This is a genomic window from Streptomyces monashensis (assembly GCF_001866665.1).
In the GTDB taxonomy this organism is placed as follows: Bacteria; Actinomycetota; Actinomycetes; order Streptomycetales; family Streptomycetaceae; genus Streptomyces; species Streptomyces monashensis.
In genome coordinates, this window is sequence record NZ_MLYO01000076.1 from 57,672 (window position 1) to 114,257 (window position 56,586).

General features: G+C 72.2%; 52 protein-coding genes (2 of these 52 running past the window's edge). 27 read left to right on the forward strand and 25 right to left on the reverse strand.

Going from position 1 to position 56,586, the window contains the following annotated elements; genetic code table 11:
* Positions 1–676 carry the 3' portion of a saccharopine dehydrogenase family protein gene (locus tag BIV23_RS37675; RefSeq protein WP_177240180.1) on the forward strand. 533 nt of this gene lie to the left of the window's left edge, so only the last 676 of its 1,209 coding nucleotides appear in the window; the start codon falls outside the window, past its left edge; its stop codon occupies positions 674–676.
* A gap of 120 nt (positions 677–796) precedes the next feature.
* Positions 797–985, forward strand: coding sequence for a hypothetical protein (locus tag BIV23_RS37680; protein WP_071385487.1), 189 nt, complete (start codon positions 797–799; stop codon positions 983–985).
* On the opposite strand, the gene BIV23_RS37685 is transcribed toward BIV23_RS37680, so the two are convergent.
* On the reverse strand, positions 949–1,692 hold the full coding sequence (locus tag BIV23_RS37685; RefSeq protein WP_071385488.1) for an endonuclease V: 744 nt from the start codon (positions 1,690–1,692) through the stop codon (positions 949–951). The genes BIV23_RS37680 and BIV23_RS37685 overlap by 37 nt on opposite strands.
* A gap of 60 nt (positions 1,693–1,752) precedes the next feature.
* Here BIV23_RS37685 and BIV23_RS37690 point away from each other — a divergent pair, with 60 nt between their 5' ends.
* A complete protein-coding gene (locus BIV23_RS37690) occupies positions 1,753–2,049 on the forward strand; it encodes a YciI family protein (protein ID WP_071385567.1) in 297 nt (98 codons plus the stop codon).
* Positions 2,050–2,061: 12 nt separating this feature from the next.
* On the opposite strand, the gene BIV23_RS37695 is transcribed toward BIV23_RS37690, so the two are convergent.
* On the reverse strand, positions 2,062–3,168 hold the full coding sequence (locus BIV23_RS37695) for a WD40/YVTN/BNR-like repeat-containing protein (protein WP_107471384.1): 1,107 nt from the start codon (positions 3,166–3,168) through the stop codon (positions 2,062–2,064).
* A 209-nt stretch (positions 3,169–3,377) separates the two neighbouring features.
* Here BIV23_RS37695 and ssgD point away from each other — a divergent pair, with 209 nt between their 5' ends.
* The 4 genes from ssgD (at position 3,378) to BIV23_RS37715 (ending at position 7,909) form a co-directional block, all read left to right on the forward strand.
* Positions 3,378–3,794 (forward strand): spore wall synthesis regulator SsgD, encoded by a 417-nt coding sequence (gene ssgD / locus BIV23_RS37700; protein ID WP_071385489.1) that lies wholly within the window; start codon positions 3,378–3,380, stop codon positions 3,792–3,794.
* 328 nt (positions 3,795–4,122) lie between these two features.
* The gene (locus BIV23_RS37705) at positions 4,123–5,751 is read left to right on the forward strand and encodes an ABC-F family ATP-binding cassette domain-containing protein (RefSeq protein WP_071385490.1); all 1,629 of its coding nucleotides are present in this window, start codon (positions 4,123–4,125) and stop codon (positions 5,749–5,751) included.
* A 157-nt stretch (positions 5,752–5,908) separates the two neighbouring features.
* Complete coding sequence (gene ddaH, locus BIV23_RS37710) at positions 5,909–6,685, forward strand: dimethylargininase (protein ID WP_071385491.1); 777 nt, start codon at positions 5,909–5,911, stop codon at positions 6,683–6,685.
* A 249-nt stretch (positions 6,686–6,934) separates the two neighbouring features.
* Positions 6,935–7,909 carry an acyl-ACP desaturase gene (locus BIV23_RS37715; protein ID WP_071385492.1) on the forward strand — a complete coding sequence of 325 codons (975 nt, stop codon included), beginning with the start codon at positions 6,935–6,937 and terminating at the stop codon, positions 7,907–7,909.
* Between the two features lie 53 nt (positions 7,910–7,962).
* Here the strand turns inward: BIV23_RS37715 and BIV23_RS37720 are convergent, their stop codons facing one another.
* The gene (locus BIV23_RS37720) at positions 7,963–8,208 is read right to left on the reverse strand and encodes a WhiB family transcriptional regulator (RefSeq protein WP_071385569.1); all 246 of its coding nucleotides are present in this window, start codon (positions 8,206–8,208) and stop codon (positions 7,963–7,965) included.
* A 280-nt stretch (positions 8,209–8,488) separates the two neighbouring features.
* On the opposite strand from BIV23_RS37720, the gene BIV23_RS37725 reads away from it, so the two are divergent.
* Entirely contained in the window at positions 8,489–9,277 is a 789-nt protein-coding gene (locus BIV23_RS37725) for a VOC family protein (protein ID WP_071385493.1), read from the forward strand.
* Between the two features lie 71 nt (positions 9,278–9,348).
* Here the strand turns inward: BIV23_RS37725 and BIV23_RS37730 are convergent, their stop codons facing one another.
* The 3 genes from BIV23_RS37730 to ligD form a co-directional block, all read right to left on the reverse strand.
* Positions 9,349–10,422 (reverse strand): LacI family DNA-binding transcriptional regulator, encoded by a 1,074-nt coding sequence (locus tag BIV23_RS37730; RefSeq protein WP_071385494.1) that lies wholly within the window; start codon positions 10,420–10,422, stop codon positions 9,349–9,351.
* A 131-nt stretch (positions 10,423–10,553) separates the two neighbouring features.
* A complete protein-coding gene (locus tag BIV23_RS37735; RefSeq protein ID WP_071385495.1) occupies positions 10,554–11,492 on the reverse strand; it encodes an ornithine cyclodeaminase family protein in 939 nt (312 codons plus the stop codon).
* A gap of 103 nt (positions 11,493–11,595) precedes the next feature.
* Positions 11,596–12,615 (reverse strand): non-homologous end-joining DNA ligase, encoded by a 1,020-nt coding sequence (gene ligD, locus BIV23_RS37740; RefSeq protein WP_177240181.1) that lies wholly within the window; start codon positions 12,613–12,615, stop codon positions 11,596–11,598.
* Between the two features lie 104 nt (positions 12,616–12,719).
* On the opposite strand from ligD, the gene BIV23_RS37745 reads away from it, so the two are divergent.
* Together BIV23_RS37745 and BIV23_RS37750 are read left to right on the forward strand one after the other, a co-directional pair.
* The gene (locus BIV23_RS37745; RefSeq protein ID WP_071385496.1) at positions 12,720–13,781 is read left to right on the forward strand and encodes an ATP-dependent DNA ligase; all 1,062 of its coding nucleotides are present in this window, start codon (positions 12,720–12,722) and stop codon (positions 13,779–13,781) included.
* 260 nt (positions 13,782–14,041) lie between these two features.
* Positions 14,042–15,094 carry a DUF3048 domain-containing protein gene (locus tag BIV23_RS37750; protein WP_071385497.1) on the forward strand — a complete coding sequence of 351 codons (1,053 nt, stop codon included), beginning with the start codon at positions 14,042–14,044 and terminating at the stop codon, positions 15,092–15,094.
* A 78-nt stretch (positions 15,095–15,172) separates the two neighbouring features.
* Here the strand turns inward: BIV23_RS37750 and BIV23_RS37755 are convergent, their stop codons facing one another.
* Positions 15,173–15,637, reverse strand: coding sequence for a MarR family winged helix-turn-helix transcriptional regulator (locus tag BIV23_RS37755; protein WP_071385498.1), 465 nt, complete (start codon positions 15,635–15,637; stop codon positions 15,173–15,175).
* A gap of 183 nt (positions 15,638–15,820) precedes the next feature.
* Between BIV23_RS37755 and BIV23_RS37760 the strand changes: the two genes are divergently transcribed.
* The 7 genes from BIV23_RS37760 to pcaDC are packed head-to-tail and all read left to right on the forward strand — an operon-like array spanning position 15,821 to position 21,292.
* Positions 15,821–16,576 (forward strand): CoA transferase subunit A, encoded by a 756-nt coding sequence (locus tag BIV23_RS37760; RefSeq protein WP_071385499.1) that lies wholly within the window; start codon positions 15,821–15,823, stop codon positions 16,574–16,576.
* Positions 16,576–17,220 carry a CoA transferase subunit B gene (locus BIV23_RS37765; RefSeq protein ID WP_071385500.1) on the forward strand — a complete coding sequence of 215 codons (645 nt, stop codon included), beginning with the start codon at positions 16,576–16,578 and terminating at the stop codon, positions 17,218–17,220. Before BIV23_RS37760 ends, BIV23_RS37765 begins: the two co-directional genes overlap by 1 nt.
* Positions 17,217–17,357, forward strand: a complete 141-nt coding sequence (locus BIV23_RS50845) for a hypothetical protein (protein WP_177240182.1) — start codon at positions 17,217–17,219, stop codon at positions 17,355–17,357. The genes BIV23_RS37765 and BIV23_RS50845 overlap by 4 nt, the downstream gene beginning before the upstream one ends.
* A 59-nt stretch (positions 17,358–17,416) precedes the next feature.
* Positions 17,417–18,190, forward strand: a complete 774-nt coding sequence (gene pcaH, locus BIV23_RS37770; protein WP_071385501.1) for a protocatechuate 3,4-dioxygenase subunit beta — start codon at positions 17,417–17,419, stop codon at positions 18,188–18,190.
* Between the two features lie 5 nt (positions 18,191–18,195).
* Positions 18,196–18,798 carry a protocatechuate 3,4-dioxygenase subunit alpha gene (pcaG, locus tag BIV23_RS37775; RefSeq protein WP_071385502.1) on the forward strand — a complete coding sequence of 201 codons (603 nt, stop codon included), beginning with the start codon at positions 18,196–18,198 and terminating at the stop codon, positions 18,796–18,798.
* Positions 18,795–20,162, forward strand: a complete 1,368-nt coding sequence (pcaB, locus tag BIV23_RS37780) for a 3-carboxy-cis,cis-muconate cycloisomerase (protein WP_071385503.1) — start codon at positions 18,795–18,797, stop codon at positions 20,160–20,162. The genes pcaG and pcaB overlap by 4 nt, the downstream gene beginning before the upstream one ends.
* On the forward strand, positions 20,159–21,292 hold the full coding sequence (gene pcaDC, locus BIV23_RS37785) for a bifunctional 3-oxoadipate enol-lactonase/4-carboxymuconolactone decarboxylase PcaDC (protein WP_071385504.1): 1,134 nt from the start codon (positions 20,159–20,161) through the stop codon (positions 21,290–21,292). Before pcaB ends, pcaDC begins: the two co-directional genes overlap by 4 nt.
* Before the next feature lie 264 nt (positions 21,293–21,556).
* Here the strand turns inward: pcaDC and BIV23_RS37790 are convergent, their stop codons facing one another.
* On the reverse strand, positions 21,557–24,184 hold the full coding sequence (locus BIV23_RS37790) for an AAA family ATPase (RefSeq protein ID WP_071385505.1): 2,628 nt from the start codon (positions 24,182–24,184) through the stop codon (positions 21,557–21,559).
* Positions 24,185–24,531: 347 nt separating this feature from the next.
* Here BIV23_RS37790 and BIV23_RS37795 point away from each other — a divergent pair, with 347 nt between their 5' ends.
* Positions 24,532–25,638, forward strand: coding sequence for a DUF2510 domain-containing protein (locus BIV23_RS37795; RefSeq protein ID WP_071385506.1), 1,107 nt, complete (start codon positions 24,532–24,534; stop codon positions 25,636–25,638).
* A gap of 158 nt (positions 25,639–25,796) precedes the next feature.
* Here BIV23_RS37795 and BIV23_RS37800 read toward each other — a convergent pair whose 3' ends face one another.
* Positions 25,797–26,411 carry a TetR/AcrR family transcriptional regulator gene (locus BIV23_RS37800; RefSeq protein ID WP_071385507.1) on the reverse strand — a complete coding sequence of 205 codons (615 nt, stop codon included), beginning with the start codon at positions 26,409–26,411 and terminating at the stop codon, positions 25,797–25,799.
* A 264-nt stretch (positions 26,412–26,675) separates the two neighbouring features.
* On the opposite strand from BIV23_RS37800, the gene BIV23_RS37805 reads away from it, so the two are divergent.
* Together BIV23_RS37805 and BIV23_RS37810 are read left to right on the forward strand one after the other, a co-directional pair.
* On the forward strand, positions 26,676–27,479 hold the full coding sequence (locus tag BIV23_RS37805; RefSeq protein ID WP_071385508.1) for a phosphatase PAP2 family protein: 804 nt from the start codon (positions 26,676–26,678) through the stop codon (positions 27,477–27,479).
* Positions 27,476–28,444, forward strand: coding sequence for a DMT family protein (locus tag BIV23_RS37810; RefSeq protein ID WP_071385509.1), 969 nt, complete (start codon positions 27,476–27,478; stop codon positions 28,442–28,444). Before BIV23_RS37805 ends, BIV23_RS37810 begins: the two co-directional genes overlap by 4 nt.
* A 115-nt stretch (positions 28,445–28,559) precedes the next feature.
* On the opposite strand, the gene BIV23_RS37815 is transcribed toward BIV23_RS37810, so the two are convergent.
* From BIV23_RS37815 to BIV23_RS37830, 4 genes are all read right to left on the reverse strand, one after another.
* Positions 28,560–29,441, reverse strand: coding sequence for an LURP-one-related family protein (locus BIV23_RS37815; RefSeq protein WP_071385510.1), 882 nt, complete (start codon positions 29,439–29,441; stop codon positions 28,560–28,562).
* Positions 29,442–29,507: 66 nt separating this feature from the next.
* On the reverse strand, positions 29,508–31,556 hold the full coding sequence (locus BIV23_RS37820; RefSeq protein WP_071385511.1) for a phosphocholine-specific phospholipase C: 2,049 nt from the start codon (positions 31,554–31,556) through the stop codon (positions 29,508–29,510).
* 227 nt (positions 31,557–31,783) lie between these two features.
* Positions 31,784–33,646: a molecular chaperone HtpG gene (gene htpG / locus BIV23_RS37825; protein ID WP_071385512.1), complete on the reverse strand. Its 1,863-nt coding sequence runs from the start codon at positions 33,644–33,646 to the stop codon at positions 31,784–31,786.
* Between the two features lie 69 nt (positions 33,647–33,715).
* Entirely contained in the window at positions 33,716–34,198 is a 483-nt protein-coding gene (locus BIV23_RS37830) for a cold-shock protein (RefSeq protein WP_071385513.1), read from the reverse strand.
* 186 nt (positions 34,199–34,384) lie between these two features.
* Here BIV23_RS37830 and BIV23_RS37835 point away from each other — a divergent pair, with 186 nt between their 5' ends.
* A complete protein-coding gene (locus BIV23_RS37835) occupies positions 34,385–35,449 on the forward strand; it encodes an aromatic ring-hydroxylating dioxygenase subunit alpha (protein ID WP_071385514.1) in 1,065 nt (354 codons plus the stop codon).
* A gap of 58 nt (positions 35,450–35,507) precedes the next feature.
* Positions 35,508–36,443: a PDR/VanB family oxidoreductase gene (locus BIV23_RS37840; RefSeq protein ID WP_071385515.1), complete on the forward strand. Its 936-nt coding sequence runs from the start codon at positions 35,508–35,510 to the stop codon at positions 36,441–36,443.
* Positions 36,444–36,452: 9 nt separating this feature from the next.
* Here BIV23_RS37840 and BIV23_RS37845 read toward each other — a convergent pair whose 3' ends face one another.
* The 7 genes from BIV23_RS37845 to BIV23_RS37875 form a co-directional block, all read right to left on the reverse strand.
* A complete protein-coding gene (locus BIV23_RS37845; RefSeq protein WP_071385516.1) occupies positions 36,453–38,633 on the reverse strand; it encodes a discoidin domain-containing protein in 2,181 nt (726 codons plus the stop codon).
* Positions 38,634–38,685: 52 nt separating this feature from the next.
* Positions 38,686–40,290: a glycoside hydrolase family 13 protein gene (locus BIV23_RS37850; RefSeq protein ID WP_071385517.1), complete on the reverse strand. Its 1,605-nt coding sequence runs from the start codon at positions 40,288–40,290 to the stop codon at positions 38,686–38,688.
* Positions 40,291–40,323: 33 nt separating this feature from the next.
* Entirely contained in the window at positions 40,324–41,199 is an 876-nt protein-coding gene (locus BIV23_RS37855) for a carbohydrate ABC transporter permease (RefSeq protein WP_071385518.1), read from the reverse strand.
* Entirely contained in the window at positions 41,196–42,152 is a 957-nt protein-coding gene (locus BIV23_RS37860; RefSeq protein ID WP_071385519.1) for a carbohydrate ABC transporter permease, read from the reverse strand. Before BIV23_RS37860 ends, BIV23_RS37855 begins: the two co-directional genes overlap by 4 nt.
* 5 nt (positions 42,153–42,157) lie before the next feature.
* Entirely contained in the window at positions 42,158–43,510 is a 1,353-nt protein-coding gene (locus tag BIV23_RS37865; protein ID WP_071385520.1) for an ABC transporter substrate-binding protein, read from the reverse strand.
* A gap of 141 nt (positions 43,511–43,651) precedes the next feature.
* The gene (locus BIV23_RS37870; RefSeq protein WP_177240183.1) at positions 43,652–44,650 is read right to left on the reverse strand and encodes a LacI family DNA-binding transcriptional regulator; all 999 of its coding nucleotides are present in this window, start codon (positions 44,648–44,650) and stop codon (positions 43,652–43,654) included.
* Positions 44,651–44,778: 128 nt separating this feature from the next.
* A complete protein-coding gene (locus BIV23_RS37875; protein ID WP_071385522.1) occupies positions 44,779–45,450 on the reverse strand; it encodes an MmyB family transcriptional regulator in 672 nt (223 codons plus the stop codon).
* Positions 45,451–45,717: 267 nt separating this feature from the next.
* Here BIV23_RS37875 and BIV23_RS37880 point away from each other — a divergent pair, with 267 nt between their 5' ends.
* From BIV23_RS37880 to BIV23_RS37890, 3 genes are all read left to right on the forward strand, one after another.
* A complete protein-coding gene (locus BIV23_RS37880) occupies positions 45,718–46,374 on the forward strand; it encodes a helix-turn-helix domain-containing protein (RefSeq protein ID WP_071385523.1) in 657 nt (218 codons plus the stop codon).
* 32 nt (positions 46,375–46,406) lie between these two features.
* A complete protein-coding gene (locus BIV23_RS37885; RefSeq protein WP_071385571.1) occupies positions 46,407–46,946 on the forward strand; it encodes a toxin-antitoxin system, toxin component in 540 nt (179 codons plus the stop codon).
* A gap of 176 nt (positions 46,947–47,122) precedes the next feature.
* A complete protein-coding gene (locus BIV23_RS37890; protein ID WP_071385524.1) occupies positions 47,123–47,350 on the forward strand; it encodes a hypothetical protein in 228 nt (75 codons plus the stop codon).
* A 71-nt stretch (positions 47,351–47,421) separates the two neighbouring features.
* Here BIV23_RS37890 and BIV23_RS37895 read toward each other — a convergent pair whose 3' ends face one another.
* Positions 47,422–48,102 carry a 4'-phosphopantetheinyl transferase family protein gene (locus BIV23_RS37895; protein ID WP_071385525.1) on the reverse strand — a complete coding sequence of 227 codons (681 nt, stop codon included), beginning with the start codon at positions 48,100–48,102 and terminating at the stop codon, positions 47,422–47,424.
* The gene (locus BIV23_RS37900; RefSeq protein ID WP_071385572.1) at positions 48,050–48,955 is read right to left on the reverse strand and encodes a metallophosphoesterase family protein; all 906 of its coding nucleotides are present in this window, start codon (positions 48,953–48,955) and stop codon (positions 48,050–48,052) included. Before BIV23_RS37900 ends, BIV23_RS37895 begins: the two co-directional genes overlap by 53 nt.
* A 273-nt stretch (positions 48,956–49,228) precedes the next feature.
* Between BIV23_RS37900 and BIV23_RS37905 the strand changes: the two genes are divergently transcribed.
* On the forward strand, positions 49,229–50,356 hold the full coding sequence (locus BIV23_RS37905; protein ID WP_071385526.1) for an ATP-grasp domain-containing protein: 1,128 nt from the start codon (positions 49,229–49,231) through the stop codon (positions 50,354–50,356).
* Between the two features lie 80 nt (positions 50,357–50,436).
* Here BIV23_RS37905 and BIV23_RS37910 read toward each other — a convergent pair whose 3' ends face one another.
* Genes BIV23_RS37910 through BIV23_RS37920 form a run of 3 tightly spaced genes read right to left on the reverse strand, consistent with a single transcriptional unit; the run spans position 50,437 to position 55,646 of the window.
* Positions 50,437–53,481, reverse strand: coding sequence for an alpha-mannosidase (locus BIV23_RS37910; protein ID WP_071385527.1), 3,045 nt, complete (start codon positions 53,479–53,481; stop codon positions 50,437–50,439).
* A gap of 57 nt (positions 53,482–53,538) precedes the next feature.
* On the reverse strand, positions 53,539–54,876 hold the full coding sequence (locus BIV23_RS37915; RefSeq protein WP_071385528.1) for a 6-phospho-beta-glucosidase: 1,338 nt from the start codon (positions 54,874–54,876) through the stop codon (positions 53,539–53,541).
* Complete coding sequence (locus tag BIV23_RS37920; RefSeq protein ID WP_071385529.1) at positions 54,873–55,646, reverse strand: DeoR/GlpR family DNA-binding transcription regulator; 774 nt, start codon at positions 55,644–55,646, stop codon at positions 54,873–54,875. The genes BIV23_RS37915 and BIV23_RS37920 overlap by 4 nt, the downstream gene beginning before the upstream one ends.
* Before the next feature lie 157 nt (positions 55,647–55,803).
* Here BIV23_RS37920 and BIV23_RS37925 point away from each other — a divergent pair, with 157 nt between their 5' ends.
* Positions 55,804–56,586: the 5' portion of a PfkB family carbohydrate kinase gene (locus BIV23_RS37925; protein WP_079173659.1), read on the forward strand. 360 nt of this gene lie beyond the right edge of the window; only the first 783 of its 1,143 coding nucleotides appear in the window; its start codon is at positions 55,804–55,806; its stop codon lies beyond the right edge, outside the window.

The window sequence follows — 56,586 nt, forward strand, 5'->3', positions numbered from 1 at the left end:
CTTCTCCGGCGGCACCCTGGCCTCGGCCCTGAACCAGATGGCCCGCGCCCGGCAGATGCTGGCCGCCGCGCGGGACCGGGGGCGGCACGAACCGCGGCTGCCGGGACGCCGGGTCACGGCGCCGACGGGCGCGCCGCGCTTCGCGGGGGAGGTCGGCGCGTGGGCCCTGCCGCTGCCCACCATCGACCCGCAGATCGTGCTCCGCTCGGCGCGGGCGCTGGAGCGCTACGGACCGGACTTCCGCTACCGGCACTACGCGGCGGTACGGCATCTGCCGGTCGCCCTCGGCGGGATCGCCGCCGTCGGCACGGTGGTGGCGGCGGCCCAGCTGCCGCCCGCGCGGCGCTGGTTGTCGGACCGGCTGAAACCGGGTGACGGGCCGAGCCCGCAGAAGCGGGCGAGGAGCCGGTTCGCGGTGCGTTTCGTCGGCGAGGGCGGCGGCCGGCGGGTGTGCACGGAGGTCGCGGGCGGCGACCCCGGCTACGACGAGACGGCGAAGATGTTCGCCGAGGCGGCCCTGTGCCTGGCCTTCGACGACCTGCCGCCGGCCGCCGGGCAGGTCACCACGGCACAGGCGATGGGTGACGCCCTCACCGGGCGGCTGCGTGCCGCGGGGATCACCTTCCGGGTGGCGTCCGCCGGACAGTCGTCGGCCACCGCTTTCCCCGTGGTTTGAGACTTTTCCGCGCGGGGGCGCGCACCTGCTCCGCGCCCCCGCGCCCAGAAGTTTCACTGGGTCCTTCAATGACACGATGGAGGCCCGGACAGGCGGCAGCCGCAGGGAGGCGAGAAGAGCGTGAAGTTCGTGCTCGAAGTGACCGTGGACGAGGGCGCGCCGGCGCAGGACCGGGCCCGTGAGCTGGGGCGGATCCTGCGCTACTGGGGCGGCAATCTGCACCACTACGCCCTCGAACCGGGCGACGGCTCGGCCGTGTACGACTCGGCGTATCAGGAGGTCGGCGCCTGGCGCGTCGTCGCCTCCTGAGCATCGCCCGGGACCGACCCCTGTGCCGCCTCGCGCAGCGCCCGGCGGCACAGGGCGTCCGCCCGGCGTGTGGTCTCGGGCAGCCGGTAGCGAGGAGTCAGGGCCAGGGTGTGGGCCACGGCGTTGTCCAGGCTCACCCGGTGGCCGACCGAGACGAAGACCGGTTTGACGCCGTCCCGGGTGCGCAGGGCGCGCCCGACCTCCTCGGTCCCCGCGAGCAGCGCGGCGGACGCGCCCCGCGCGGGGGCCGGTTCGTCGTACGTGAAGGTGAACGGGTTCTTGGCGACACCGATGACCGGCAGGCCGGTGAGCACGCCGAGATGGCTGGCGAGGCCGAAACGGCGCGGATGGGCCAGACCGTAGCCGTCGCACACCACGAGGCCGGGCGGGCACGGCAGCCGGTCCAGGGCGGCCAGCACGGCGGGGATCTCCCGGAAGGCGAGCAGCCCGGGCACGTACGGGAAGGACACCCGGCCCACGGCCGTCGCCTCGGCCACCACCTCCAGGGTGGCGGCGTCCAGCACGACGGCCGCCGCGGCGACGAGGTCACGGTCGTCGTCGTAGGCGACGTCGACGCCGGTGACGCGGCCCCGCGCGGGCGGCGGTCCGGGCTCGTCCCGCGCCACCCGCCCGCGCAGCTCGTCCTGTACGGCGCGAGCCTCTTCCTCGGTCGCGGGCCAGCCCGCGGGTACGCCTACGGTCGTCATGGTGACCAGAACTGTACGGCCCGGGGCCGGCTGTCGGACCCCGGGGGTAGCCTCGTGATCATGTTCGTACTGGAGCTGACCTACACCGCACCGCTCGACGCCGTCGACGCACTGCTCGCCGACCACGTGGCCTGGCTGGAGGAGCAGTACGAACGGGGCCTCTTCCTCGCCTCCGGGCGCAAGAACCCCCGGGACGGCGGGGTGATCCTGGCCGTCGCGGAGGACCGCGCCCTGATCGAGGCGGCCATCGCGTGCGACCCGTTCGCCGTCGGCGGCGTGTGCACGTACCGCGTCACGGAGTTCGCGGCCACGAAGACCGCCCCCGAGCTGGAGCGGTACCGCCGGACGCCCGGCTGACCGGCCGCGCGCTCAGCGCTCCAGCCGGGCCGCTCTGCCCTGTTCGCCCGCCGCCCAGCAACTCAGGTCGGGCGTGCACGAGACCGTGTCGTACGAGCCGGTGTCGATCGTGCGCCAGGTGCGGCCGCCGTCGGTCGTCAGGTCGGTGCCGGTGGGGCCGACGGCGAGTGCGGCGGCGCGGCTGTGCGGGAGCCAGGCGGCGCCGGAGCGGTAGGCCGGCGGGGGTGTGGCCGCCGGGGTCCAGGTGCGGCCGCCGTCGGCGGTGACGGCCGCGGCGTGCGGAGAGGGCCGGCCGGGACGGTAGTCGCCGCCGACGGCGAGGCCGTGGGTGCGGTCGCGGAAGGCGAGCGCGAAGACGCCCTTGGCGGGATCGCCGGCCGGTACGGGTGTGTCGGCCGCCGTCCAGGTCAGTCCGCGGTCGGCGGAGTGCAGCACGCGCGCGCGGGCGCCGCCTCCGGTGGCCAGCCAGACGTCCTCGGCGCCGGAGGTGACCAGGCACTGCCCGCTCGCGGCGAAGCCGGCCTCGCCGTCCAGGGCGGGCGGCATGCCCTCGGCGGGCAGCACCCGCCAGGAGCGGCCGCCGTCGCTCGTGGACAGGATGCGGAACCTCCCGTCCACCGGGTCGCCCAGGGCGAGGCCGTGGCGGCGGTCGAAGAAGGCCAGGCAGTCGTAGAAGGCGTTCGGGTCGGTGTTGCGGAACGACTCGGTCCAGGTCGCACCGCCGTCGTCGGTGCGGTAGACGCGGGAGGCCTCGCCCTCGCCGATGGCCAGCACCACGGCGCGCCGCGCGTCGAACGCCTCCACGTCCCGGAACTCCAGGCCGCCCGCCCCCGGCGGAGAGACGTTCCGCCAGCTCGATCCGCCGTCCGTGGTGCGCAGCACCGTGCCGCGGGTGCCCGCCAGCCAGGCGGTGTGCCGGTCGACGGCCGCGAGCCCCCGGAAGCGGACCTGCGGGGTCCCGGTGTCCTTCACCGCCCAGTGCACTCCCCCGCCGTCCGCCCCGAGGGTCCGGGCCTCGGCCGCCGGGACGGTCAGCGCGGCCAGCGCCGCCCCGCACACCACCCCCGCCACCAGCCGGCCCGTCCGTCCCCTGCGTCGCGTGCTCCCCGAACGCCTCATGCCGGGCGAAGCTAGCCCACCGGACCGGCGCCGTCCAGGGGACCAACTTCCCCTCGTCCCGCACGAAAGGCCCACATCCGGACACGCATGCACGCGGTGACCGAGGTCACTCGTGCTCCGTGTGCACGCATGGGCCGGATCGGACGTCTCTTCCAGTACCAGGAGTCGCACACCCGGCCGTAGTCCAGCCGTCACGAGGGAGCAAGGCGTTGTCCACCGTCATCGAGCAGCCCGTAGAGGCCCGTCTCGTCGCCGCCGCACCGCGCATGCCGAGCATTCCCGCCACGCTGCGCTACGACCGCCGCGACCCGTTCGCCGTCGTCATGACCTTCCCGGCCCCGGCCACGCTGGAAGGTGTCGAGGTGGGCTGGACCTTCTCCCGCGAGCTGCTGATCTCCGGGATGCAGGGCCCCGAGGGCCAGGGGGACGTCCGGGTGCGCCCGTACGGATACGACCGCACGGTGCTGGAGTTCCACGCCCCCGAGGGCACCGCGATCGTGCACGTGCGCTCGGGCGAGATCCGCCGTTTCCTGGCGGCGGCCGGCGAACTGGTGCCGGTCGGCCTCGAACACCTCCAGCTCGACCTGGACCACGACCTGGCCGAACTGATGCGGGACGCCTGCTGACCGCCACGCGCGCGTGACATGTACGTCGGGCCCCGCCCCCGGAACCGGAGGCCGCCCCCGAGGAATTGCGTTGACAGCCGCCGACGCCCCTCCTACCGTTTACACCGGTCCTGTTGCCGTCGATTGGAGAAGGACGTTGCTCGTCTGAGGTCCTGAGGCACCGCGTCGCACCGGTGAGGTGTGCGCGGCGTACGACCTCGGCGTCCGAGCCGTCCTTGTGGCACAGGTCCTTTTTCATGGCCTCCTCGTGCCCAGACCCTTCGGTTTCCGCCTCGCGGTGTCTCGAGATGCGTCCACCCGACCGCACGCACGTCATCGCGAGGCCTCCATGTCATCTTCCTCCCTCACCTGCACGTCCCTGACCTTCGCCTGGGCCGACGGCACCGCCGTCCTCGACGGCCTCGACGTCGCCTTCGGCCCCGGCCGCACGGGTCTCGTCGGCGTCAACGGATCGGGCAAGTCGACCCTGTTGAAGCTGCTGGCCGGGGAGCTCACCCCGACCGACGGCACCATCAGGGTGGCGGGCGAGGTCGGCCACCTCCCGCAGAACGTCACCCTCGACACCACGCTCCGCGTCGACCAGGTCCTCGGCATCGCCGCCCGGCGGACCGCGCTGCACGCCATCGAGGCGGGCGACGTCGCCGAGGAGCACTTCGAGACGGTCGGCGACGACTGGGACGTCGAGGAACGCGCCCTGGTCACGCTCGGCGAACTCGGTCTCGGCCACATCGGCCTGGACCGCACCGTCGGCGAGGTCTCCGGGGGCGAGTCGGTGCTGCTGCGGCTGGCCGCGCTGCTGCTGCGCCGCCCCGACGTCCTGCTGCTGGACGAACCCACCAACAACCTGGACCTGTACGCGCGCCGCCGGCTGTACCAGGCCGTCGCCGCGTGGCCCGGCGTCCTGGTCGTGGTCAGTCACGACCGGGAACTGCTCGACCTGGTCGACCAGATCGCGGAGCTGCACTCCGGTGAGGTCACCTGGTACGGCGGGAACTTCTCGGCCTACGAGGCGGCCCTCGCCGTGGAACAGGAGGCCGCCGAGCGGATGGTGCGCGTGGCCGAGGCGAATCTGCGCAAACAGAAGCGCGAACTCGTCGAGGCGCACACGAAGTTGGCGAAACGCGTGCGTTACGCCGACAAGATGTACGAGAACAAGCGCGAGCCCAGGGCCGTGATGAAACTCAGGAAACGCTCGGCCCAGGTCTCGGCGGGCAAGCACCGCATCATGCACGAGGAGCGGCTCACGGAGGCCCGGGAGCGGCTGGACGAGGCGGTGGAGGCCGTGCGGGACGACGACGAGATCCGCGTCGACCTGCCGTACACGGCCGTACCACCGGGCCGGCAGGTGCTCACCCTGGAGAACCTGGGGCTGGCCCACGGCGCACGCGTCAAGGGGATCGTCGATCTGCGCGGCCCGGAGCGGATCGCGCTCGTCGGCCGCAACGGCGCCGGGAAGACGACGCTGCTGCGGACCGTCGCCGGGGAGCTGGCACCGGTGACGGGCGAGGTACACGCGCACGTGCCGATGCGTTTCCTGCCCCAGCGGCTGGACGTGCTCGACGACGCGTCGACGGTCGCCGAGAACGTGGCCCGGTTCGCGCCGGGCGCGACCAACAACCGGGTCCGGGCGCGGCTCGCCCGCTTCCTGTTCCGGGGCGCGCGGGCCGACCAGCAGGCGGCCACCCTGTCGGGCGGCGAGCGGTTCCGGGCGACGCTGGCGGCACTGATGCTCGCCGAACCGGCACCCCAGCTGCTGCTGCTCGACGAGCCGACCAACAACCTGGACATGGCGAGCGTGCGGCAGCTGACGTCGGCCCTGGAGTCGTACGAGGGCGCCCTGCTCGTGGCCAGCCACGACATGCCGTTCCTCGAGTCGATCGGCATCACGCGCTGGCTGCTGATGGAGGAGGGAGAACTGAGGGAGATCACGCCCGAGGCCGTCGGGTATCCCGCCTGACGGCGGGGCCCGGCGCCCGGGTCCGGCAGGCCCCGACGTCTCAGGAGGGGCACAGCCTGACAACGGGGGTTTTGCCCTGGCGGGAGGGGGCTGCATGATGCTGAAACCGGTGCCGCGATCGGCGCCGGAATCCGCACCACCGATGGAAAGGCCCCTCGTGCCCAGCAAGAAGGCCCTCGTCCGCCGCCCCGGCCCCCGCCTCGCCGAAGGCCTGGTGACGCATATCGAGCGGGAGAAGGTCGACCTGGGGCTCGCCCTCGAACAGTGGGACGCCTACGTCGAGGCGCTGCGCACGCACGGCTGGGAGACGGTCGAGGTCGAGCCGGAGGACGACTGCCCGGACGCGGTGTTCGTCGAGGACACCGTCGTCATGTACAAGAACGTGGCGTTGATCACCCGGCCGGGCGCCGAGTCCCGGCGCATCGAGACCGTCGGCGTCGAGGAGGCGGTGGCCCGGCTCGGCTGCTCGGTGAACTGGATATGGGAGCCGGGCACGCTGGACGGCGGTGACGTCCTCAAGGTCGGCGACACCGTCTACGTCGGCCGGGGCGGGCGCACCAACGCGGCCGGGGTGCAGCAGCTGCGGGCCGCCTTCGAACCGCTGGGCGCGCGCGTGGTGGCCGTTCCCGTGAGCCGGGTGCTGCACCTGAAGTCGGCGGTGACCGCACTGCCCGACGGCACGGTGATCGGGCACATCCCGAAGCTGGACCGGCCCTCGCTGTTCCCGGGCTTCCTGTCGGTGCCGGAGGAGTCCGGCTCGCACGTGGTGCTGCTCGGCGGCCACAAGCTGCTCATGGCGGCGAGCGCCCCGAAGACGGCGGAGCTGCTGACCGATCTCGGCCATGAGGTCGTCACGGTGGACATCAGCGAGTTCGAGAAGCTGGAAGGCTGTGTGACCTGTCTCTCGGTACGGCTGCGGGAGTTGTACGCCTGAACGGGTGAACCCCACCATCCGAACGGCCCTGGGACCTGCCCCTCCCAGGGCCTTTTCGCATACCTGCGCGACCCGTCCGCGGCCTGTCGAATACCCGTTCCAGGGGTGCTGATCAGCACTCTTTACAGCGAACTTAACCTACGGCTTCGTAACCTACGGCTTCGTAGCCTACGATCTCGTAGGTTTCCCGGCCCCGCTCGCCGGACCGTCCCCCGTACCCGCTCTCGCCGGCGTCCCCCTGGAGTTCCCGTGACGATCACCTCCCCTCACCTCGGCAGCCCGTCCGCCTGGACCGACGCGCGGCTGCTGTACGCGCTGGAGGAAGTGGTCGAACAGGAACTGAACCGGCATCTGAAGGTCGCCAAGGACTGGATGCCGCACGAGTACGTGCCCTGGAGCGACGGCCGTAACTTCCCCGGCCTGTTCGAGGACGGCGAGGCCTGGGACAAGGAGCAGTCCAAGGTGACCGAGATCGGGCGGACCGCCCTCGTGGTCAACCTGCTCACCGAGGACAACCTGCCGAGCTACCACCACGAGATCGCCACGCTCTTCGGCCGCGACGGCGCGTGGGGCACCTGGGTGCACCGCTGGACGGCCGAGGAGGGCCGGCACGGCATCGTGATGCGCGACTACCTGCTCGCCTCGCGCGCGGTGGACCCGGACAAGCTGGAGCAGTTCCGCATGTCGCACATGAGCGAGGGCTTCGAGTCCGACAACGGGCACTCGATGCTGCACTCGATCGCCTACGTCGCCTTCCAGGAGCTGGCCACCCGGATCTCCCACCGCAACACCGGCCACCAGTCCGGCGACCCGGTCTGCGACCGCATGCTGGCCCGCATCGCGACCGACGAGAACCTGCACATGGTCTTCTACCGCAACCTGCTGAAGTCCGCCTTCGAGCTGGCGCCCGACCTGACCATGCAGGCGGTCCGGGACGTCGTCGTCAACTTCCGCATGCCCGGCCACGGCATCCCCGGCTTCGAGCGGGCCGCCGCGCAGATGGCCATCGGCGAGGTCTACAACCTGCGCATCCACCACGACGACGTGCTCCAGCCGGTACTGCGCTTCCTGAAGGTCATGGAGATCGACGGCCTCGGCCCCGAGGGCCGCCAGGCGCAGGAGGAACTGGGCCTGTTCATGGGCGGCCTGAACGACGAGGCCACGAAGTTCGACGAAAAGCTGGCCGCGCGCAAGGCCCGGATGGCGGCGCGCGCGGCGCGCTGACGCCCCCCGTACGCAACGGCCGTCGGTGACGGGGCCCGGCGGCCTGCCCGGTCTCAGCCGGAGGTGCGGCGCAGGGCGAGGCGCTCCTTCTCGGAGAGCCCGCCCCAGACGCCGAAGCGCTCGTCGTGGGCCAGGGCGTAGTCCAGACAGGCCGGGCGCAGCTCGCACATGGCGCAGATGCGCTTCGCCTCGCGCACCGAGCTGCCGGGCTCGGGGAAGAAGAAGTCCGGCCCGGTCTGGGCGCACAGGGCCTGCGCCTGCCACGTCTCGTCGGCCGGGGTCATCGTGTCGGAGTGCATGCCCAGGATCGTGCCGGGCGGCGAAAAACGTTCGATCAACGCCCGCTCAACGGGGCCGTCAAGGCCTCCGGCCGACCCGATCATGCGCCCCCGGTCCAGGCACATGCACGGCGGCGCGCGGGGCGTGTCGGAATGCCCCGGGAACGCACCCGGTCACCCTGCGTGATCACGGGGCCACTCGGGCGCGCGGCGGTGCCGGGCGGTACTCCGGCGGCGAGTGTCAGTGGCGGGTGCCAGACTCGGCAGTGCAGAGGACGGGACCCTTCCGAGGAGGGCGAAGATGCTCACCACCCGTTTCGCCGACGGCGCGCCGAACTGGACCGATGTCAGCAGCCCCGACATCGACGGTGCCCGCTCCTTCTACGGCGGCCTCTTCGGCTGGCAGTACCGGTCGGCGGGACCGGACGCCGGCGGCTACGGCTTCTTCCAGCTGGCCGGCCGCACCGTGGCGGGCCTCGGGCCGAACGACCCGCAACAGGGCCCGCCCGCCTGGACCGTGTACTTCCGGAGCGCGGACGCCGGGGCCACCGCCGAGGCGGCCGAGCAGGCGCACGGCCGGGTGCTGGCCCCGCCCATGGATGTCATGGGCCAGGGACACCTGGCGATCCTGGCCGACAAAGCGGGCGTGCCGTTCGGGATCTGGCAGCCCGGACGGACCGAGGGCTTCGAGGTGGCGAGCGAGCCCGGGTCGCTGTGCTGGGTCGAGCTGTACACACCGGACGTCGCGGCGGGCGCCGCCTTCTACCACCGGGTGCTCGGCCTGGAGACCTCCTCGGTGGCGCTCCCGGGCGGGACGTACACGTGCCTCAGCCCGGCCGGTGCCGACGAGGACGCGATGTTCGGAGGGATCATGTCGCCGGCCGACAGCGGTGTGGCCGACGGCGCGCCGTACTGGCTGCCGTACTTCGAGGTCGAGGACGCGGACGCCACGGTCGGCAGGGCCGAGCAGCTCGGCGGGGCGATACGCAGGCCGGCGACGACGGTGGCAGGCGTCGGCCGCACGGCCCAGCTCACCGATCCGTACGGCGCCCGCTTCGCGGTGATACGGAGCGCGTCGCGGCAGGGCTGAGCCCCAGCGGTCCCCGAGGCGGCCCTCCCCTGCCCGCGGCGGTGCCCGACGGTGACCGTGCCCGCCCGGGGCTATGCGGAGGCCCGGCGGATCAGGGTCGTCGGAAGGATCACACCGCCGTCGGGCGGCGTGTCCGCCCGCAGCGCGACGCGGTCCCGGCCGCCGGGCAGGCCGTGCAGCAGCAGACGGGCCATCAGGCGGCCCATCTCCTCGATGTCCTGACGGACCGTGGTCAGCGGCGGCTCGGTCTGCTCGGTGACGGGCAGCATGTCGTCGAAGCCGATCACGGCCACGTCCTCGGGCACGCGCCGTCCGCTCTCGCGCAGCACCCGCAGGGCGCCGAGCGCGGTGAGGTCGTTGGCGGCGAACACGGCGTCCACGTCCGGGCACCGGTCGAGCAGTGTCCGCATCGCGCGTTCCCCGCCGGCCGGGGTGAAGTCGCTCTCCACGACCAGCCGGGCATCGGCACCGCCCGGTACGTCGGCCATGACCTCCCGGTATCCGTCGAGCCGGTCCACGGCCGAGGTCTGGTCCAGGGCACCGGTGAGGTGCGCGATGCGCCGGCGGCCGAGGTCCACGAGGTGGCGTACGGCGGCGCGGGCCCCGCCCCGGTTGTCGCAGTCGACGTAGACGACGCCCGCGCTCCGCCCTGCCCGGGGATCGTCGCCCCAGTCGGGCCGCCCGCCGAACACGGTGGGCACACCGGCGTCGTGGATGAGACCGGGCAGCGGGTCGTCGAGGTGCAGCGAGAAGACGAGCGCGCCGTCGACGTGTCCGCCGGCGAGATAGCGGGCCACGCGCGCGTGGTCGTCGCGGCCCTCGGTGAGCAGCAGCACCAACTGGTTGTCGTGGGCGGTCAGTTCCTTGCTGATGCCGCGCAGCTGGAGGGCGAAGAAGGGGTCGGCGAAGACCCGGGCCTCGGGTTCGGCGATGACGACGGCGACGGCGTCGTGCCGGCGGGTGACGAGGCTGCGGGCCGCACGGTTGGGCACGTAGCCCAGCTCCGCCACGGCCTGCCGGACCCGCTCGGCCAGCGGCTCGCGCACCCCGTCGCCGCCGTTGACCACCCGGGACACGGTGGCTCGGGACACACCGGCCAGCGCGGCCACGGCCTCCAGCGTGGGGCGCGACACTGCCTCGGTCACTTCAGGACTCCTCATCGGCGGCTGCCGGTCAGGATAACCGCGAGAGGGCACCGCCGCCGGTGCCGTGGCATCGCCCCGGCCAGGACGGATCGCCCGGCACCGGCCGGCTCTTTCCCGTCCGGGCCGAGGGCTCAGCCCAGCAGGTCGATCGTCGATCCCACGCCCCGGCGTTCCGCCTCCCGCCAGGCGAGCCAGGAGAGGGCGAGATCCTGCCAGGGCAGCCCGACCGGGGCGTACACCGTGCGCTGCCCGGCCGAGGTGCGCCCGGGGTGGGTGCCGCTCAGGATGTCGGTGAGGGTGGTGTCGGCGGTGCTCCGGACGAGCGCGGGATCAGCCAACACTCCCATGGTGGCGGCGAGTTCGCCGTCATCGACGACGAGCAGCGCGGCGTCGAGCAGATCGGGGGCGAGTTCCCGCTTGCCGGGCTCGTCGGTGCCGAGACTGGTGAAGTGCTGCCCGGGGCGGGTGGCGGCGAGGGCGAGCAGTGGTGCCCGGGACCAGGTCGCGAGCAGGACGACGTCGGCCGCCTCGGCCACCGCGCCGGGGGAGGCCAGCACCCGGCCGCCGTGCCGGTCGGCGAACGCGGCGGCGCGCCCGGCGTCCGTGTCGTGGACGACGAGCCGCCGGGGCCGCCGCTCACCCGTCAGACCACGCAGCGTCAACTCGGCCTGGGCGCCCGCCCCGATCACGCCGAGTACGCCGGACCCGGCCGGGGCCAGCAGTGCGGTGCCGAGGGCGGCGGCCAGCCCGGTCCGCCAGGCCGTGACGGTCGCCGAGTCCAGCAGCGCGAGCAACTCCCCGTCCGCGCCGCTGTGCAGGCAGACCACCCCGCGCAGGGCGGGCCGGGCCGCGGGGAACTTGGCGTTCACCTTCACCGTGTACGCGTCGATACCGGGCAGCAGGCCGGGGACGAGCGCGGTGGCGGTGCCGGGGAACGGCAGGTCGGTGCGGACGCGTCGGCCGGGTACGGCCACGGTGCCGGCCTCGCGGAAGCCGTCGCGCAGGGCCGCGAGAGCGGCCTGCGGCGCCAGCACGGTCTGCAGGTCGCTCCGGGTCAGGACACGGGTCATCCCGCCATGATCGCCCGGCCGGGGCGCCGTTGTCAGTGGCGTGGTGCATGCTGTGATCAGTGGCGCAGCGGTGCCGACCCGGCACTCTCCACACGACGTCCCCTCACGACGTCCCCTCCCGCCGGGCCCGGCTCGGCTGGACCCGTTTCGGTTCGCCCGGCATCTTCGGGTACTCCGGCGGGTACGGCAGATCGCCCAGGCCGTGGTCGTGTTCGTCGCGGCGGGCCAGTTCCAGGAGGGCGTCCAGGGAGTAGGCGTGCTCGTCCATGTCGGCGTGTACGTCGCCGAGTTCGGCGAAGCGGGCCGGCATGGTGGCGAGGTCGAAGTCTTGCGGGTGGACCGCGTCGACCTCCGCCCAGCGCAGCGGTGCCGAGACGGGTGCGTTCGGGCGGGGCCGCAGCGAGTAGGCGGAGGCGATGGTGCGGTCGCGGGCCGTCTGGTTGTAGTCCAGGAAGATACGGCGGCCCCGTTCCTCCTTCCACCACTTGATCGTCACCTGGTCCGGCATCCGGCGTTCCATCTCCCGGCCGACGGCGATCGCAGCACGGCGCACCTGGGTGAAGGTCCAGCGCGGTTCGATCGGGACGAAGACGTGCAGGCCGCGCCCGCCGGAGGTCTTCGGCCAGCCGCGCAGCCCGCCGAACTCCGCGAGGACGGACCGGAGTTCGTGGGCGGCGCGGACGGCGTCGCCGAAGTCGGTGCCGGGCTGCGGGTCGAGGTCGATGCGCAGTTCGTCGGGGTGGTCGACGTGGGTGCGGCGCACCGGCCAGGGATGGAAGGTGAGGGTGCCGTACTGGGCGGCCCACACCACGGCGGCCTCCTCCGTGGGGCACATCTCGTCGGCGCTGCGGCCGCTGGGGAAGGTGATGTGGGCGGTCGGGATCCAGCCGGGCATGCCCTTGGGTGCGCGCTTCTGGTAGAACCACTCGCCGTCGACGCCGTCCGGGTAGCGCTGGAGGGTGGTGGGGCGGTCGCGCAGGGCGCGCAGGATGCCCGGGCCGACGCGGGCGTAGTACCGCGCCACGTCCAGCTTGGTGAAACCGCGCTCGGGGAAGAAGACCTTGTCCGGGCTGGACAGCCGTACGGTCCGGCCGGCCACCTCCAGTTCCACCGCATCGCCCATGCGGCCACGGTAGGCGCACCCCGTACGCCTCGCATACCGTGATATCCAATAGCGGAGAAGGTGAAAGCGGGCGATCGCGGATGTATGCGAGCAGAATCGGACGCATGGATCTGCCCGTGATGCCGCCCGTGAAACCCATGCTCGCCAAGTCGGTGGCGACGATCCCGCCGGGTATGCACTACGAGGCGAAGTGGGACGGGTTCCGGGCCGTCGTGTTCCGTGACGGGTTCGAGATCGAGCTGGGCAGCCGTACCGGAAAGCCGCTGACCAGGTACTTTCCCGAGCTCGTCGCCGCGTTGCGGGAGCGGGTGCCGAAGCGGTGCGTGCTCGACGGGGAGATCGTGATCGCGCGGAACGGCCGGCTGGACTTCGACGCGCTGACCGAGCGGATCCACCCGGCGGACTCCCGGGTGCGGATGCTGGCCGAGAAGACCCCGGCCTCCTTCGTCGCCTTCGACCTGCTCGCACTGGACAGCGAGTCGCTGCTCGACGTGCCGCTGACCGACCGCCGCGCCCTGCTGGACCGGGCACTCGCCGTGTCGACCCCGCCGGTGCATCTGGCGCCCGCGACGACGGACCTCCAGGTGGCCGAGCGGTGGTTCGAGCAGTACGAGGGCGCCGGCCTGGACGGTGTCGTCGCCAAGCCGCTCACGCTGCGCTATCTCCCGGACGAGCGGGCCATGTTCAAGATCAAGCACGAGCGGACTGCCGACGTCGTCGTGGCCGGGTACCGCTTCCACAAGAGCGGGCCGGTGGTCGGCTCGCTGCTGCTCGGGCTGTACGACGAGCACGGCAGGCTCCAGCACGTGGGCGTCTCGGCCGCCTTCGCCATGAGGAAGCGGGCCGAACTGGTCGAGGAACTGGAGCCGTTGCGCATGGACGACGTTTCCGGGCACCCGTGGGCCGCCTGGTCGCAGGAGTCCGCGCACGAGACGGCCCGGCTGCCGGGGGCGCCGAGCCGCTGGTCCGGCAAGAAGGACCTGTCCTGGGTGCCGCTGCGCCCGGAGCGGGTCGCCGAGGTGGCCTACGACCACATGGAGAACGGTCAACGATTCCGGCACACGGCCCGCTTCCGCCGCTGGCGCCCGGACCGCACCCCGGAGAGCTGCACCTACGCCCAGCTGGAGGAGCCGGTGCGGTACGACCTGGCGGAGATCCTGGGCTGACGGCCCGGCCGGACGGCGGGGGCGTCTCCCGGGGCGTCGCGACATGCCGTCCGGTGACCGAGGCACCCTCGCGGTCGACCTGCCCTCCCCTGCCCGCCGCGGCGCCGTCGTGGTCCCGCGCGCTGCGCGACGGAGCCGCACGACGGCCCCCGGCCGGGCGCCACGCCGGGGCCCACCCCCGCCCGGGTCACACCCTGCGCCCAATCGGCTCACCGACCGGGCACGACCGTACGCGACCGGGTAACTCCACCGTCAACCTGATGAGCACACGATCGGACCATGTGGACGGGAGGGCAACGGTGGGCCTGAGATGCGGAGTGCGCTCGCGGAGCGCGGTACTGGTGGCGGCCGGGCTGGCCGTCGCCCTGACGTCCTCCCTCACCGCGGGCTGCGCCCACGGCGGCCGGGACGACGACCGCGCGCCGCAGCACACGTCGGCGGTACCCGCACCACCCGCCGCGCTGTCGCGAAGAGCGGTCTCCCCGGACGTGCCGGCCGGGTCACCGCTCGCCGTGAAGATCGACAACGCGCCCCAGGCCCGGCCGCAGACCGGGCTGGCCGAGGCGGACGTGGTGTACGCGGAGCAGGTGGAGGGCGGGTTGAGCCGGCTGATGGCGGTGTACGCGAGCCGGCTGCCGCGGACCGTCGGACCGGTGCGCAGCGCCCGTGAGTCCGACCTCGAACTGCTGCGCCAGTTCGGCCGGCCGACGCTCGCCTTCTCCGGCGCCCAGCACAAGCTGCTGCCGCTGATCGGCCGCGCCCCGCTGCGGGCGCAGTCGCCCGACCACGCTCCCGGCGCCTACTACCGGGGCCTCGGCAGGCGCGCGCCGCACAACCTCTACCTCCGCCCGGACCGGCTGCTGCCGGCCGCTCCGGGCACGGCGGCCCTGGGGACGGGCTTCCGCTACGGCCCGGCGCCGGCGGCCGGCGGGATCCCCACCGCCTCGCGCACCGTCCGCTACCCGGCCGCCCGCTTCACCTTCACCTGGTCCGCCGCGCGCGGCCGCTGGCTGGTCGCGATGGACGGCAGGACGACGGTCACGACCGCCGGCACACCGGTGGCACCAGCCACCGTCGTCGTGCAGTACGTGAGGATCCGCACCTCGGGCTACCACGACAAGCTCGGCAATCACACGCCGTACACGCAGACGGTCGGCTCGGGCAGGGCGGAGGTGCTGCGCGACGGACGGTCCTTCCTCGCCTCATGGTCGCGGCCGGCCGCGACGGGCGGTACGACGTTCACGGCGGCGGACGGCGGGCCGCTGACGTTCGCCGCCGGCCAGGTGTGGGTGGTGTTCGCCCCCGCGCCGTGAGTCACCCTGCGCCTTCGTGCACCGCCGTACACCTCCGTGCTCCGCCGGACGCCTCCGTGACGGCCGGGGACGGCGCGGTCAGCCCTGCGCCGCCACCGGCTCGGCCGGATGGCGCAGGGCCTCCGCGGCGTCCGCCACCCTGCGGAGCAGATCGAAGAACACGGTCTGTTCCTCGGCCGACAGGGGCGCGAGGAAGACCTGGTTCATCCGCGCGGTGCGCACGGTGAGCCTGCGGTGGGTGCGCAGCCCGTCGTCGGTGAGGCCGAGGAGGAAACGCCGGCCGTCCTGCGGGTCGCGCGCCTTGGTGAGCAGTCCCCGGCGGGTGAGCCGGCTGATGACCTCGGCGATGGTCGAACGGTCCAGCCCGACCCGCTCCCCCACGGTCCGCTGGTCGAGTCCGGGCTCGGCGACGAGCGCGTTCATGACCGCGAACTGGGGCGAGGTGATCTCCTCGGAGACCATCGAATTCCACAGCAGATAGTGCGCCTGCTGGAGTCGCCGGGCCAGATGCCCGGGATGGGTGGTGAGGTCCACCGCGGCCATGCGCGCTCTCCCTGAAACAATTGGTTGGTGTACTGAACGATAACCGGCGACGACTTGACCTGTCTTCCAGCCGAAGCGCATACGTACTGGGGCCTTGACGGCCTTCACCTCCGGTGGCAGCGTGAGAGTCACCTCGCTGAAATAGTCAGTGCCCTGATTAATTGACGAGATGGGGCTTCACGGATGGACAAGGTGGTCGCCACGGCCGGGCAGGCCGTGGCCGATGTGCCGGACGGCGCGTCCCTCGCGGTCGGCGGATTCGGGCTGAGCGGTGTGCCGAACGTGCTGATCCGGGCGCTCCACGAGCGCGGGGCCGGCGCGCTGAGCGTGGTGTCGAACAACTGCGGGGCGATGGAGACCGGGCTGGCGGTGCTGCTGGCCGCGGGCCGGATCGCCCGGGTGACCGGCTCGTACATCGGCGGCAACAAGGAGTTCGCCCGGCAGTACCTGGGCGGCGAACTGGAGGTGGAGCTCATCCCGCAGGGCACGCTCGCGGAGCGGCTGCGCGCGGGCGGCGCCGGGATCCCCGCCTTCTACACCCCGGCCGGGGTCGGCACCCAGGTCGCCGAGGGCGGCCTGCCCTGGCGTTACGACGGCGCGGGCGGCGTCGCGCTGGCCTCGCCGCCGAAGGAGGTGCGGGAGTTCGACGGCACCGAGTACGTGCTGGAGCGGGCCATCCGTACCGACTTCGCGCTGGTGCGGGCCGCGCAGGGCGACCGGCACGGCAATCTCGTGTTCCACAAGTCCTCCCGGAACTTCAATCCCCTTGCCGCCATGGCCGGCCGGGTCACGATCGCCGAGGTCGAGGAACTGGTCGAGCCCGGCGGGATCGACCCCGACGCGGTCCATGTGCCGGGCGTGTTCGTCCAGCGGGTGGTGGCGCTGACCCCTGAGCAGGCGGCGGACAAGAGGATCGAGCAGCGGACGGTGAGCAGCTGATGGCCTGGACACGCGAGGAGATGGCCGCACGGGCCGCACGGGAGCTGCGCGACGGGCAGTACGTCAACCTCGGCATCGGCCTGCCGACCCTGATCCCGAACCATCTGCCGCCGGGGGTGGAGGTGGTGCTGGAGTCGGAGAACGGGATCCTCGGCACCGGGCCGTATCCGACGGACGACCAGGTGGACCCGGATCTGATCAACGCGGGCAAGGAGACGGTGACGGTGCTGCCGGGGGCGTCCTTCTTCGACTCGGCGCTGTCCTTCGCGATGATCCGCGGCGGGCACATCGACGTGGCCGTGCTCGGCGCGATGCAGGTGTCCGCCTGCGGCGACCTGGCCAACTGGGCCGTGCCGGGCAAGCTGGTCACCGGGATCGGCGGCGCCATGGACCTGGTGCACGGTGCCCGGCAGGTGATCGTGGTGATGACGCACACCGCGAAGGACGGCTCGCCGAAGATCCTCAAGGAGTGCACGCTGCCGCTCACGGGGAAGGCGTGCGTGAACCGGGTCATCACGGACCTGGCGGTCCTCGACGTCACCGAGGACGGACTCGTCCTCGGGGAGACCGCACCCGGCATCACGGTGGACGAGGTGGCCGCCCGGACCGACGCCGAACTGACCGTCGCGGAGAACCTGCTGTGAACGCGGTCGGCACACTCACCACCGTGTACGTCGTCGATGCCGTCCGCACCCCGATCGGCCGCCACGGCTCCGGCACCGGCGTGGCCGGCCTCCGCACCGGCGTGGGCCAGGGCCTCGCCCTCGTCCTCGAACGCTGAGGACCCCGTCCCCGCCCCCATCGCCGTCCTCGTACGCCAAGGAAGCATCAGGTATCCCCATGGCCCTCACCCAGCAGGACATCGACCTCGAGATCGCCGCCGAGCGCGCCGCGTACGAGAAGCGTGTCGCCGACGGTGCTCCCGTCGAGCACCATCCACGCCGGGACTACGTCCCGTACCGCTCCTCCGTCCTCCGCCACCCCCGGCAGCCGCTGGTCGCCATCGACACCGGCGCGGACCCGGAACTGGTGGAGCTGCACTCCCCCGCCTTCGGCGAGCGCGACCTCACCGGGATCGACAACGACCTCACCCGGCAGCACACCGGGGAACCCATCGGGGAGCGGATCACCGTCTCCGGGCGGCTGCTGGACCGCGACGGCCGCCCGGTGCGCCGACAGCTGATCGAGATCTGGCAGGCCAACTCGGCCGGGCGGTACGCCCATCAGCGCGAACAGCACGACGCGCCGCTCGACCCGAACTTCACCGGGGTCGGCCGCACCCTCACCGACGCCGAGGGCCGCTACCGCTTCACCACCGTCCAGCCCGGCCCCTACCCCTGGCGCAACCACGTGAACGCCTGGCGCCCGGCCCACATCCACTTCTCGGTGTTCGGCACGGCGTTCACACAGCGGCTGGTGACCCAGATGTACTTCCCGAACGACCCGCTCTTCCCGTACGACCCGATCCTCCAGTCGGTGACGGACGACGCGGCCCGGCAGCGGCTGGTCGCCTCCTACGACCACAGCCTGTCGGTGCCGGAGTTCTCCCTCGGCTACCGCTGGGACATCGTGCTGGACGGCCCGGCCGCCACCTGGACCGAAGAAGGACGCTGACCGCCATGACGAAGATCGACACGAGCGGCCCGGAGCAGGTGCCGCCCACCCCGTCCCACACGGTCGGCCCCTTCTACGGCTACGCGCTGCCCTTCCGCGGCGGCGAGGACATCGCGCCGCTCGGCCACCCGGACACCGTCACCGTCCACGGGTACGTCCTCGACGGCGCGGGCGAGCCGCTGCCGGACGCCCTCGTGGAGGTGTGGGGTCCGCGGCCCGACGGCACGGTCCCGAAGGCCGACGGCTCCCTGCGGCGCGACCCGGCCACCGGCGGCCATCTCGGCCGCAACGGCGTGGAGTTCACCGGCTGGGGCCGGATCCAGACGGACGCCGACGGCCACTGGTACGCCCGTACGCTCCGGCCCGGCGCCCGCGGCGGCAGCGCCCCGTACCTCAGCGTGTGCGTCTTCGCACGCGGCCTGCTGGTTCACCTGTTCACCCGGATCTACCTGCCCGATGACGAGACCGCACTGGCCGGCGACCCGCTGCTCACCCGGGTGGGCGACCGGCGCGGCACGCTGATCGCCGGGACCGAGGGCACGGGCCTCTACCGTTTCGACATCCGCCTTCAGGGCGAGGGCGAGACGGTCTTCCTGGAGTACCAGTGACGACGGCTGAGCGGGCGGCAGCCGAGCCCCACGACGGTGACACCGGCCTGCTCGGACCCGGGTGGGCCGGATCCGCGGCGGCGGACGCCACGAGCGACACCGCGTTCCTGCGGGCCCTCCTCGACGCCGAGGCGGCCCTCACCCGCGCGCAGGCCGCCCTCGGCCTCGCGCCCGCCGCGGCCGCCGACGCGGTGACCGGGGCGGCCGACCCCGCCCGCTTCGACGTCCGCTCCCTCACCGGGCGCGCCCGGGCCGGCGGCAATCCCGTGATCCCGCTGGTGGCCGACCTGACCACCGCGGTGGGCGAGCCGTACGGCCCCTACGTCCACCGGGGCGCCACCAGCCAGGACATCCTGGACACCGCCGCCATGCTGGTCGCCGCGCGCACCCTGGACCTGATCCTCGACGACCTCGCCCGCACCGGGCGCGCCCTCGCACGGCTCGCCGCCGGCCACCGGGACACACCGATGCCGGGGCGCACCCTCACCCAGCACGCGGTGCCCACGACCTTCGGGCTGAAGGCCGCCGACTGGCGCTCGCTGGCCCTGGACGCCCGCGACCGCATCGCACGGGTACGACGGACACTCCCGGCCCAACTGGGCGGCGCCGCCGGAACGCTGGCCGCCTTCGCGGCGTACGGGGCCCCGGACGCGGCCGCACTGACCGAGGCGTACGCGGGCGAACTGGGCCTTTGCGCACCGCTGTTGCCCTGGCACACGCTGCGCACGCCCGTCGCCGACCTGGCCGGTGCGACGGCCTTCACCACCGGCGCCCTGGGCAAGCTGGGCGAGGACGTGCTGACGCTGTCACGGACGGAGATCGGGGAGGTCGCCGAGGGCAAGGGCGGCGGATCGTCCGCCATGCCGCACAAGGCCAACCCCGTGCGCGCCACCCTCCTCGCGGCCGCCGCCCGCCGCGCCCCGCAGCTCGCGGCCACCCTGTACGGTTCGCTCGCCGCCGGAGACGAACGGCCGGCCGGGGCCTGGCACGCCGAGTGGGAACCGCTGCGCGACCTGCTCCGGCTGACCGGCGGCGCGGCCCGCGACGCGGCCGAACTCGCCGAGGGACTGCGCGTGGACGCCGGCGCCATGCGCCGCAACCTGGACCTCACCCACGGCCTGATCGTCTCCGAACGACTGTCCGCCGCACTGGCTCCCCGCCTCGGCCGCACCCGGGCGAAGGACCTGCTCACCGCACTCGCCCGGCGCACCCACACCGAACACCGGCCGCTCGCCGAACTCCTCGGCGAACTCATCGCCGTGGAGCCGGAGTTGAAGGACCTCGACCTGGCCGATCTGACCGACCCCACGCACTACACCGGCTTCGCCGGCGCCCTCACCGACCGTGCTCTGGAGCGACGTTGACGACAAAACTCCTCAACCACCGTGCGGAAGGCCCCGCTTCCGCTCCCCCGCTGCTGCTCGGACCGTCGCTGGGCACCTCGTACGCCCTGTGGGACGCGGTCGCGCCCGAACTGTCCGTCACACACCGGGTGATGCGCTGGGACCTGCCCGGGCACGGGGGCTCGGCGGCGGACCTGATCGGGCCCGGCGCGACCGTCGGCGACCTCGCCGCGCTGGTGCTGGACCTCGCCGACGCGCTGGACGTCGACCGGTTCGCGTACGCGGGGGTGTCCCTGGGCGGTGCCGTCGGCCTGCACCTGGCCGTGCACCACCCCGACCGGCTGACCTCGCTCGCCGTCCTGTGCTCCTCCGCCCACTTCGGCGGCGGCGCGGCCTGGTCGGAGCGGGCCGAGCGGGTACGGCGCGAGGGACTGGAGTGGCTGGTGGAGAGCGCCGACGCGCGCTGGTTCACGCCCGGGTTCACCGTGCCGCGGCTGGTGCGGGACCACCGGGAGGCCGACCCTCGAGCGTACGCCGCCTGCTGCGACGCGCTCGCCGCGTTCGATCTGCGCCACCGGCTCGGCGAGATCACCGTACCGACACTGCTCGTGGCGGGCCGGGAGGATCCCGCGACGCCGCCCGCGCATCTGCGGGAGCTCGCCGACGCGGTGCCCGGCGCGACGCTGGTCGAACTGCCCGGGGCCTCGCACCTCGCTCCCGCGCAGTGCCCGCAGGCCGTGTCGACGGCGCTGCGCAGCCAACTCGACGGACCGCCGGCGAGCGGGATGACAGTGCGCCGTCAGGTCCTGGGCGACGCGCACGTGGACCGGGCGCAGGACCGGCAGACCCCGTTCACCGCCCGCTTCCAGGACTTCATCTCCCGCTACGCCTGGGGCGAGATCTGGACCGACCCCACACTGTCCCGCCGCGAGCGCAGCATGATCACCCTGACCGCGCTGGTCGCACACGGCCACGACGACGAGTTGGCGATGCATGTCCGCGCGGCGCGGCGCAACGGGCTGACGCCCGAGGAGATCGGCGCGGTGCTGCTGCAGACCGCCGTGTACTGCGGGGTGCCGGCGGCCAACTCCGCGTTCGCGACGGCCCAGCGGGTGCTCGCCGAACTCGCCGAGGAGGAGGGGGCGGGCTGAGGTCGACGGCACATGGTCGACGGTATGCGTTGTACGGTCGACCGTACGCACGCCACCACACCGCATACCGTCTACAGTCGGCGATCCACTGCATACGGTCGCCTGCATACAATCGCCTGTATGCAGACAGCTGTATGCGATCCGCCCCGCACACAGCCACCCGCCGCACGGCATGCCACCGCGACATCCGCATACCGTCGACTGCATACCGTCTACCGCTGCATACGGTCTACCGCGCACCGCCTACCGCCCACCGCATGCTGCCTACCGCAACCCCCGCCCCGTCTCCAGTACCTCCCTCGCCTGGGCCACCAGGCCCTCCGCCCCGCAGGCCCGGGCGAGGTCCAGGCCCCGGTTGAGTTCCGTGAGGGAGCGGGCGGCGATGCCGTACTCGACGCGGGCCGCCGCGTGTTCGTACTGGCAGGGTGAGGCCTCCAGGTAGGTGACGGCCTGGGCGGCGAGCTGCACCGCGCGGTTGCCGGTTTCCAGCGCGGCGGCGCAGCGCAAGGCCTCGCCGATCGCGGTGTCCGTGCCGAACCGCTCGGCCTGCCGGCGGGCGTCGGCCGTCAACTGGGCGGCGCGCGGCGGGTCCTGCACGGCGAGGGCCTTGGCGAGGTCGATCGACCAGGGCGCGAACACCGGGTTGTGGCCGCCGCGCGAGGCGGCCGTCTTCTCCGCGGCCTCCAGCTCGTTGATGCCGTCCTCGACACGGCCGACCGCGAGCAGCAGCCGACCGCGCACGGAACGGATGTCGGGCAGCACGATCGTGGACGGGTACGGGGGCGCGAAGCCGTACTGGTCGGCGATCGACCAGGCCTCCTGGATCCGGCCGCGGGCCAGCAGGGTGTCGACCAGTCCGCAGGTGGCCGACCAGTACAACGGCAGCCCGCGGCCCACCCGTTCGGCGAGGACCAGTGCCTCGCGCAGGGTGGACTCGGCGTCGCGCAGGCGGCCTTGTCTGCGGTAGGCGAGGCCGAGGAAGGCGTTGGCGAGGGAGAGGTGGCCGCCGCGCCAGCCGGCGCTGGTGTAGGCGCGCAGGGCCTCGGCGAACAGGCTCTCGGCGCGGTCGAGCCGGTCGGTGTAGGCGTACGCGCTGCCGAGCATCATCAGCAGCTCGATGCCCCACTCCTGGTCGGTCCAGCCGAGACCGGGCGCGAGTCGGCCGTTGACGAGGGCGCGGTCGCACAGCTCGACGATCTCCTCGGCGCTCTCGCCGTGCGTCATGGCGTCGAAGCCGCGCAGGATGAGCAGGGCGCGCTCGGCGTTGTCGCGGCCGGTGCAGGTGCTCGCGAGTTCGGTCAGGCGCTGGGAGCGGGCCGGGGAGACGGTCTCGCCGTGGATGCCCTCCCACATGAACTGCACGGCCGTGAGCCGCATCCGGGCGGGGCCCGGTTCGTGCCGGGCGGCCTCGGCCTCGACCGTGCGGACGGCCTCCTCCAGCTGGTCGTTGTGGAGCTGCGCCTGGGACAGGCGGACCACGGCGTCGACGCGCCGTTCGCCGTCGAGCCCGGGCATGCCGAGCGCGTACTGGAGGTGGTCGATGGTGACGGCGGGTGCGGTCAGCAGGGTGGCGCAGCCCAGTTCGTACAGGACGTGGGCGTGGACGTCGGGGCGCGGCGGTTCCTGCAGGGCCCGTTCGAGACAGCGGCGGGCGGCGTCGGGCGCGCCGACGGCGAGGTGTTCACGGGCCGCCTCGCGCAGCTGGGCGACGAGTTCCTCGTCGTCGTCCGGGTGCACCTTGAGCAGGTGGCGGGCGGCCTCGGCGGCGCCGCGGCCCAGCTCGGTGATGATCTGGGCGGCGACGCCGTGCATGGCGGTGCACACGGCGGCCGGAATGGAGTTGTAGACGGCGGTGGCGATCAGCGGGTGGACGAACTCCAGCTCGCCCTCCTCGCGTTCGGCGCCGACCGCCGGGGCGGGCGTGGTGAGGATGCGGGCGCCGCAGAGGAGTTCGGCGCAGTGCCGGGCGATGCTGTCGTCCATGGTGGCGAGGCGGGCGACCATGTCGACGGTGATGGAGGTGCCGAGGATGGCGGCGGCCCAGGCGAACCGGGTGGCCTCCAGGCCGAGGCCCTTGAGGCGGTCGACGAGTCCGCCGCCGCGGGCGGAGCGGTTGAGGGCGCGCAGTTCGCCGGCGCGGGACTCGACCGGCTGGACTTCGCTGTCCTGCACCTTGGCGAGGAGTTCGACGGTGTCGTAGGGGTTGCCGGCGGTCACCGCCCACACCTCGCGGCAGAACGCGTCGTCGGCGTGCCGGCCGAGGGTGGCGCGGGTGAGTCCGGCGGTGGCGTCCGGGGTGAGGGCGCTGAGGTTGTTGACGGATCGGCCCGCGGCGGCGGCCACGGCGTCGAGGTGGCGGGCGCTGTCGCCGCTGACCTCGCCGGGCCGGCGGGCGACCACGACGAGCACGGAGACGTCGTCCAGGCGCTCGGCGAACGCGGCGAGCCAGCGCAGGGTCTCCTGGTCGGCCCAGTGGGCGTCGTCGATCAGCAGCACGAGGGGCCATTCGCGGCGGGCGAGCCGGCGGACCGCGGCGACGAGTCCGTCGCACACGTACTGCGGGTCGGCGCTGCCCTCCTGCGGTTCGGCTATGCCCAGGGCGGGACCGGCGATGTCGTACCAGTCGCCGAGGTACTCGCGGGCCTCTTCCGGCAGTAAGGAGAGCAGGGCGGGCTGGAGGAGCTGCCGTACCACGTTGAACGGGACGGACTTCAGGGTCTCGGCGAGCAGCGCGGTCTTGCCGAGCCCCGCCTCGCCGCGGAGGACCAGCAGGCTGCCCGCGGAGGACCGGTCGGCGCACAGGACGTCGAGTGCGTCCATGACGGTGGCGATCTCCGCGTCCCGCTCCCACAGGGAAGCCGAGGCGGCCGTCGGGGGCCGTCCCTCCGTCATCCCGTTACCTCCCCAGGTCGCCCGAATGACGTACAGAGCACGAGCGTAGCCGTCCGGCGGGCCCCGTGGTGGGCGGTCCGGGCAGCTGTTGCCCCGCCGGGTGAAAGTGCGCGCGGGCAGGCGACGGGCGGCCGGCACGAACCGCCGGTCAGCAGCCGATGGGGCGTCAACCTGGCCGCCCGGGTACCGGTGCCGGCGACGGCCCGCCGGATGCCGTCCACCCCGCGGGGGCGGAGAGAAAGGGACGGGAGAAAGACGGGAGAAATCGGAGGCGAAATAGTCCGGTCTGTTCCGTCCGCGACAGATCCTCTCATCACACTTTCACGGTCGCCTCATACGGTGGGGTCATGACGCAGGTGACTCCCCCCGGGTGGTACCCCGACCCCGGGCAGACGAACGACGGTCCGCCCACCGAACGCTGGTGGGACGGCAAGGCCTGGACGGACCAGACCCGCCCCGCCGGGACGGCCGCCGCGTGGGGTCCCCCGACGCAGCCGCCGCCGGACACGGCCGCGCAGCCGGCGCCTCCGACGACTGCGGCGCCTGCCGCACCCGCCGCGTTCGGCGCGGAGCCGGCGCTCCCCGCGCCCGCCGGATACGCCGGACAGCCGGGGTATCCGGGGTACCCCGCCGAGCCGCCGTCCGCACCCCGGCGCCGCATGCGCAACGGCATAGCCGTGACGGCGGCGGCCGCGGTGCTCCTGTGCATCGGGGCCGGCGTCTACGCCCTGACCAAGGACGACGGCAACGGCAGCGGGAGCGATCGCGCCGGCGCGCAGCAGGGCACCCCGGGCGGACAGGACGGCGGCCGCAGCGGCGGCCAGGGCGACCCGTTCGGCGGCGGTCCGGGCGGATCCGGCGGGTCGGGAGGCTCCGGCGGTGGCGCGCCGTCGCCGGGGCAGTCCGCCGCGCCCAAGGTGCAGGGCGGCGGTACGGTGCCGGACGCGGTCAACGGGATCAGCCTGCCGGTACCGAAGGGCTGGACCGGGCAGTCGATCAGCGTCGGCGCCGAGGTGACCTCGGACGACTCCTACAAGTGCCCGGGCGACTCCGCCCACACCTGCACCGCGGGCGGCGCCTACACGAGTCCGGCGGTGGTGCTGGGCAACAAGGGCACGACGCCCGAGGCGGTCGCGAAGGCCGACATCGCGGCCAACGCCAAGGAGTCCTACGGCGGTGACTCCTACGGCAGCATCAGCTCGCACCAGGTGCTGGCCTCGCAGGCCGTGACGGTGGCCGGACAGAAGGGCTACATGGTGCGCTGGAAGGCGGTCACCAGCAAGGGCTCCGACGGCTACGTCGAGTCGGTCGCCTTCCCCTCGCCCAACGACGCGCAGCAGATCGTGGTGATCCGCTTCGGTGTCGACGTCGGCCGGCAGGTGTCCGTCATCGACGAGATCGTGAAGGGGGTCAAGGTCTCGTCCGGCAGCGGCGGCAGCGGCCAGGACGTCTGAGCCGGGGAGCCCGGGGACACCGACACGGATCGGCCGGGTGGGGCGCCTCTCCGCTCAAGAGGAACCCCACCCGGCCGGGGGGTGCGCGCCGCCCCCGTCCCCACGGTGCGGCGCGAGCAGGTCGCCGTTCAGTCATCCCGTGAACGGCGGCCTGGGTCTCAGGTCAGCCCGAGCGCGGGCAGCACGGTGGCGTCCACGAAGCGGGCGAGATAGTCGGCGTCGGCGTACTGGCCGCTGAGCACGGGCCGCACCCGCAGCACGCCGAACATCATCGCCGGGACGTACTCCAGCGCCGGATGGTCGGCGCGGACCTCGCCCCGGGCCACGCCCCGGGCGAGCATCTCCTGCAACGCGGCGATCTCCGGGTACACCAGTGCCTCGCGCAGCGCCTGGGCCAGTTCCTCGTCGGCCGTCCACGCGTGTCCCAGGGCCTGGAGCAGGCTGGTGTCCTTGCCGGACCAGTCCCCCGCGGCCCGCGCCGCCTGGCGCAGGTCCTCGGCGAGGGATCCGGTGTCGATGCCGGCGAACCGCACCCGGCGGTTGGCGCGCAGCGCGGCCGCGACGAACTGGGGCTTGGTCTTCCACTGCCGGTAGAGCGTGGACTTGCTGCACCGGGTGCTGGCGGCGACGCCCTCCATGGTGACCGACTCGTACCCGCACGTGCGGATCTGTTCCAGCACGGCGTCGAAGAACTCCCGCTCACGCTCCGGCGTGATCTTGGAGCGGCGCGAGGCGGCGACCGTGTCCGGTCCGTCCGCGGCCTGCGACGTCATGTGGCGCTTCCCCTCACTCGTGCCCGGTGGGCCCGTCGGTCCTCGACGCACGACACCGCCGAAGACCGCCTCGAGCCCGGCTCGACCGGGCCTGGCGAATCTGTGTCTCCAGTGTGGCGCACATCAATCGAGACGCCAGTGTACCGGTACTGAAGCGTATCGGTACACTGTCGTATCGGTACGACAACGTATCGATGAGTTCCGGTCCCGTACCGGGACCCATCCGCACCAACCACGCACCACCGTCAGTGAAGGGGCCGGGGGATGACTGCCCGAACCGAGCCGCCGGAGGCAGAACCGGAGCCGCCGGACGCGACCCCGCGCCCGGCGCTCATACGCGAGCTGCTGCTGGTCGCAGGGCTCTTCCTCGTCTACAAGCTCGGCCGGCAGCTGGCCACGGGCCACACCGCGGGCGCGTTCCTCGACGCCCACCGCGTGTGGCACCTGGAGCGCACGCTGCGCCTCCCCCGCGAGAACGCCGTGCAGTCCGCACTGCTGCACGGCGACACCCTGATACACATCGCGAACACCTACTACGCCACCGTCCACTTCCCGGCGACGCTGGCCTTCCTCGTCTGGCTCTACGTCAGGCGGCCCGCCCACTACATCTGGGCCCGCCGGGTCCTCGCGGTGGTCACCACCGCCGCCCTGGTGCTCCCGTTCACGTTCCCGCTGGCCCCGCCCCGGATGCTGGCCGGTACCGGCCTGATCGACACCGCGAAGGTCTACGGCCCGTCCGTGTACGGCCCGCCGTCCAGCGACCATCTGTCCAACCAGTTCGCCGCGATGCCGTCGCTGCACTTCGGCTGGGCGCTGATGGTGGCGATCGGCCTGATCGTGGCCACCCGGTCGCGCCTGCGCTGGCTGTTCCTGCTGCACCCGCTGATCACCCTGGTGGTGATCGTGGGCACGGCCAACCACTACTGGCTCGACGCGATCGTGGCGACCGCCATGCTCGGCATCGCCCTCGCCGTGATCCATCCCCCGCACCGTACGGCCACCACGGCCGGCCGCGCCCCGGACCGGCTCGCCCCGGAGGCCCCCGCACTGGTGGGGGCGGGCCGATGAGCGCCGCCGGCCTGGTCGCCGTGGGCCTCTCGCTCGTCTCGGCCGTCGCCTACGCCCTCGCCGCCGTCGCCCAGGAACGGCTCGCCGCGCGCACCGCCGACGCCGGGCTGCTGCGGCTGCTCGGCACGGGGGCCTGGTGGTCGGCCGTCGGCCTGAACGCGGCCGCCGCGCTGCTGCACGTCGTCGCCCTCAAGTACGGCCCGCTCACCCTCGTCCAGCCGCTGGGCGCGCTCACCCTGGTCGCGGCCGTGCCGCTCGGGGCGCGGGCGGCCGGGCGCCGGGTCAGCGCGGTGGAGTGGCGCGGTACGGCGCTCACGCTGCTCGGCCTCGCCGCGCTGCTCGTCACCGCCTCCGGCCCGGCGCCCGAGCGGGTGCTGTCGCTGACGGAGGCGCTGGCGGTCGCCGGTACGACGGCCGCGGCGATCGGCATGCTCTCCCGGCCCGGCGCCCGTCCGGGCCTGCGGCACGCGACGGCGTCCGGCTTCGCCTCCGGTGTCGCCTCCGCGCTCACCCAGACGGTGACGGTGGCCGCCACCGACCGCACCGCTCCGCTGCTGAGCGCCGAGGTGGTCGTCGTCGCCGTGCTCGTCGCCGCGTTCGCCGTCGGCGGGCTGCTGCTGTCCCAGACCGCCTACCGCGGCGGCCTCGGCGCCCCGCTGGCCGTGGTCACCCTCGCCAACCCGGTGGCGGCCGCGGTGATCGGCCTCACCCTGCTCGGCCAGGGGCTCCAGGGCGGCCCCGCCGGCGTCCTGCTGGCCCTCGCCGGAGCGGTCCTCGCCGCCCGGGGCGTGGTCCTGCTCACCCGGGTCGCCCCGGAACCGGGCGCCGCCGCCGGGCATGCCGATGACGCCGACGACGAGCATCCGGTGGCGGCGGTGCTGGCGCTGGAGCCCGGCACCGCTACCGCGGAACCGGCACTGGTGCCGCGCCGGCCGGACCAGCCGGGGCACCTCACCCCGCTCTGAGCACACGAAACGGCGGACGGTCCGCGCGTCACGCGCCCACCGTCCGCCGTCGTCGTTCTCGTACTCGTACTCGTACTCGTACTCGTCGAGATTCTTCTCCCCCGTCGGGACCGACTCAGTTCCAGCCCCGCGAGTCCTGCTTGAGGGCGGTGTCGACGGTCAGGGCCGTCGCCACCACGAGGCTCAGCAGCGGCTCGGGAAGCTGGTAGTGGATCTGGAGGACGTAGTTGTCCGCGGTCGTGAACAGCGTCTTGGCCAGGCCTTCCCAGGTCTTGGTGATCCGGGCGACCTCGTTGTCCGCGTGGTCGACGATCGCGAAGTTCCAGGCCCGCCAGTTCTCCGCCTTGATCGCGCCGACCTGCCGGCCGTCCGCGTTCATCGCGAAGTTGATCTTCCCGATGGCGTTCTGCTGGACGATCTCGCCGACGACCGAGCCGTCCGGACGCGACACCACGACCCGGGACTTGAGGAACTTCGCGGGCCGGGTCAGCAGCAGCTGCGGCTGGCCGTAGGCGTCACGGATCTCCAGCTTGTGGGTCATGAACTGGTCGAAGCTGGAGACGAAGCGCAGGATCTTCTTCAGCACGCCCTGACCGACCTCGGTCACCGCGCCGATCTCGCGGCCGTTCTGGTCCATGACCTTGTACTCGTTGGTCACCTCGACCAGCTTGGCCTTCTGGTTCACGACCAGGACCGGCTCGGTGAACAGGGTGCCGCCGCCGGGACCCGTCGCCCGGACCCCGGCCTGCTGCTGCACCTGGCGCTGCACCCTGGCGTCGGCCCCCTGCTGCTGCGGGGCGCCGAACTGCTGGGCAGGCGCCTGCTGCGCCGCACCGTACTGCTGAGGTGCGGCCTGCTGCTGCGGGACCTGGCCCGCGGGTGCCTGGGCGGGGTTGGTGTGCTGGGTCCACTGCGTACCGTCCCAGTAGCGCAGCGTCTGGGGCGCTCCGTGCGGATCCGGATACCAGCCTGCAGGAGTGTTCGATTGCGTGGTCACCGGGGCACACTACCCTGATATGACCGGTACCTGACCAGCCCGCACGGAGCGGTGTTCATCGGGCGTTCACTCCGCCGCGATCGCCGGGTCGCTGACGCCGGGGCGGCCGTTCTCGACGTGTCCGGCGAAGCCGCGCAGGAAGGCCGGGTCGCCCTCGCAGGTGACGGTCACGTCGTACCAGCGCTTGCTCGCCGTGAGGTCGACGGTGTGCCGCACGCGCGCGCCGGGCCGTACGGTCACCGTGGCCGGGTGGCCGCCGTAGCCGCTCGTCACCTTCAACCGCGCCGTGCCGGAGCCCCGGTTGGTGAAGGTGAGTTCCAGGTGGTCGCCCGCCGTCCGGGCGGTCGCCTCCGGTCCGGCGGTCCTGCCCTTGCCCTTGAAGACGCGCAGGAATCCGTTGGGGCCGTGCACCGTGAGGTCGTGCGAGCCGCCGGAGTAGCCGGAGTTCCAGGCGTCGGAGAGGGTCTTGCCGGCCTCGGTGGTGTAGGTCCAGGGCCCGTCGGTGCGGTTGCCGGAGGTGACGAGGAAGGCCGCGCCCGCGTGCGCCCCCGAGGCGAACGTGAGCGTGATCTTGCCGGTCCCGGCGTCCGAGGAACCGTCCACCACCGGCGCGTACTTCAGCGGGCGGGTGGGCCGGTGGCCGCGCTCCTGCCGCGGCAGCGAGCCGGTGGCCGGGGGCTTCGGCACGTAGTCCGGGTGGCGGTTGTGGTCCGGCGGCTGGTAGCCGGCCGTGGACGGCAGCGCGACCGGCTCGGTGTCCTTGCGGGAGAAGTCGAAGGCGCTGGTCAGGTCGCCGGTGACGACGCGCCGCCAGGGCGAGACGTTCGGCTCGTGCACCCCGAAGCGGCGCTCGATGAAGCGGATGATCGAGGTGTGGTCGAACGTCTCGGAGCAGACGTAACCGCCCTTGCTCCACGGCGAGACGACGAGCATCGGCACGCGCTGGCCGAGCCCGTAGGCGCCCGCGACATGCCCGGCGTCACCCTTGAACAGGTCGAGCGAGGCGTCCACGGTGGACTTGCCCTGCGCGGCGGAGGCCGGCGGGAAGGGCGGGACGACATGGTCGAAGAAGCCGTCGTTCTCGTCGTAGGTGATGAACAGCGCGGTCTTCGCCCAGACGTCCGGGTCGGAGGTGAGCGCGTCCAGCACCTGGGAGACGTACCAGGCGCCGTAGTTGGCGGGCCAGTTGGGGTGCTCGGTGAAGGCCTCGGGGGCGACGACCCAGGAGACCTGCGGCAGCTTGCCGGCCTTGACGTCGGCCTTCAGCTGGTCGAAGAAGCCCTCGCCCTTCGTCGCGTCGGTTCCGGTACGGGCCTTGTCGTACAGCGGGTCGCCGGGCTTGGCGTCGCGGTACTGGTTGAAGTAGAGCAGCGAGTTGTCGCCGTAGTTGCCGCGGTAGGCGTCCTGGATCCAGCCCCAGGAGCCGTGCGCGTCGAGGCCGTCGCCGATGTCCTGGTAGATCTTCCAGGAGACCCCGGCCTTCTCCAGACGCTCGGGGTACGTGGTCCAGCCGTAGCCCTTCTCGTCGTTGCCGAGGACCGGGCCGCCGCCCTGGCCGTCGTTGCCGACGTACCCCGTCCACATGTAGTAGCGGTTCGGGTCGGTCGAGCCCATGAACGAGCAGTGGTAGGCGTCGCAGAGCGTGAAGGCGTCGGCGAGCGCGTAGTGGAACGGTATGTCCTGGCGGGTCAGGTACGCCATCGTCGTGGTGCCCTTGGCCGGCACCCACTTGTCGTACTTGCCGCCGTTGAAGGCCTGGTGCGTGTCGTTCCAGCCGTGCGGCAGGTCCTGGATGAAGGCGAGGCCCAGGTCGTCGGCGTCGGGGTGGAAGGGCAGGATGTCCTTCGTGCCGTCGGACTGCTTCCAGACGGAGGTGCCGTTCTGCGCGACCGAACGCGGGTCGCCGAAGCCCCGGACGCCGCGCAGCGAACCGAAGTAATGGTCGAAGGACCGATTCTCCTGCATGAGGACGACGATGTGCTCGACGTCCTGGAGGGTCCCGGTGCGGTGGTGGGCGGGCAGGGCGGCCGCGCGCTGGATGCTGCTGGACAGCGCGGTGAACGCCGTGGTGGCGCCCGCGAGTTGAAGGAAACGGCGCCGGTTGACTTCGGCCATGGGTGTTCTGGTCCTCTCGTCCTGACGTACGTGATGCCGTCGCGTGGTCGTCGTGCTGTCGTGCGAATGACGGAATCTGCGCGGAGCGAGTGTTCCAAGAGCAACAAACGTCAGGGAAGGGTCTGATGGCGCCCATGTGAAACTCGGCGGTCCGAGAGGTGCTCCGCCGGTCATGATCGGCTGGGACCATGACCGGCGGATGAAACCGAAGATGCGGGACGTTCCGGTCAGATCGATCGGGCGAGGCGGTCGGCGAGCAGCTTGGCGAAGCGTGCCGGATCCGCCAGGTCCCCGCCCTCCGCGAGCAGGGCCGTGCCGTACAGCAGCTCGGCCGTCTCGGTCAGCTCCGGGGCGTCGGCGCGCTCCTCGTGCGCCGCCCGCAAGCCGCTGACCAGCGGGTGGCCGGGGTTCAGCTCCAGGATCCGCTTGACCGGCGGGAGTTCCTGGCCCATCGCCTTGTACATCTTCTCCAGCGCCGGCGAGATGCCGTCGGCGTCGCTCACCAGACAGGCCGGCGAGCTGGTCAGACGGGTGGTGAGCCGTACGTCCTTGACGTCGTCCAGCGTCTCGCCGAGCCAGGTCAGCAGGCCTGCGTAGGTGCCGGACTTCTCCTCGGACAGTTCCTCGTCCTCGCCGGCGGGCAGGTCGACGGCGCCGCGCGCGACGGACTGGAACTCCTTGCCGTCGTAGGCGCCCACCGCGTCCACCCAGATCTCGTCCACCGGGTCGGTGAGCAGCAGGACCTCGTACTCCTTGGCCTTGAAGGCCTCCAGGTGCGGGGAGTTCTCGACCTGGGCGCGGCTCTCGCCGGTCATGAAGTAGAGCTTGTCCTGGCCGTCCTTCATCCGGGAGATGTAGTCGGCGAGACTCGTCGGCTCGTCGCCGACGGTGGTGGCGAACGAGGCGATGTCGAGGATGGCCCGGTGGTCCTCGCTCGCGTCGAGCAGGCCCTCCTTGACCGCGGGGCCGAACTCGCGCCAGAACGTGCGGTACTTGTCGGCATCGTTCGTCATGAGGTCCTTGACCGTGGACAGGACCTTCTTGGCGAGGCGGCGCCGGATCAGCTGGATGTGCCGGTCCTGCTGGAGGATCTCGCGGGAGATGTTCAGCGACAGGTCGGCGGCGTCCACGACACCCTTGACGAACCGCAGGTGGGACGGCAGGAGTTCACGCGTGTCGTCCATGATGAACACGCGCTTGACGTACAGCTGGATGCCGTGGCGGGCGTCGCGCTGGAACAGGTCGTGCGGGGCGCGCGCGGGGAGGAACAGCAGCGCCTCGTACTCGAACGTGCCCTCCGCCCGCATCCGGATCGTCTCCAGCGGGTCGGTCCAGTCGTGGCTGATGTGCCGGTAGAACTCCCGGTACTCCTCGTCCGCGACCTCGGAGCGCGGCCGCGCCCACAGGGCCTTCATCGAGTTGAGGGTGTCGTCGCCCATCCGGATCGGGAAGGCGATGAAGTCGGAGTACCGCTTGACGATCTCCCGGATCTTCCACTCGTCGACGTAGTCGTGGAGGGCGTCCTCCTCGTCCGCCGGGCGCAGGTGCACGGTGACCGACGTGCCTTCCGGGGCGTCCTCGACGGTCTCGACGGTGTAGGTGCCGCCGCCGTCCGACTCCCAGCGCACACCGGTCTCCTCGCCGGCCCGGCGGGTGAGCAGGGTGACCTTATCGGCCACCATGAAGACGGAGTAGAAGCCGACGCCGAACTGGCCGATCAGCTCGGCCGATTCGGCGTTCTTCTCGCCCTCCTTCTCCTTCGCCCTCTCCTTCATCCGGCGCAGCGTCTCGGCCGTACCGGAGCGGGCGATGGTGCCGATCAGTCCGACGACGTCGTCACGGGTCATACCGATGCCGTTGTCACGCACGGTCAGCGTGCGGGCGTCCTTGTCGGCCTCGACGGCGATGTGCGGATCCTCGGCCCGCAGCCGGTCGTCGGTGAGGCCGGCCAGGCGACGCTTGTCCAGGGCGTCGGAGGCGTTGGAGATGAGCTCCCGCAGGAAGATGTCCTTGTTCGAGTAGATCGAATGGACCATCAGCTGTAGGAGCTGCCGCGCTTCGGCCTGAAACTCCAGCGTCTCGGTGGTCATTGCGTTCCTTCTCCTCACATGGTGTGCGCACGTGCGGGGCAGCCCGCACCGTGGGACAGGGGTCTGCGGTCAGTCCTCGATCCAGCCGTGCCGCCTGGCGAACAGGGCCAACTGCCGTCGTACGGCGATGATCTGGTGTCCCGTCAGATCCGGGACGGAGGTCAGCAGCAACTCGGTCACCTCGCGCGTGTACTCGGCCGAGCCGAGCACGTCGCACATCGGCTCCTGGCCCTCGCCGGCAGCCGCGGAACTCCCCGGTGCAGCGGAACTCTCCGGAGCCGCGAAGACCGCCGCAGCCTCAGGAGTCCCGGTGGCACTCTCGGCCGGCCGCGCCGGCCCGGCCCCCTGCTCCTGCGCGAACCGGACGGAAGAGGCCTTCAGCCCCCGCCCGCCGTTCTCGATCTCGAACTCCACCGCCAGCCCCGAGCGCACGGACGACTCGGGAATCAGCAAGTCGTTCACATGCAGGAAGACGTCTTCCCCGCCCTGCTCCGGCGCGATGAATCCGTACCCGCGCATCCCGTCGAAACGGATCACCCGACCGACAGTCATCCACAACCCCCACACTCACTCAGCCAAACCCAACCTGGTACTGGCGCTCAGCGTACGCGACTTGACCGGCGGCGCGGGCGGCACCGATCCACCACGACGCAGGGAGTTTCCGTCAGGCGGAAAGAGCGTTGCGGCCCCGGCGGACGTTCCCCGACGATGCCACCACGACAGACGGGAGCCGACCCCATGCCCCATGTAACCGCCTTCGCAAGAAACCAGTGGTACGTCGCCGCCTACCGCCACGAGGTCGGGCGCGAGCCGCTCGGCCGGACGCTCCTCGGTGAGCCGCTCGTCCTCTACCGCGACGCGGAGGACGGCAGTCCGGTCGCGCTGCACGACCGATGTGTCCACCGCCGCTATCCGCTTTCTCAAGGCGTCCTGGACGGGAACCGGATCGTCTGCGGCTACCACGGCTTCGCCTACGACCGCACCGGCACCTGTGTGTACGTGCCGGGCCAGAAACGCGTACCGCGCACCGCCCGCGTCGCCTCCTACCCGGTGCTGGAGCAGGACTCCCTGGTCTGGGTGTGGATCGGCGACCCGGCCCTCGCCGACCCCCGGACGATCCCGCGTGCCCGGCACCTCGACGCCCCCGGCTGGGTCACCGTCCGCGGCATGGAGCCGGTCGACGCCGACTACGGCCTGCTCGTCGACAACCTCCTCGACCTCTCCCACGAGACCTACCTGCACGGCGGCTACATCGGGACCCCGGAGGTCGCCGAGACACCCATCACCACCGAGGTCGACGAGGACGCGGGCCTCGTCCGGGTCAGCCGGCACATGGACGACGCCGAGTGCCCGTCGTTCTACTCCCGCTCCACCGGCCTCACCGGCCGGATCACCCGCCGGCAGCACATCGAGTACCACGCGCCCTGCCTGTATCTGCTGCACAGCCGCATCGCGCCGGTCGGTGCCGAACCCGAGCCGGACGGCAGCGACCCGCACGGCTTCCGCACCGAGATCACCTACGCCATCACCCCCTCCACCGACGGTGCGGTGTACGACTTCTGGGCGGTCTCCCGGAACTGGGCGACCAACGACCCCGAGGTGACCGAGTTCCTGCGCACCAGCAACCACACCGTGGTGATGCAGGACGTGGACGCCCTCAACCTCCTCCAGCGGACGCTGGGTTCGGAGCGCACCGGCTATCAGGAGCTGAGCATCGGCATCGACACCGGCGGCCTGGCCGCCCGCCGCATCCTCGCCCGGCTGGTCGAGGAGGGCGACAAGCCGGCGGAGCAGGTCCGGTGAGCGCACCCACCGGCGAGGTGGCGCACCCCGACGGGTACGAGGTCCGGGAGGACGTACGGTGACGGAGCTCGAACTCGTCGTGTCGCAGCGCGAGTTCGTGGCGGACGGGGTGCTGTCGCTGACCCTGCGCCACCCGCTCGGGCTGCGACTGCCCGCCTGGGAGCCCGGTGCCCATGTGGACCTGCTGCTCGGCCCGGAGCTGGAACGGCAGTACTCGCTCTGCTCGGACCCGGCGGACCGCGCCGCGTGGCGGATCGCGGTGCTGCGCGAACCGGACGGCAGGGGCGGATCCGCCTGTGTGCACGACGCGTTGGACGTGGGCGGCACGGTACGGGTGCGCGGACCGCGCAACCGCTTCCGGCTCGAACCCTTCCCCCGCTACCGGTTCGTCGCGGGCGGCATCGGCATCACCCCGATCCTGCCCATGCTGGCCGCGGCCGAGACGGCGGGCGCCGAGTGGTCGCTGCTGTACGGCGGCCGGACCCGCGCCTCCATGGCCTTCACCGGGGAGCTCGCGCGTTACGGCGAGCGGGTGACCCTCGCCCCGCAGGACGAGACCGGCCCGCTCGACCTGGCCCCGGTCCTCGCCGGGGTCCGTGACGACACCCTGGTGTACTGCTGCGGCCCGGGACCGCTCCTGGACGCCGTCGCGGCACGCTGCCCGGCCGGGCGGCTGCGGGTCGAGCGCTTCCGGGCCGCGGCCACGGCCCGGCGGGCCCAGGCCGCGGCGGAGTTCGAGGTGGTGCTCGCGCGCAGCGGCCGCACCCTCACGGTGCCACCGAAGGTGTCGGTGCTGGACACGGTGCGGGCCGCCGGGGTCGAGGTGCTGTACTCCTGCACCGAGGGGACCTGCGGGACCTGCGAGACGGACGTGCTGGAGGGCACCCCAGACCACCGGGACTCGGTCCTCGGCGAGGAGGCACGGGCGGCGGGTGACACGATGATGATCTGTGTGTCCCGGTGCCGGGGCACCCGCCTGGTACTGGATCTGTGAAACCGTCCGTCAGTTCGTCAGATACGCCTCCACCTCACTGAACTGCCCGGCGGGCCAGCCCGAGTTGGCGCCGACGGTCAGCCTCAGGTAGCGCAGATCGGTGCCGTCCGGCAGGGACACGGTCGTGGTGTTGCCGGTGACCGGATCGAAGCGGTAGCCCTGGGCGCCGACGACGGTGGCGTAGGACGAGCCGTCGGTGCTGCCGAGCACGGTGACGGTCTGGGTGCGCGCGCCCCAGGCCGATGACGGCGGAAGTTTCAGCACCAGCCGGCGCACGGCGTAGGACGAGCCGAGGTCGACGGTCCAGGACTGCGGGAATGCGTTGTCGGTGGACTCCCAGTAGGAGCTCGCGTCGCCGTCCACCGCCTTGCCGGGGGTGTAGACGTCCTGGGAGCCGGTGGCGGTCGCCGGGCGGCCCTTCGCGAGGTTGCGGTTCGGGTCGGGGTCGGGGTTCCCCTGCCCGGGCTGCGGCCAGGTGGAGCAGTCCGACCAGGTGCTGTTCCAGCCGGAGTTGCCGCCGGCGTCGGTCAGGGCGAAGGAGCCGGAGTTCGCGGGGTAGGGGCAGTTGTAGACACCGGCGGCGCCGACCTGGGTGGCGGTGACGTTCTTGAAGGTGGCCGCGCCCTGCGCCTCGGCCTGGACGACGACGGTGCCGGTGTTCCGCACGGTCGCGCCGGTCACGTCGACGTTCCTCACCGGGTGGCCCTGCCCGCCGCCGGAGACGAACTCGAAGGCGCTGTACGGGCTGTCGTTGATCGTCGTGTCGGTGATGTTCACCGTGGCGTCGATCGCGCTGTCGTAGGAGTCGACGCGCAAGGCGCCCATCGGATGGTTCCAGTTGGGGTTCATCGCCCCGGTGCGGACCAGGGTGTTGCCGTCGACGGTGATGGTGCCGGACAGCGGGGAGAAGGGGTCGAGGAACTTCTGGTTGGAGATCGCGATGCCGCTGCCGAGGGCGTTGGTGTCGGAGACCAGGTTGTGCTTCACGGAGAGGTCGGTGCCGCCGTAGATCGCGATGCCGTTGGCGAGGTTGGGCTGCGAGATCGTGTTGTTCTCGAAGCTGGAGTCGGTGTCCGGGGAGTGGAGCGACCACATGGCGAGCGCGTCGTCGCCCTGGTTGCGCAGGAAGTTGTTGCGGACGACGACGCCCTTGGCGGTGCCGTTGAGGTTGATGCCGTCGGCGGTGGTGTCGAGGATGCGGTTGTTCTCCACCACCAGGTTGTCGTTGTCGCCCATCAGCCACATGCCGCACTTCATGTGCTGGATCCACATGCCGGAGACGGACGAGTTCGGGCCGAGGGAGCCGTTGACGAAGTTGTCCGGATCGGAGTCGACACGCTCGGTGACCTCGCCGATGACCGCGAAGTCCTTGATGCGGACGTTGCCGGCAGAGCTGGACTGGTCGATGAAGCGGGAGGTGTGCACGACCGAGTACCAGCTGCCCGCGCCCTGAAGCGTCACGTTCTGTACGCCGCTGAGCGAGGACGTGATCCGGTAGTCGCCCGGCGGGATCCACACGGTGCCGCCCTGGGCGGCGGCGATGGCGTCCCGGAAGGCCTGGGTGGAGTCGCCGGCGCCGGTGGGGTCGGCGCCCTTGGCCACGACGGACACCGAGCCGGCGGGCTGTGTGGCGGCGGCCGGGACCTGCTCGAAGTCGGCGACGTCGACCGTGACCTGCGTACCGGTCGCCACGAACGCGACCGTGTCGCCGGGCTGCACGTTCTGGCCGAGCAGCATCCGGGCGTCGTCGAAGAAGTGGTGCGTCCTGGAGCCGGGGATCCAGCCGGTGTCGATGTACGAGTACGCCGACGTGACCGGGAGGGTCCTGGCGAGCTTGGTGCCGTTGACGTACACGTCGAGCGAACCGGACTGACCGTCCGGGACGCTGTATGCGATGTTCACCGCATTGGATGCACGCGGCACGGTGAACTCCACCCGCTGCCCCGTCGTGAGCCGGACGGCCTGCCGCCCCGAGGCCTCCGAGGCGAGCGTGCCCTGCGTGTAGTCGGGGCCGATCCTGGTGCCGGTGGTGGTCGCCGACTCGGCCTCGACGGAGGTGAAGGGCAGGACGGCTCCCGAGCCGGCGGCGTGCGCGGCGGGGGCCACGGCGGTGAGCATGCCGGCCACGAGGGCGACGACCGCCCCGATGGTTGGCATGCGCCTGACAGATCTGACGGTACTGGTGTACATGTGCTGATCCCTTCGGGGTGGGGGTGCGGGAGACAGCTCGCAGGCGACCGGCTCAGACGCGCAGCCAGGCCGCCGTGTCCTGCGGCAGCCGACCCGCCTCGTCCAGCGGACCGCTGCTCAGCAGGAGTCGGGAGTGCGCGGGGAGGGCGGCGGACGTGGGCGCGAGGTTCACCACGCACAGCACGCCCTCCGCACGGGCGAAGGCGAGCACACCGCCGGGAGCGGGCAGCCAGGCCAGGGGCGCGTCACCGAAGACCGGGCGGAGGGCGATGGCTTGGCGGTAGAGGGAGAGCATGGAGTCGGGGTCCCGCTGTTGCCGGTCGACTGCATACGATGTCCAGTCGACCGGCTGCGGCAGCCAGGGATCCTGTGTACTGAATCCCGCATACGACATACCGTCGACCCACGGCAGCGGCACCCGGCAGCCGTCGCGCCCGGGGTCCGCTCCATCCGATCTGTGGTACATCGGATCCTGTATACGGTCGACCGGGATCTCGGCTTCCGGCAGCCCCAGTTCCTCCCCCTGGTACACGTACACCGACCCCGGCAGAGCCAGCGACAGCAGCGCGGCGGCCCTGGCCCGCCGGGTGCCGAGAGCCAGGTCGGTCGGGGTGCCGAAGGCCTTGGCGGCGAAGTCGAAGCGGGTGTCCGCACGGCCGTAGCGGGTGACCGTGCGGGTGACGTCGTGGTTGCACAGCACCCAGGTCGGCGGGGCGCCGACGGGGGCGTGCTCGGCGAGGGTGGTGTCGATCGTGGTGCGCAGGCGTGCCGCGTCCCAGGGGCAGGACAGGAAGGAGAAGTTGAAGGCGGTGTGGAGTTCGTCGGGGCGCAGATAGCGGGCGAACCGTTCGGCATCGGGGAGCCAGACCTCGCCGACGAAGACACCGTCGTACGCGTCCGCGACGCGCCGCCAGGAGCGGTAGACGTCATGGAGTTCGTCGCGGTCGACGAAGGGGTGCGGGTGGGGGCGGGAGGCCAGGTCGGGCAGGTCCGGGTCCTTGGCGAGCAGGGCGGCCGAGTCGATACGGACGCCGGCGACGCCCCGCTCGAACCAGAAGCGCAGGATGTCCTCGTGCTCCTGGCGGACCGCCGGGTGGGCCCAGTTGAGGTCCGGCTGCCCGGGGGTGAACAGGTGCAGGTACCAGTCGCCGTCCGGGAGCCGGGTCCACACCGGTTCGGTGGAGCCGGCGAACTGCGACGGCCAGTCGTTGGGCGGGAGTTCGCCGTGCGTGCCGCGCCCGGGCCGGAAGTGGAACAGGGCGCGCTCCGGGCTGCCGGGGCCGGCGGCGAGTGCGGCCCGGAACCAGGGATGCCGGTCGGAGACATGGTTGGGCACGATGTCGACGATGGTGCGGATGCCCGACTCACGTGCCTCGGCGATGAGCTTCTCCGCCTCGGCGAGGGTGCCGAAGGCCGGGTCGATGGCGCGGTAGTCGGCGACGTCGTAGCCGCCGTCCGTCATCGGTGAGCGGTACCAGGGGCTGAACCACAGGGCGTCCACGCCGAGTTCGGCGAGGTACGGCAGCCGGGCGCGGACGCCCGCGAGGTCGCCGGTGCCGTCGCCGTCGCCGTCCGCGAAGCTGCGGACGTAGACCTGGTAGATGACGGCGGTGCGCCACCAGTCGCGGTCCTTGCGGGCAGGGGTGGGCTGTCCCACGGGGCTTCCCTTTCTGTGGGCGGTGCGGCGGTGTCAGCCCTTGGTGCTGCCCGCGCCGATCCCGGCGATGATGTGCCGCTGGAAGACGAGGAACAGCGCCACCATCGGGATGCTGGCGATCACCATCGCGGCGAGGAGCACGGTGAGCTGGATGTTCTGCGACAGCTGGACGAGGGCCACGCTGATCGGCTGTTCGCCGGTGTCGGAGAAGACCATCAGCGGCCACAGGAAGTCCTGCCAGACGGCGACCAGCGCGAAGATCGACACGACGCCGAGCACGGGCCGGGACATGGGGAGGACGACCGACCGCAGGATGCGCAGCGGGCCGGCGCCGTCGATCTCGGCGGCCTCCAGGACGTCGCGTGGCAGCTGGTCGAAGAATCGTTTGAGCAGATAGAGGTTGAAGGCGTTGGCGACGGCCGGCAGCCAGATGGCGAGGGGGTCGTTGAGCAGGCTGGTGTGGATCAGCGGCAGATCGGCGACGGTCAGGTACTTCGGTACGACCAGGGCCTGCGCCGGGACCATGAGGGTGGCGAGGATGCCGCCGAGGATCACCTTGCCGAAGGCCGGTCGCAGCCGGGCCAGGGCGTAGGCGGCGGCCGTGCAGAACACGAGCTGGAACGCCCAGGCGCCGGCCGCCTGGATGACGGTGTTCCACAGGTGCTGCGGGAGTTGCATCAGGTCCCAGGCGTCGGTGTAGCCGCCGAGGCGCCAGTGGTGCGGGACGAGTGCCGGCGGGGTCCGGGCCACCTCGTCGGGTGACTTCATTGCGCCGGTGACCATCCAGTAGACCGGGAAGAGGAAGGCGAGCGCGAACAGGACGACGACGGCCGTGAACACGGTCCAGTACACCGCCCTGCCGCGCGGGCGGGCGAGGGTGGCCGGGGAGATCAGGGTCCGGGTGGTCATGGCGTGTCCCCCTCGCTGCGGGTGAGCCGGAGGTAGCCGGCGGAGAACGCGCCGAGCAGGACCAGCAGCATGACGCTGAGGGCGCAGGCCCCGCCGAAGTCGTCGTAGAGGAAGGCGTATTTGTAGATGAGGTAGAGCACGGTGACGGTGGCGTTCTCGGGGCCGCCGCCGGTGATGACGAACGGCTCGGTGAACACCTGCATGGTGGCGATGATCTGAAGGAGCATCAGCATCAGGAACACGAACCGGGTCTGCGGGACCGTGACGTGCCGGATGCGCTGGAGCAGGTTCGCGCCGTCGAGTTCGGCGGCCTCGTACAGCTCTCCGGGGATGGACTGCAGGGCGGCGAGGTAGATCAGGACGGTGCCGCCCATGTTGGCCCACGTGGCCACGACGACCAGGGAGACGAGGGCGGTGTCGGTGCCGTTGGACCAGTTCGAGGTGGGCAGGTGGAGGAAGCGCAGCGCCTCGTTGGCGAGGCCGGCCCCGGGGTCGTAGAACCACTTCCACAGCAGGGCGCTGACCACCGGCGGGATCATCACCGGCAGATAGACCGCGACCCGGAAGAAGGCCTTGGCGTGCCGCAGTTCGTTGAGGACGAGGGCGAGGAGGAAGGGGACGGCGAAGCCGATGAGCAGGGCGAGCAGGGTGAAGGCGAGGGTGTTGCGCCAGGCCGCGCCGAACTCGGGATCGTGCAGGACGCGGGTGAAGTTGGCGGTGCCGGCCCACTGGGGTTTCGAGCCGGGTGTGTACTTCTGGAAGGCGATGACGACCGCGCGAACCGCCGGGTACCAGGAGAACAGGGCGAAGCAGACGAGGGCGCCGAGGAGGAAGGCGTAGGCGCGGGCCTGGTCGGCGATCCGGCGCCGCCTCCGGCCGCCTGCCGGGGGCGGCGCCGGGTCCGGGAGGGCGGCGGCCCTCGGCACGGGCCGCCGCTCGGCCGTCTTCGTCATCGCCCTCAGCCCCGGGCCAGGATGCTGTCGATCTTGCCGGAGGCGTCCTTCAGGAGCTGGTCGATGTCGGCGTCCTTCTCGGTGAGGACGGCGGAGACGGCGGCGTCGAGGACGGAGTAGATCTGCTGGGCGTCCGGTGGCTCTATCTTCATCGCCAGGTGCTGGTCGCCGTCGAGGAAGGCCTGGTAGTTGCCCACCGGGACATTGGCGTTGGCCTTCTTGGCCCGCTGGTCCCTGGCGTCGGCGGCGCCGGTGAACAGGCGCGGTTCGGGCAGTCCGACGGGGGCGTTGTGTTGTCTGGCGCGGGCGTAGTCGCCGAGGAAGCCCGATCCGGGGGTGAGGAACATGTGGTCCAGCCACTTCAGGCCGGCGCGGATCTGGGCGGGTGTGTCGTGCCGGTTGAACATGTAGCCGTCGCCGCCGATGAGCGTGCCCTTGCCGCCGGGCATGGGGCCGATGGCGATGTCGTCGTAGTGCGCGCCCTTCTCCTTGACCAGGATCGGGATGTTGTCCGGGGCGGCGAGATACATGCCGAGCTTGCCCGAACCCATCATCTGCTGCACGTCGTTGATGACGAGGAGCTGTTTGCTGCCCATGGAGTCGTCGGTCCACCGCATGTCGTGCAGGTTCCGCAGGACGGCGTGGGCCTCGGGGGTGTCGATCGTGGCCTTCTTGCCGTCGGGGGCGACGACGTCGCCGCCCTGTGCGTACAGCTCGGCGGTGAAGTGCCAGCCGCCCTGGTTCTGTGCGCTGTAGTCGGCGTATCCGACGGTGCCGCCGCCGAGGGCGGCGATCTTCTTGGCGTCGGCGCGGACCTCGTTCCAGGTGGTGGGCGGCCGGCCGGGGTCGAGGCCGGCCTTCTGGAAGAGTGTGCGGTTGTAGATCAGCCCCATACTGTATCCAGTACGCGGTATACCGTAGACTTTTCCGTCGACGGTGTAGATGTCCCGCAGCTGCTTCTGCAGAGTGCCGTAGGACGGCAACTCCTTGAGGTACGGCGTGAGATCGGCAGCCTGATGGATGTCCACGACGTGCCGGGCGTCGGTGAAGTAGGTGTAGAAGACGTCTTCCATCTGGCCGCCGGCGAGCTTGGCGTCGAAGGTCTTCGGGTCCTGGCAGGGGAAGGCGTCGTGCGGGACGACGTCGATGTCCGGGTTCCGCTTCTCGAAGGAGGCGACGTCCGCCTCGAAGAAGCCGCGGTCGACCTCGGCGCTCCTGGGCGGCTCGCAGTTGACGGTGATACGGGTCTTGCCGCTCGCCGAGCCGCTACCACCGGACCCGCAGGCGGTGGCGGCGAGGGCGAGCGAGGAACAGACGCCGATCGCGACGACGGTACGGCGGAACCCGGTGCTTCTCATCGGTGGACCCCCTGATGGCACTCATGACAGGAGCGGTGGGCGCCGCACACTCAAGCACCGCCGGCACCGTGCCGCAAGATGTCGCGCGAACTATGAAATTATTCAACAGTATTCCGGATCTCCTCGATCCAGGCACGGAACTCAGTCGCGCGGGGCCTGTCCGGTGGAGCCGCGGACCACCAACTCGGGCTCGAACAGCAGCTCTTCGGCGGGCACGGCGGTGCCGCCGATCCGCGCGTTCAGAAGCTCGACGGCCGCGCGCCCCATGGCCTCGATGGGCTGGCGGACGGTGGTCAGCGGGGGCTCGGTGCAGTTCATGAAGGCCGAGTCGTCGTAGCCGACGACCGAGATCCGCCCCGGGACGTCGTACCCCTTGCGGCGTGCGGCCCGGACCGCGCCGAGCGCGAGGGGGTCGCTGGCGCAGACGATGCCGGTGACCCCGCGGTCGATCAGCCGGGCCGCCGCCGCGTGCCCGCCCTCCAGGGAGAAGATCGCGCGCGCCACGAACTCCTCCGGAAGATCGGGGCGGATGGCGCGCGCGGCGGCCAGTTTGCGCGCCGAGGGCACATGGTCGCCGGGGCCGAGGAGCAAGCCGATGCGCTCGTGGCCGAGGGAGGCCAGATGCCGCCAGGCCTGCTCGACGGCGACGGCGTCGTCGCAGGACACGCCCGGGAATCCGAGGTGTTCGATGGCCGCGTTGACCAGCACGACGGGGATGTTGCGCTCGGCGAGCAGCCGGTAGTGGTCGTGCGGGGCGTCGGCCTGCGCGTACAGGCCGCCGGCGAACACGACGCCGGAGACCTGCTGCTGGAGCAGCAGCTCGACGTAGTCCGCCTCCGACACGCCGCCCTTGGTCTGCGTGCAGAGCACGGGCGTGAGCCCGAGCTGGGCGAGCGCGCCGCCGATGACCTCGGCGAACGCGGGGAAGATGGGGTTCTGCAGCTCCGGCAGGACGAGGCCGACGAGACGGGCGCGTTCACCGCGCAGCTGGGTGGGGCGTTCGTAGCCGAGGACGTCGAGCGCCGTCAGGACCGCCTGCCGGGTGGCCTCCGAGACCCCTGGCTTGCCGTTGAGCACCCGGCTGACCGTGGCCTCGCTGACCCCGACTTTCTTCGCCACTTCCGCAAGTCGTCGCGTCATGAACGCAAGCGTAACGCAAGCCACGCAAATGGCTTGCGTAGGGAATGAGCGCTCCCGGCCCGGTGCCGCTGATCCGGTGCTGCTGCCGACCCGGCGCCGCCGGTGACCTGAACACCGGCGGTGCCGGGTCAGTCCTGGGGTGCGGGTACGACCGTGAGGTGGGCCGCCGTACCGCGTGCGCGCCGCGGGCGGCGCACGGGGGCCGCGGGGCGGCGGGCGTCGCGCAGGACCATCGTCAGGCGCCGGTAGCCGAGTTCGCGCAGGGCCTGCGGGGTCTCGTCGACGACCCGGCACTCGGTGGGGCCCCGGCGCGGGTCGGGGTGGTGCAGCAGCCGGACGGCGCCGTCGAGCCGGGTGGCGTGCTCGCCGACGGCCCGCATCCAGTGCGGCAGGCCCTGCCGGTAGGCGGCTTCCATGATCGGGTCCTGGGCGATGTCCCGGCGGACGGACTGGAGTTCGTGGTCGTGGCCGTATGTCTCCAGCGCGGTCCTCAGGTGCGCCAGCATCGGCAGGCACCAGCCCGGCTCGTGCTCGCCGAGGACCTCGGCCGCGTCCGGGTGGAAGAGCACGAACCGCAGGAAGCTGTCCCCGGGCATGGCCGTCGGATGCGGGCGCACACCGCGGAAGAGCGTGGCGTAGGCACCGTTGGCCATGACCACGTCCCAGCGGTGGTCCACGACCAGGGAGGGCAGCGCGAGGGATTCCAGCAGTACCGCGTAGTCCTGGAGATACGCCTGGGTGTCGCACGCATCGGGGACGGGCCGCGGTGCCGGCCGCTGCCCTCCTGCCTGATGTGCCATCGGGAGGTCACCCCTCTTGCCTCTGCGGCCTGACGCGGCCCCTGCGATCCTGCGACTCGGTCCTGTGGGATGTCAACTATCGTGGCATTTCTTGCCTGTTGACGGCTGAAATTCGCCACAGTTGTGGCGACACCTGGATGTGAGTTCGAGGCACCGGCTACTCTCCGGGAACATCACGGCGACCGCTCGCGAGAAGCCGGGAGACACGGACGCATCCGGGACGCACGGACGCATCGGAAACCCTCGAGAGACGTAGGAGTTCTGTCGGTGACGGATGGCTACGAGGATCCGGGCGCCACGGCGACCGCCCAGCTGCCGGCCGTCGTCGCCCGCGTCACCGCGCTCGCCGACCGACTCGGTGTGGCGCACTCCGAGGTCTTCTGCGTCGGACGGCTCTCCGTGGCCTGCGGCGTGCCCGAGCCGGTGGTCAAGGCCCTGCTCAGCGGGCGCCCCGCGGGCGAACCGGACGTCCAGGCACGCTTCTTGCAGCGCCTCGGCCTGCTGCGCCGCACCCGGCTGAAGCCGGGCGGCCGCAAGTACACCCAGCAGGAGATAGCCGACGGCGCGGGCATGTCCCGGCAGCAGGCCGGCGCCCTCATCAACGGCGACCGCCGGCCCACCATGGAGCACTGCGACGCGCTCCAGCGCTTCTTCCGGGTGCACGCCGGTTTCCTGACCGCCGAGGACCCCGAGGCGCTGGCGGGTGCGCTGCAACGCACCGAGCAGGAGCTGCTGACGAAGCTCGCCGACCGCGAGCGGGCCGCCGCCTCGGCCGCCGAGGACCCGCTGGAGCGGCTGCTCCAGGACCACGGAGTGCGCGGAATCGCCTGGCGGGCGGCGCAGTTGCCGACGGACCAGCACCGGGACAAGGTCGCGGAGTGGCTGGACATGCTGCTGGAGAGCGTCAAACGGCCCGAGTCGTGAACCTGGGGAGGACTGTGGGCATCGGCAGGGACATGCGCCGGCTGTGCAACGAGCTGGTGGGCGGGCTGGCCCTGCCCGTGCCGGCGCCGCCGCGCGAGCTGTACCGTGCGCTGTGCGAGGAGATGAGCCTGCGCCGCGGCCGCCCGGTCCACTTCCGTACGGCTCCCTTCCCGTCCGGTACGGCGAGCGGGCTGTGGCTGGATCTGACCGATCGCGACATCGTCGTCGTGGAGGAACGCACCGCTCCCGGACACCAGTTGGTGATCCTCGGGCACGAGCTGTGGCACATGCAGGCGGACCACCGCGGGCACCACGTGGGCGGGATGGGGGTCGCCACCCGGCTGCTGGACGACGACACCGACCGGACCGCGCTCCAGGCCGCGGTGCAGCGGGTCGCGGCCCGCACCCGGTTCGAGCTGGCCGACGAGCGGCAGGCCGAGACCTTCGGGCTCCTCCTGGCCAGCAAGTGCCGTACCTGGCTGGACGGTTCGGCGCTGCGCGGCCCGGTGCAGCGCGACGACGTGGCGGGCCGGATCGAGGCGAGCCTGGGCTACCCCGGCCCCCAGGGCTGACACACCGCCGCGCCCGGTCCTACGGGGCGCCGCACCCCGGCACCTGGGGTCCGGGCTGCGCCGAGCGGGCGATCCGGGGCGCAGCCGGAGGGCGTTGTCAGTGGTGGGCGGCAAGCTGGTGGTGTGCGCCCGCCGCGGGGCGTACACCGCGACGCCTACCCGGGGAGAGCCGACCGATGTTCACCGCCGTACTGACCGACCGTGAGCGCACCGCCGTACAGGCCTACCTGCGGCTGCTGCACACCGTCCGCGCCGCCTTCGACGGCCCGGCGGACGGCGGCCGGCCCGCCGTGGTGCCGCCCGCCGTGCTGGCCGAGGCCGAGCAGGCCCTGGCCCGGGCGGGCCTCACGGGCAACGAGGAGCAGTTCTTCCGCCTGCTGCGCGACTGGTGCCCGCCCGCATGACCGCGCGCCGGGCCGGGCGGCCACCGCCCGGGCGTCACACGTGCGGTACGGCGTCCATGGGCGGTACGACGTCACGCGTGCGGTACGACCACGGAGGTGGCCACGAACCCGTCCCGTACGACCCACTGCCCGTCGAAGGCCTGGAGCCTGCGGCCGTCGACCTGGGGTCCGGGGACGAGGAGTTCGGCGTGCAGGGTGCCGCGGTCGCCGCCGTCCGGGTCCGGGTGCAGGATGATGTCGGCCTCGGAGAAGTTCAGCCACTTGCGCGTGAGCGGGAACCACGCCTTGTAGACGGACTCCTTGGCGCTGAACAGGATCCGGTCCCAGTGCACGCCGGGCCGCCGCGCGGCGAGCCGGGCGAGACGCCCGGACTCGGCGGGCAGGAGGACGGCCTCGCCGACGCCCTCGGGCAGCGGGCCGTGCGGTTCGGCGTCGACACCGACGGAGGCCAGGTCGCCGTCGCGGGCGAGCACGGCGGCGCAGTAGCCGTCGCAGTGGGTCATGCTGCCGATCAGGCCGGCCGGCCAGACGGGGGCACCCCGCTCACCGCTCACGACGGGCTGTGCGGGCACCCCGAGCTTCTCCATGGCGCGCCGGGCGCACCCGCGGACGGCGGCGAACTCACGACGGCGCTTGGCCACCGCCCGCCGGACGAGCGCCGCTTCCTCGGGATAGAGCGGGGCGTCCCACAGCGGGTCGTCACTGCGTGCCTCCACGACCACGACCGACTCCGGGAGCAGCTCCTCGAACACCGGTTTCGCCCTCCATCGGCAGGATACGACGCAGCCTGCCCGGGGTTTCCGAACGCTTGCGCCACTCACGGGGATAGCCCACGGAGACCTCCACGAAGCGGACTCCGTCGTGCCAGGTCGTGCGGGGGATGTGCAGATGACCGTAGACCATGGTCGCGATCGGGAACCGGCGGTGCCAGTCGGCGGTCAGCGTGGTGCCGCACCACATGGCGAACTCGGGGTGCCACAGGACCTCGGTGGGGTGCCGGTGCAGCGGGTAGTGGTTGGCCGGCACGACGGGCAGGCCGTCGGGGAGCGCGGCGAGCCTGCGCTCGGTCTCGGCGACCCGGGCCCGGCACCAGGCGTCCCGGGTCGGATACGGGTCGGGGTGCAGCAGGTACTCGTCGTTGCAGACAACGCCGGTGCTTTCCGCGTAGGCGAGGCCCTCGGCCTTGGTGGCGCAGCCGGCCGGCAGGAAGGAGTAGTCGTACCCGAGGAACAGCGGGGCGACGGCGACCGGGCCGCCCGGTCCGTCCCACACCGGGTAGGGGTCCTCGGGGGTGACGACGCCGAGCCCGCGGCACATCGCGACCAGGTGCTCGTACCGGGCGACGCCGCGCAGGGTGACGGTGTCCTTCGGGTGGGTCCACAGGTCATGGTTGCCCGGCGCCCACAGCACCGTGCGGAAGCGGCCCGCGAGCGTGCCGAGGGCCCAGCGGATGTCGTCCACGGTCTCGGCGACGTCACCGGCGACGATCAGCCAGTCGTCGTCGCTCGTGGGCCGCATGGCCTCGACCAGGGCGCGGTTCTCCGGATAGGTGATGTGCAGGTCGCTGATGGCCAGCAGCTGTCCGGCCCCGGCCGTCGGCTCCACCCCGTGCCCCTTTCCGATCATCCTCCGTCTCGACCACAAGAACATACTCCCGGAGCCGGGACAAGGGGGGCACGGGCCCGGCAGGGGGACTCTAGGGGGTTCGTGAATCCGTAACCCCGGCGTTGCACGAGCGGGCACTTGAAAGCCTTATGATCGCCCCAACACCGTCGCCCCAACTTCCCCTCTTCACAGGGGCTGTTCGGTGTCCCTTCCTTCCTTCTGCCCGGGCACGGGCCGCTCCGCCCTGCCCGAAATCCCCGAAAGGCGGCCTGCATGCTCTCTCGCGTACGCGTCTGGCTCAACCGCACGTACGCGGAGAACGTCTTCTTCATGGAACAGCTGCGGAGAAATCCCAGCGACCGCGCCGTGGAGATCCATGCGACGCACGGGGACCCCGACTCCCCCGTGCTGGCCGCCGCCGACACCGCCGAGCTCGAGCCGGAGGGCCTGTCTCCGGCCGCCTATGTCGAGTACGCCCTCGACCAGTGCGCCCGGCGCGGTATCGACGTCTTCGTGCCCCGGCTGCACCAGGGGGCGATCGTGGCGCACCGCGCCGACTTCGCGGCGGCGGGCACGGCGCTGCTGGCACCGACCCCGGAGGCGGTGGCCGTGTTCGAGGACAAGGCGACCGCGTACGAGGCGGTCCGCTCGGTGGGCGTCCCCGTGCCGCCGTGGTGGCGGGTGCGTACGGCCGACGAACTCCTCGCCACGGTCGAGGAGTTGGAGTCGGCCGGGCACAAGGCGTGCTTCAAGCCGGCCGCCGGTGCGGGCGGGGTCGGCTTCCGGGTGATCACCCGCGCCCCGTTCTCGCTGGCCCATCTCGCGGGCTTCCCCGGCCCGTACGTACAGCTGGACCTGGTCCTCGAAGCCCTGCGGCGTGCGCAGGAACTGGTGGACTGGCTGGTGATGCCGCGACTGGAGCAGCCCGAGGTGTCCGTCGACGTCCTCACCGGGCCGGACAACCGGGTGCGGCTCGCGGTGGGCCGCACGAAGAACGGCCGCCGGCGCGGCTTCACCCTGGACGAACGCTGGCTGGCCCCGGCCCGGCTGATCGCGGAGGGCTTCGGGCTGCACCACCTGTCCAACATCCAGTTCCGCATGCACGGCGACGAGCCGGTGCTGCTGGACGTCAACACGCGGCCGGCCGGGGGCCTGCACCAGCTGTCCCTGTGCGGGGTGAACGCCCCGTGGGCCGCCGTGCGGTTGGCCCTCGGCGAGGACCCGGGCGTGCTCGAGCCGCCGTTCCTCGGGCAGGACTACACGGTGGTGTCGGGGCCTCGCCCGCTGCTGCCCACGGCGTTCCCGCGGCAGAGGCAGGCGTCGCAGGAGGCCGGGGTTGTGTTGCCGGTGGCGCCGTTGCCTGTGCAGGCCGCTTCGGCGGCGCAGGCGCTGCCGCTGTAGGCCGCCTGCCGGGTGCGGGTCCGCCGTGGCTCGTCGCGCCGTCCGCCCGCGCCCCGTCGGGGCGCGGGCGGACGCGTGTCTCAGCGGCTCACTGCCAGCCGCAGTGTCCGCACCTCGAACGGCCGCAGCTGCACCGGTACGGCGTTCCCGTCGGTCCCGGCCGGTTCGAGCGGGCGTTCCAGCAGGTCGGTGATCTCGGCTCCGGCCAGGGGGAACCCGGTGCGCAGGACGCCGTTCACACGGCCGCCCCGGGACTCGTAGAGCCGGACCACCACGTCCCCGGAGCCGTCGTCGGCGAGCTTGACCGCCTCCACGGTCACGCCCTCGCCCTCGGCGCGGACGACGGGCTCGGGCTCGCCCGCCGAATCGGCCACGCGCAGTGGGAGGTTGAGGGCGTAGCCCTCGGCGACCGCGTCCTCGATGCTCGCACCGGGCAGCAGCGCGTAGGTGAAGCGGTGGCGGCCCTGGTCGGCCTCGGGGTCGGGGACGCGTGGGGCGCGCACCAGGCTGAGGCCGACCGTGGTCGTCGTGCCGCCGTCCTCGCGGACCGTGCGGGTGACGTCGTGGCCGTAGGTGGAGTCGTTGACGATCGCGACGCCGTAGCCGGGCTCTGCGATGTGCACCCAGCGGTGTCCGGACACCTCGAAGCGGGCCGCCTCCCAGGTGGTGTTGGTGTGGGTGGGCCGCTGGACGTGGCCGAACTGGATCTCGGCGTGGGAGTGCGCGGCGCGCACGTCGACGGGGAAGCCCGCCTTGAGGATCTTCTCCGTCTCGTGCCAGTCGATGTCCGTCTCGATGTCGATCCGGGCGCTGCCGGCGCGGACGGTGATCGTCTGGGTGATGCGGGAGCCCTTGCCGAAGGAGCGGACCACGCGGATCGCGCCGAGGAGAGGGGTCTCCTCTACCACGGTGACCGAGTCGGGCTCCAGCAGGTCGGTGTAGCGGTTGCGGTAGTGCTTGTCGATGTCCCAGGCATCCCAGTAGTTGGGGAGGTCGGTGTGCAGGCGGAGGAGGTTGCCGGGGCCGGCGAGGACTTCGCGGTCGGATCGAAGATCGCATACAGAAGACAGTGTTCCGTCTTCAGCCACCTGTACACGGACGATCCCATTCTGCATACACCGCCCGCTCACCGTCACCGGCTGCGGCGGCTCGGCCGGGACCAGGGGCGCGGAGCCGTTCGCGGGCACCTGTACATACACCGGCGCGCCCTGCGGTGTGCGGACCACCTCGGCGCGGTCGCGGGGGCTCGTGTTGAACACGCGGGGCGTACCGGTGCCCAGGGCGGCGATCGCCTCGCCGGTGAGCGCCGTGAGTTCCCGTGCCACCCGGGCGTACTCGGCCTCGGCCTCGCGGTGCACCCAGGCGATGGAGGAGCCGGGCAGGATGTCGTGGAACTGGTGCAGCAGGACCGTCTTCCACAGCCGGTCCAGTTTCTCGTACGGGTAGGCGTACTCCGGTGCGTGCAGGGCGGCCGTGGTGGCCCACAACTCGGCCTCCCGGAGCAGGTGCTCGCTGCGGCGGTTGCCCTGCTTGGTGCGGGCCTGGGTGGTGTAGGTGGCGCGGTGCAGTTCCAGGTACAGCTCGCCGACCCAGACCGGTGCGTCCGGGTACTCGGCGCGGGCCTTGGTGAAGAAGACGTCCGGGTGCTCGATCTCGACCTTCGCCGAGCCCTCCAGGTCCTTCAGGCGGCGGGCGCGTTCCATGATCTCGCGGGTGGGGCCGCCGCCGCCGTCGCCCCAGCCGAAGGGGGCGAGGGAGCGGGTGGCGCCGCCCTTCTCGGCGTAGTTGCGCACGGCCCGGGACAGTTCCTCGCCGCTGAAGCGGGCGTTGTAGGTGTCGATGGGCGGGAAGTGGGTGAAGATCCGGGTGCCGTCGATGCCCTCCCACCAGAAGGTGTGGTGGGGGAAGGTGTTGGTCTGGTTCCAGGAGATCTTCTGGGTCAGGAACCAGTCGTTGCCGGCGAGCTTGGCCAGCTGCGGGTAGGCGGCGGTGTAGCCGAAGGAGTCCGGCAGCCAGACGCCCTTGGTCTCGATGCCGAAGTGGTCCATGAAGAACCGTTTGCCGTGCACGAGTTGGCGGGCGAGGGCCTCGCCGCCGGGCAGGTTGCCGTCGGCCTCCACCCACATGCCGCCGACCGGCGCCCACTGGCCCTTGGCGACGGACTTCTTGATCCGCTCCCACACGTGGGGGTAGTTGTCCCGGACCCACTCGTACTGCTGGGCCTGGGAGCAGGCGAAGACGAACTCCTCGTACTCGTCGGCGAGCGCGGTGACGTTGGAGAAGGTGCGGGACGTCTTGCGCTTGGTCTCGCGGATCGGCCACAGCCAGGCGGAGTCGATGTGCGCGTGGCCGATGCCGGACAGGATGTGCGCGCTGGCGTGGGCGGGCTTGGCGAGCACGGGCTTCAGGGCTTCGCGCAGGGCGGTCGCGGAGCCGGCTACGTCGTCCAGGTCGAGCAGGTCCATGGCCCGGTCGAGGGCGTGGGTGATCTCGTGCCGGCGCGGGTCGTGCTCGCCCAGCTCCCGCATCAGTTCACGCAGCACCTGGAGGTCGAGGTCGAGGTGCCAGACCTCCTCGTCGAGGACGGCGAGGTCGGCACGGCGGAATGTGTACAGGGGACGGTCGCCTGCGGTCCGTACATCGCCGAGCGCGGTGGGTGCGCTGAACTCGTTCGCGAGGATGTCCGGGTTGGAGGCGGCCTCCACCAGATACTCGACGACTTCTCCGCCGGCGGCCGGGCGGGCGACCGGCACGTACTGGTTGAGCGGGTTGACCGCCTTGAGCGGGGTGCCGTCGGTGAGGTGGACGAGCGCCTCGGCCTGGTTGCCGGGCCAGTCGCCGACGAAGCCGAGGTCGATGACGGACTCGACCCGCCGGCCGGCCCAGTCCGCGGGGACCTCGCCCCGCATCCGGAACCAGGTCGTGCCCCAGGGCGGGCCCCACGGGGTGTCCATGGCGAACGGGGTGTACGGGGCGGCCGCGGCCTCTTCGAAGGGGACCGGTTCCCCGGGCGCCTGCCAGGCCGCCACCTCGAAGGGGACGCGGGCCGCGTAGACGGCGGGCTTGATGCGCTGGTCGTGGAGGCGGGCGACGCGTTCCTCGATGCGGCGGCGTTCGTCGTGCATGGCGGTCTCCAGGAGGGAGAGACGAGCAGAAGGACTGAAAGCGCTTACTAAGACTGCTCACTTAAGGTACGCGAGGCCAGGATGGACCTCGGCGTAGCCCTCGACCAGTCTGCGGGCGACGGTGACCGAGTCGACCAGCGGATGCAGCGCGAAGGCCTTCACGGCGGTGTGCCGGGAGCCGGACTCGGCGGCGGCGAGCACCTCGCGCTCGACGGCCTTGACCGAGCAGACCAGTCCGGTGGCGTGGCCGGGCAGCGGGGTGACCGAGACGGGGCGGGCGCCGCTCGCGTCGACCATGCAGGGGACCTCGATGACGGCGTCACCGTCGAGCGCCGAGAGGGTGGTGCCGTTGCGCACGTTCAGGATCAGCGTGGTGCGCTCGTCGCGGGCGATGGCCCGCATCAGGGCGAGGGCGACCTTCTCGTACCCCCCGGACAGGTCGTCGGCCTCGCGCTCCCCCGCGCCGGCGCTCTCCCGGTTCTCGGCCATGTACGTGGCCTCGCGCTCGGCCCGGGTGCGGTCCCAGGCCGTGAGCGCGGAGGCGTCCGGGCGCAGGGCGTCGTCGTAGAAACGGGCCTGCTGGTCGCGCAGGAAGGCGCCCCGGGTGCGCTCGGCCTGCTGGTAGGCGTGCACGGCTTCCCGGTTGAAGTAGTAGTAGTGCAGGTACTCGTTGGGGATCGCGCCGAGCGACTGGAGCCAGTCGGTGCCGAAGAGCCGGCCCTCCTCGAAGGAGCCGAGCAGCGCGGGGTCGGCGAGCAGGCGCGGGAGTTCGTCGCGTCCGGCGACGCGCAGGCCGCGCACCCAGCCGAGGTGGTTGAGGCCGACGTAGTCGACGAAGGCCCGCTTCGGGTCGGCCCCGAGGGCGCGGGCGATCCGGCGGCCGAGGCCGACGGGCGAGTCGCAGATGCCGATGACGCGGTCGCCGAGGTGGCGGGACATGGCCTCGGTGACCAGGCCGGCCGGGTTGGTGAAGTTGATGACCCAGGCATCGGGGGCGAGCCGGGCCACGCGGCGGGCGATGTCGGCGGCGACGGGGACGGTGCGCAGGCCGTAGGCGATGCCGCCCGCGCCGACGGTCTCCTGGCCGAGGACGCCCTCGGCGAGCGCGACCCTCTCGTCGTTCGCCCGGCCCTCCAGCCCGCCGACGCGGATCGCGGAGAAGACGAAGTCGGCACCGGTGAGCGCCTCGTCGAGGTCGGTGGTGGCGCTCACCCGGGGTGCGTCGGGGATCCCGGCGGCCTGTTCATCCAATACACGAGATACTGCATACAGTCGACGGTCGTCCAGGTCATGGAGGACGACCTCGGTGACCCGCCCTTCGGCGTGGTCGGCCAGCAGTGCACCGTATACGAGCGGCACGCGGAATCCGCCCCCGCCCAGAATCGTCAGCTTCACCTCTGCACCCTTCCCCGGTCGTCCGCCACGACCACCTCGACTCCGGCTTCCTGCAGAGCGGAGCGGGTGGCCGGGTCCACCGGCGCGTCCGTCACCACCGCGTCCAGGTCCTCGGGACCGCACACCTTCGCCATGCCCGTGCCCGGGAACTTGGCGGCGTCCGCGAGCAGGACGACCCTGTCGCTCGCCGCGATCATGGCCCGCTTGACCGGCACCTCGACCACGGTCGTGTCCATCACCTGCCCGCCCGGCCGGATCCCGCTGGTGCCGAGGAAGAGCCAGTCGGCGTGCAGCTGGCGCAGGTTGTCCTCGGTGAGGAAGCCGACGAGGGAGCGGTACTCGCGGCGGACCATGCCGCCGAGCAGCACCAGCGCGATGTCCTCGTCGTCGGCCAGCTCCTCGTAGACCACGAGGTTGCTGGTGATGACGGTCAGGCGGCGGCCGTGCAGGTGCCGGGCGAGCCGGTAGGCGGTGGTGCCGATGTCGAGCAGGACCGACTGGCCGTCGGTGATCATGGCCGCCGCCCGGGCCGCGATGGCGTCCTTCTCGTCGACGCGCACCTCGGCGACCTCGGCGAAGGGCTGGTCGCCCTCCTCGACGACCGCGCCGCCGTGGACGCGGGTGAGCAGGCCGTCCTCCTCCAGTCTGACCAGGTCGCGGCGGACGGTGGCCGGGCTGACGCCGAGCTGCTCGGACAGCTCGGCGACGGAGGCCGGACCACCGGAGCGCAGGACGCTCAGGATGCGTTGATGTCGTCGTTCTGCCAGCACGGCATGAACAGTACTCGTCATCTCCGCTCAACTCCATGCTCAATTCTGCTCGACTATTGACCAACTCGGCCGGGGAGCGCACGATTCCGTGCACCGAAGTGAAGCGACCTGAAGAGTTCCGACGATCCGACGCCGACGGGAGGACGTCTTCGTGTCCGTGGACGACGAGCGGCCCGACGTGCTGTTGACCGGGCTGCTCTTCTACGACCTCGTCCTCACCGGGCTGCCGGGGCCGCCGGTGCCCGGCGAGGAGATCTGGACCTCCGGCATGGGCTGCGGCCCCGGCGGCATCGCCAACCTGGCCGTCGCCGCCGCCCGGTTCGGTCTGCGTACGTCGCTGGCCACGGTGTTCGGCGACGACTTCTACGGCGCCTGGTGCCAGGAGGTGCTGGCCGGACAGGAGGGCGTCGGTCTCGCGCGGTCGCGCACGGCACCCGGCTGGCCGACCCCGGTCACCGTCGCCCTCGCCCTGCCCGGTGCGCCCGGCGCCGACCGCGCGCTGGTCACCCACGGCGAGGAACCGCCGTACTCCCAGGACGAGTTGCTGGGTGATCCGCCCGCCGCGCGCACCGCGCTGGTCCATCTGGAGGCCGAGGCGCCCGCCTGGCTCGGCAAGGCCGCCGCGAACGGCACCCGCGTCTTCGCCGACGTCGGCTGGGACCCGGCCCGCCGGTGGTCCCGGGACGTGCTCGACCAGCTCGCGCTGTGCCACGCCTTCCTGCCCAACGAGGCGGAGGCCACGGCCTACACCCGCACCGACACCGCCGTCGCCGCACTCGGGGTGCTCGCGGAGCTGGTGCCGGTCGCCGTGGTGACGCGCGGCGGTCGGGGCGCGATCGCCGTCGACCAGACGACCGGCGAGTACGCCGAGGTCCCGGCCCTCGACATCGGTGTCGTGGACGCGACCGGCGCCGGCGACGTCTTCGGCGCGAGCTTCGTG

Coding starts and splice junctions, on each gene's coding strand:
- ligD (WP_177240181.1), bottom strand. CDS start 12,615: ATGGGCGATGCGGTGGAACTGGAGGTGGCCGGCCGGACCGTACGGCTG.
- BIV23_RS37855 (WP_071385518.1), bottom strand. CDS start 41,199: ATGACCACCCGGACCCTGATCTCCCCGGCCACCCTCGCCCGCCCGCGC.
- BIV23_RS37885 (WP_071385571.1), top strand. CDS start 46,407: ATGCGCCGGCTGTGCAACGAGCTGGTGGGCGGGCTGGCCCTGCCCGTG.
- BIV23_RS37805 (WP_071385508.1), top strand. CDS start 26,676: ATGACTGCCCGAACCGAGCCGCCGGAGGCAGAACCGGAGCCGCCGGAC.
- htpG (WP_071385512.1), bottom strand. CDS start 33,646: ATGACCACCGAGACGCTGGAGTTTCAGGCCGAAGCGCGGCAGCTCCTA.
- BIV23_RS37735 (WP_071385495.1), bottom strand. CDS start 11,492: ATGACCCGTGTCCTGACCCGGAGCGACCTGCAGACCGTGCTGGCGCCG.
- BIV23_RS37695 (WP_107471384.1), bottom strand. CDS start 3,168: ATGAGGCGTTCGGGGAGCACGCGACGCAGGGGACGGACGGGCCGGCTG.
- BIV23_RS37865 (WP_071385520.1), bottom strand. CDS start 43,510: ATGAGAAGCACCGGGTTCCGCCGTACCGTCGTCGCGATCGGCGTCTGT.
- BIV23_RS37750 (WP_071385497.1), top strand. CDS start 14,042: ATGAGCACACGATCGGACCATGTGGACGGGAGGGCAACGGTGGGCCTG.
- BIV23_RS37870 (WP_177240183.1), bottom strand. CDS start 44,650: ATGACGCGACGACTTGCGGAAGTGGCGAAGAAAGTCGGGGTCAGCGAG.
- BIV23_RS37685 (WP_071385488.1), bottom strand. CDS start 1,692: ATGACGACCGTAGGCGTACCCGCGGGCTGGCCCGCGACCGAGGAAGAG.
- BIV23_RS37905 (WP_071385526.1), top strand. CDS start 49,229: ATGCTCTCTCGCGTACGCGTCTGGCTCAACCGCACGTACGCGGAGAAC.
- pcaH (WP_071385501.1), top strand. CDS start 17,417: ATGGCCCTCACCCAGCAGGACATCGACCTCGAGATCGCCGCCGAGCGC.
- BIV23_RS37690 (WP_071385567.1), top strand. CDS start 1,753: ATGTTCGTACTGGAGCTGACCTACACCGCACCGCTCGACGCCGTCGAC.
- BIV23_RS37810 (WP_071385509.1), top strand. CDS start 27,476: ATGAGCGCCGCCGGCCTGGTCGCCGTGGGCCTCTCGCTCGTCTCGGCC.
- BIV23_RS37755 (WP_071385498.1), bottom strand. CDS start 15,637: ATGGCCGCGGTGGACCTCACCACCCATCCCGGGCATCTGGCCCGGCGA.
- BIV23_RS37745 (WP_071385496.1), top strand. CDS start 12,720: ATGGATCTGCCCGTGATGCCGCCCGTGAAACCCATGCTCGCCAAGTCG.
- BIV23_RS37720 (WP_071385569.1), bottom strand. CDS start 8,208: ATGCACTCCGACACGATGACCCCGGCCGACGAGACGTGGCAGGCGCAG.
- BIV23_RS37795 (WP_071385506.1), top strand. CDS start 24,532: ATGACGCAGGTGACTCCCCCCGGGTGGTACCCCGACCCCGGGCAGACG.
- BIV23_RS37790 (WP_071385505.1), bottom strand. CDS start 24,184: ATGACGGAGGGACGGCCCCCGACGGCCGCCTCGGCTTCCCTGTGGGAG.
- pcaG (WP_071385502.1), top strand. CDS start 18,196: ATGACGAAGATCGACACGAGCGGCCCGGAGCAGGTGCCGCCCACCCCG.
- BIV23_RS37705 (WP_071385490.1), top strand. CDS start 4,123: ATGTCATCTTCCTCCCTCACCTGCACGTCCCTGACCTTCGCCTGGGCC.
- BIV23_RS37800 (WP_071385507.1), bottom strand. CDS start 26,411: ATGACGTCGCAGGCCGCGGACGGACCGGACACGGTCGCCGCCTCGCGC.
- BIV23_RS37760 (WP_071385499.1), top strand. CDS start 15,821: ATGGACAAGGTGGTCGCCACGGCCGGGCAGGCCGTGGCCGATGTGCCG.
- BIV23_RS37860 (WP_071385519.1), bottom strand. CDS start 42,152: ATGACGAAGACGGCCGAGCGGCGGCCCGTGCCGAGGGCCGCCGCCCTC.
- BIV23_RS37845 (WP_071385516.1), bottom strand. CDS start 38,633: ATGTACACCAGTACCGTCAGATCTGTCAGGCGCATGCCAACCATCGGG.
- BIV23_RS37830 (WP_071385513.1), bottom strand. CDS start 34,198: ATGACTGTCGGTCGGGTGATCCGTTTCGACGGGATGCGCGGGTACGGA.
- BIV23_RS37765 (WP_071385500.1), top strand. CDS start 16,576: ATGGCCTGGACACGCGAGGAGATGGCCGCACGGGCCGCACGGGAGCTG.
- BIV23_RS37725 (WP_071385493.1), top strand. CDS start 8,489: ATGCTCACCACCCGTTTCGCCGACGGCGCGCCGAACTGGACCGATGTC.
- BIV23_RS37835 (WP_071385514.1), top strand. CDS start 34,385: ATGCCCCATGTAACCGCCTTCGCAAGAAACCAGTGGTACGTCGCCGCC.
- BIV23_RS37890 (WP_071385524.1), top strand. CDS start 47,123: ATGTTCACCGCCGTACTGACCGACCGTGAGCGCACCGCCGTACAGGCC.
- BIV23_RS37820 (WP_071385511.1), bottom strand. CDS start 31,556: ATGGCCGAAGTCAACCGGCGCCGTTTCCTTCAACTCGCGGGCGCCACC.
- BIV23_RS37875 (WP_071385522.1), bottom strand. CDS start 45,450: ATGGCACATCAGGCAGGAGGGCAGCGGCCGGCACCGCGGCCCGTCCCC.
- BIV23_RS37910 (WP_071385527.1), bottom strand. CDS start 53,481: ATGCACGACGAACGCCGCCGCATCGAGGAACGCGTCGCCCGCCTCCAC.